Below are 55,473 nucleotides of genomic sequence, written 5' to 3'. Positions count from 1 at the left end.
CCGATTCTCTTCGTCGCGGATGACCATGAAGTTCCACGGCTGCATATAGCCCACCGACGGTGCGGCATGGGCCGCTGTCAGCAGGCGATGAAGAACATCGTCCGGCACCGGATCGGGCAGGAATTCATTGCGCACGTCGCGGCGCGAATGAATGGCGCGGTAGACCGCTGCGGTCTCGGATTCGGAAAACGGACCGGCCGCCGCAAGGTGGCGAGAAATGGAGGCGTGCATCGTCAATCCCCGACGGAATGCCTTCTCAGCTGGCGCCGTCCGCGCGCCCGCGTCTATCATGTCCGGCCGGTCTTCTGGCTTGGGATCATCTGGCGCTGCAGCCTTCCCGGTTTCCCAGTGGCATCAGGCAAAAGCCCGGCAGCCCATCCCCCTTACAGCGTTGGGCACGCGCCGGCATCACACCGGCTTCCCGATTCTCCCATATTCTGGGCACCGGACACACTTGTTTAAGCAGAAGCGGTGAGGGGAGGCAAGCGGTACGCCGACCTCGAATGCCGCAATCAATCCTTCCGCAGCGGGCGGAATGTCATCCTGTGGATGGCGCAGGGGCCAAGCTCGACAATGGCATTGCGATGGAACTCTGTCGCGTAGCCGGCATGGAATTCAAAGCCATAACCCGGATAGCGGCGGCCTGCCGCGACCATCATCCGGTCGCGTGTCACCTTGGCAACGATGGACGCCGCGGCAATCGACAGGGACCGTGCATCGCCGGAAACGATCGCCTTGCCGGGGCAGGGCAGGCCGGGCGCTACGTCGCGGCCGTCGATGATGGCAAAATGCGGACGGCTATGCAGCGAATGCGCCGCACGGCGCATGGCTTCGAGGCTTGCCCGCAGGATATTTATCCTATCGATTTCTGGCGCTGAGACGGACGAGATTGCCACGTCGAGCGCACTGGCAAGAATGAGCTCGTAGAGCGCTTCGCGCCGCTCCGCCGTCAATTGCTTGGAGTCGTTAAGGCCATCAGGGATATTGTCGGGGTCAAGCACCACGGCACTTGCGACCACCGGACCGGCCAAGGGGCCGCGGCCGACTTCATCGATGCCGGCCACCAGCCGGTAGCCGTCGCGCATCAATCCCTGCTCGAACCGGAACGTTGGAGCCGGCTCGATTTCCTCCAGGGGCAGGGAATCGGCGAGAAGTCTCATGCGGGTTCAAATGACACTTCCACCGATTCCCCGCAAGTCCCGGAACGAGGGCGGCGTTCCTAGGACTGGGTGCGCAGGCCGGCGGGACAGGGATTGCCGGCGGCGCGGAATTCAGTGCCTCGGCCTGATGCGGGCAGGGTGCGAGTGAGACACTGAAGTTTTCGCCGATCCGGTACGGCAGGCGGGCCGCCCCGGATCGACCAAGACATGCACAAACAAAGACCTAAAGCAGGCTGAGCTGTACGCCCGCACCGCTCGGCGGCACGAAAAGCTCCGTGTTCAGCGGCATGCTGCGCGTCCTGCGAATGCCGAGCTTCTTGGCTGCCAGCTCGAATCGGCGGCTGATCTGCCAGGCATAGGGGCCTTCGCCCTTCATCCGCTTGCCGAATTCCGCATCGTAATCCTTGCCGCCGCGCATCGAGCGGATCAGGCTCATCACGTGCCGGTAGCGGTCCGGATAATTCCTGAGCAGCCAGTCGCGGAATAGTGGGCTGACTTCGAGCGGCAGGCGCAGCAGCACATAGCTTGCCTCCTTGGCGCCGGCAGCAGCGCCTGAATCGAGGATGCGCTCCAACTCGTGATCGTTCAGCGCAGGGATCATCGGCGCTGCCATCACTGCCGTCGTCACGCCAGCCTCGGTCAGCGCCCGGATTGCCTCCAGCCGCCTCGACGGGGTCGAAGCGCGCGGTTCCATCAGCCGTGCCAGCCGCCGGTCGAGCGTCGTCACCGAAATCCCGACTCGTGCCAGGCCGCGCTCCGCCATTTTGGCGATGATGTCGATATCGCGCATGACTAGCGCCGACTTGGTGACGATCGATACCGGATGATTCGCCGCATTCAGCACTTCGAGGATCTGGCGCATGATCCGCCATTCCTTCTCGATCGGCTGGTAAGGGTCGGTATTGGTGCCGATGGCAATGGCTTTCGGCTTGTAGCCGGGCTTTGAGAGTTCGCGTTCGAGAAGTTTTGCCGCATCCGGCTTGGCAAACAGCTTGCTTTCGAAGTCGAGCCCCGGCGACAGGCCCATATAGGCATGCGTCGGCCGCGCAAAGCAGTAGACACAGCCATGTTCGCAGCCACGATAGGGGTTGATCGAACGGTCGAACGGAATGTCCGGGCTTTCGTTGCGGGTGATGATCGCGCGCGGCTTTTCCACCTGCACTTCGGTCTTGAACGGCTCCAGCGTTTCGATTGTCTGCCAGCCGTCATCGAGCACTTCGCGCTCCTGCGGCTCGAAGCGGCCGGACGGGTTGATGCCGGCGCCACGACCGCGACGGCGGTCAATATCAATGCGCAGACCGCTTTCCTTCAGCAAACCATCGGCAAGCTCTGCCGTGTTGGCAGGCGCGAATGCGGCCTGCCTCGAAAGAGACAGATTGATCATTGGGCAACTCCTGCGAGGCGACTCTCTGCCCCGTCATGATTATTTTCCTATCTTCAAAACGAGAACAATGCAAGAACAAATTTGCCGACTGGCATTTTCAGGGCTGTTGTAATAACGATTGACCATGCTGACTGTTTTGCTGGAATGCCGGGATAACGAGCCGGAATTGGCGCATACGCTGGCGGTGCTGGTGTCGGGCGCGGTGGATGGATTGGTGAGCGACGTGATCGTGCTCGACCATGGTTCACGCGACGGTTCCGCGCGCGTTGCCGACGCCGCGGGCTGCAAATTCTTCGACACCTGGACGCTCGACGAGACGATCCGCAATGCGCGCGGCGATTGGCTGATGCTCTTGGAGCCTGGCGCGCGGCCGCAAAGCGGCTGGATCGAGGAAATCCTCGAATATGCTTCACTCGCGAAGGCGCCGGCACGCTTTTCGCCGTCACGCCGATTCCGCCGGCCGTTCTTCAAACGGTGGCGGCGCAAGGGCGAACTGGAACTCGGCCTGGTACTGCCCAAGCGTCAGGCCAGCGCACTCGTGCAGCCCGGCATGGACCTCAAAGGGCTTGCCAAGGCCTCTGCCGCTAAGACGTTGCGGTCGGAACTGATCCCAGCCTGGGTGCTGCGCGAGCGCCGTTAGGCGGCGGCATCCACGGAGAGTTGGATGCCCTGATAGCGCTGTAGCGTGGCAAGCACCTTGAACAACTGATCTGCACGCGGATTGCCGGCCTTGCCGAACATCCGCATCAGGCCTCTCTCGGAAATGCCTGTTCGTTCCGACAGTTCGCGGAAGCCGATCGTCGCTTCGATATAATCGTGCAGCACGCTTTTTGCCGTCGGCAGGTCGTCGCCGAGCAGCACTTCCACGGCCTCCGAAAGCAGCGCGAAGCGGAAGGCATGGTCCGATTGCAGGCGGGCTCTGATATTCTTTTTGAAGTCTTTTGGGAGAGCCATCTTCGGCATCCTGATCACTATTTGAGTACACTCGGATATATAGGGGCGAGTTCGTCGCAATCACGGCGACGCGATCAAATAAATTCTCATTTTCGTGAAATATGATGAATGCCGGGCCAGGCGTGGCCAATGAGCCACACCGCCGAGGCGGAAATGGCATTTCGTTATCAAATGGTTAACGGGCTTCGGCATTTCTCGGAAGGCGGCCAATTCCTCGGCATATCCTGATCCGGATCGCGACATGCCCGCCGATGAAGGTTCCCCTCCGGCAAGGCATGTCATCTCATTGTGCGTCTGCCTTTTGGTCTGTCACCGAATGACGGAAGATCTGGCTCAGAACGAGAAGTCGCTGACATTGAGGTCGCCGACCAGGGTATGCTGGAGGGTCAGCGTATCGGTACCCATGTGGATCACCAGATCGCCATTGGACGCGCTCACGTGGTTGTTGACCAGGTCGTTGAAGTCACTGATGGCATTTTGACCTGTCAGGTCGATATGGTCTGTTCCAGCCTTGAAGTCTGTAATTGTGTCTTGACCGTCATGCGTCGCGAAAACGAAGACGTCCTTGCCCGATCCGCCTACCAGGAGATCGTTGCCTTGGCCGCCATCAAGGGTGTCGCTGCCGGCCATGCCCATCAACGTGTTGTCGCCGTGATTGCCGGTGAGCGCATTGGCGCTCTTTGTGCCTGTTCCGTCAATACTGGCATTGCCGAGCAGGATCAGATTTTCGACATTGGCCGTCAGCGTGTAAGTCACCGTCGATTTGACCGTGTCGGTGCCGCCACCGGCATCTTCCTGAAGATGCACCTTGGCATCATCGGTAATCAGCGTGTCGTTGCCCTTCTGACCGTAGATATCATGATCGACCTTGCCGCCACGATTGTCGAAGGTGTCGTCCCCTTCGCCCATATAGATCAAGCCCTTCATCTGGCCGTGGTTGGTCACCGTGTCATCGCCGTAGCTGCCGGAGAATGCCCATGCTCCTTTCAACAAGCCATCATTGGTCAGGGTCGACGTCGTATGATACGAACCATCGAACTGAACGGCGGCACTTTGCGATGTGATGCGGCCACCCGCTTCATTGACAACGCTGACATCACCAAGGCCGCCGGCCGAGATGCCATTCTGGCCGCCCGAGATGTGCCCGAAATTGGTCACCGTCTGCTGGACGCTTTGCAGCCACACGCCGTAGTTTGAGCCATCGATGGTGCCATGGTTGGTGAGTTGTTGATTGCCAAAGCCCAGCTCAACGCCGACGCCGGCCTCGACAACCCCGGTCGAGGTGATCTTGACGTCGCAGCCGCTCGGGTCAGAGTTCACGGCGGTATCGGTATTGCCGTCTCCGCCGGTTACGTGTCCTTTTATGATGAGATGGCTATTTGAAACGCCATCCTGGTAAAACAGCGCATCCGGACTATCCGTTGTGATCGATGCCCCTTGTTCCAGAATGTAAGTGGTATTCGAGGCGGTCATTTTGTAGGCAGACGTGAGCTTGCCGTCGATTGAGATGATGAGTGGAATGACCTTCACCATGGAGCCGGTTTCCTTGTAGCGACATTTTCTGCTGGATAGAACGTTTCAGCGAGATACTTCGAGTGAAGCCGTTGTTCATTTTGTTTCAGCGGGAAATTTCGCAAAAGCAACTACAGGCGTCCGGCTGTCCTATGCTTTTGAAGCACCAAGATCGGTAGCAATTCTCTACGACAGGCCAAGCGCCCACCCACAGAGTGATGGGAGCAAAGCGACGCATTTTCCGACGCGCGGACGATGACATGCGGGCCCCGGCTCAACATGCAGGGAAAGCCGGGGATTATCTCATTCAAGTGGGCGGAAGACCTATCCAGCGATCTTGGAGAAATCCGCAACCGTGCCGGTGGCACTGCGAATCGCGGCAAGCAGTGCGAGCCGATTGGCGCGGATCTCCGGGTTCTCGTCGTTGACCAGCACGGTGTCGAAGAACGTGTCGACCGGGCTGCGCAGCTTTGACAACGCTTCCATGGCGCCTTCGAAGTTTTCGCGAGCGACAGTTTCCGCAGCCCCTTGAGAGGCCGTCACGATTGCCGAGTGCAGCGCCCGTTCGGCTGGAAGCGTCAGCAATTGCAGGTCGATGCGATCGGCGATCGCCGTGCCCTTCTTTTCCTCTGCCGCCAGCAACTGCGTGGCACGTTTGGTCCCGGCCAGAAGATTGGTGCCGTCCTCGGAGGTGAGGAAGGTCGACAGCGCTTCGGCGCGGCGGACGATGGTCAGAAGATCATCGGCATCTTCGGTCAGAACGGCGTCGACGATATCGTGGCGGCGGCCGGCGTCGCGGAGATAGACCTTCAGTCGGTCATGGAAGAAGGAGAGGAGGTCTCGATCCTCGGCTATGGTCAGCAACGGTAACCGGATGCCGTTCTCAAGAAGAATGCGGATCACGCCCAGCACTGCGCGGCGCAGCGCATAGGGGTCTTTCGAACCTGTCGGCTTCTCGTCGATCGCCCAGAAGCCAACCAGCGTATCCAGCTTGTCGGCCAGTGCCACCGTGATAGCGACCGGATCGGTTGGAATGCGATCCGAGGGGCCTTGCGGCTTGTAATGGTCCTCGATCGCTGCCGCGACAGATGAATCCTCGCCTTGCAGTACCGCATATTTTCGGCCCATCAGGCCTTGCAGTTCCGGGAATTCGCCGACTGCCTCGGTCCGAAGATCGGCCTTGGCGAGCACCACGGCGCGGTCGACCTTGATCGGGTCGGCCTTGGTGACTTTCGCCAGTTCCGACGCCAGTGCCCGAATGCGCTCCACCCGATCACCCTGCGTGCCGAGCTTGGCATGGAAGGTGACGTTGAGGTGATCCAGCTTGGCCATGCGCTGATCAAGCGGCTTCTTGAGATCAAGGCCGAACTTGGCGGCAGATGCGGTCAGCGTGTCGAGGTCGGGCATGTCGCCCTGGTCGCGCCTGTAGAAATGCAGCGCATCGGAGAGACGGGCGCGCACGACCTTGCCATTGCCGTGAATGATCTCGGCACCGCCATCCTTTGCCTCGATATTGGAGACGAGGATGAAATGGTTGGAGAGCGCGTCGCTGCCGTTGCGGCGGGTGACGAAGCACTTTTGGTTGGTCTTGATCGTCAGCCGGATGATTTCCTGCGGAATCTTTAGGAAATCCTCCTCGAAAGAACCCATCAGCACATGCGGATATTCGACCAGGCCCGAGACTTCCTCCAGCAGTGCYTCGTCCTCGACCAGATCAAGACCCGAGGCGAAGGTGACGTTCTTGGCGTCCTGCAGGATGATCTGCTTGCGGCGCTCAGCGTCGAGGATGACCCTGGCCTTTTCCAGGCTCGACACATAATCGGAGAAGCGCTTGACGGTGATCGGCTCAGGCGCATGGAAGCGATGGCCGTAGGTGATGTTGGAGGCGACGATGCCATCGACTTCGAACGGGATCACCACGGTCTCTTCGTGCTCGGAGCCGAAGGTGCAGACGATCGATTGCAGCGGACGCACCCAACGCAAGCTGCCCGGCCTGGCCGACGCCGCGCCCGAGCGCATCGATTTCGGCCAGGGAAATGCGCGGATGATCTCCGGCATCACCTCGGTGACGATCTGCTCGACCGAGCGGCCGGGTTTGGAGATCACGGCGACGTAGAATTCGCCTTTCTTCGGGTCGCTCTGCTTGATCGCCTCGTCGATCGAGGTCAGGCCGGCCGAACGGAGGAAGCCGTCGATTGCCTGTTGCGGGGCATTGACACCAGGCCCCTTTTTCTCCTCGCGCGTGTCGGCGGAGCGGGCGGTCATGCCGCGGATGTCGAGCGTCAGGCGCCGGGGTGTCCAATATTCGCGCGCGCCTTCATAGGTCAGGCCCGCATTGACAAGCGCATCCGTCACCAGCTTCTTCAGGTCGCCGGCCGCCTTGCGCTGCATGCGCGCGGGAATTTCCTCGGAGCGGAGTTCGATGAGAAGATCGGGCATGGAATGGCTTTCAGTCGGGCGAAAATCAGGGCTCGGACCTAGCAAGTTCCGGCGAGGTTGTCATCTAGAATAAGGCGCCATTTGCCTGTCATCGGACCTTTGACGGCTTAGTCGAAATCGGCAAGATCCGCCTCGTATCAACCGGCGTTTGAGCATAAATTGAGGCAACGAAAACTTTAAAGGGGACGTGCGATGAGTATCGAAGACGAAGCAAACGCAGATCACAACGAACTCGGAGAGATGTTGGTCGGCATGGCGATCAACCTCCTGGAGAAGAATGGGGAATTCTACCCCATCGCGGCCGAGATGTCAGCGGACGGCGAAGCGCGGTACGTCATTCCCAATCTGGAAGACGAGCATCCCGACAGCCAGGTCCTGATTGACTACTACATAGCATCGCTCAGAAAAGAAGCGTCGGCAGGTTCTGTGAGAGCGGCTGCTATCGCTTATGATACCTTTGACAAGCGCGATGGCGGCAAGCGGGACGCGATCGCCATCCGGCACGAGCATCGGGATGGCGAACCGCTGATCATGGTGACACCCTATCGCGTCGCGAATGGTGAAGTGGTTTTCGACGAAGGCTACATCCAGGATACGAAGCCACTGATCTTTCTGCCCGCATAGCAAGCTTCGATGTCACCATCCCCCGCCGCCACCGCCACCGCCGCCGCCACCCGACGATCCGCTCGAGGAAAAGCCGGAGGATGAATCCGATGTTGGAGCGGGCAGCGAGGCGGAAATCGTTGCTGGCAGCGACGATGAGAAACTCGATATGCGATCGCCAAACCGGTCGCTGTTGAAATTGCTGCCGCTGTACCATAGGGGCTGGTAGCTCGCGGCGGCCGCCGCGCCCGCCGCATCCAGCCAGCGTTGGAAATGCTCGGACCAGGGACGTTCGACACCGAGGGCAACCGCGAAGGGCAGGAGCGTCTCATAATGCTGGGGCGACATTTGCGGCGCGCCGGCCATGTTCATTCGCTGTCTTTCCGCCACTGTGAGATAGAGTTTCAGCCCTTCGATACCGTCGCGCAGTTCGCGCCCGAGCGGCGTCGCCGCACCCATGATCGCGCTGAAGAAGGCGGCGATCATGATCATGGCGAGACAGACGATATAGGCGACGCTGTCGTCAGGCGAGCGCGCCGCATCGACAGCCGCCCAGATCGCGGAAAGGATGATCACGACAAAGGCAAGCCAGAATGCGGTGAGCAGGATGCCGGCAAAAACGCGCGCGACGACGGAAGGCGAGGACAGCGCCGTCGCCGACAGCACAGCCGAGAAGATGGCGACAAACAGGAAGATGACGACGGGTACGACCATCAGCCCGAGCATGTCGCTGGTAAAATCGCCGATAGCAAGCACGGCGATGAAGGCGATAATGGTGAGGATGATGCCGAGCGCGATCGTGCCGGCATTGTAGCTGTGATATTTGCCGCTGTGCTCCTTGTCGATTGCCGAGCGGAAATCGCTGCCAAGTGATTGCAGCCTGGTGCCGTTGTCCTTGGTGATTGCGAAGTAACCGGTCTTCACGGCGTTGTAGATCTTGTCTTCACCAAGCGGCAACCTGTCCGCCGGCGCCTTGTCGGTGCGCTTCAGCATCACCGTTTTCGTCAGGTCCTCGAGCGTGATCAGCCCCTTGACGGCAAGGTCTATGGCAGAGGCCGAAAATGCGGTCCAGCCACCATGGTTGAAGCCTCGATTGGCCACATAGTTGACGAGCGCCGGCGACAGGCCGGCCGGCGGATCCCAGCGTGGCACGACAACGCCCCGGGCAGGGTCGCGGCCGATGCGCCACCACTGTACGGAGAAAAACAGGAAGACGAGGATGAAGCCGACGCCGGCGGCGATGGCATTCATCCGGTCATGCAAGGTCCACCAGAAGCTGTCGCTGGAGGTTGGCTGCAGGATGGCACCCTTGGCAAATTTCACCCCGATCGTCAGGCCTTCATGTTGGCCGAGAGGCCGCGTGGTGGCAAAGAAGATCCGGCCATCGGCCTCCGTTACGCGCGCGTTCTTTTCCGTCGCGCCAATCGCGCCGGTATAGAACACCGTCGCGTCCGGCTTCACTTCAGGGGGCAGGATCACGGTCGCGGTGGCCTCCTGGATCGGAAATTCCCAGCCATTGCCGGTGACGTTCCAGAAAAGTTCGTCGTGATCCGGGAAATAGCGGATCTGCCGGCCGGTCTCGTATTTGATCTCATAAGTGTGGTCGCCGGTGGGGACGAGAGTGTCGTCCTTGCCGATCAGGATACGGACGCCGTTGTCGAGACTGCTGGTCTTGAACTGCTCGTCCCGGCCGTCGCGCTTGATATCGACAAGGCTGAAATCGACGCGGTGCATCTGCCCGTCATTGCCGGTGAAGGTCAGCGGAAAATCGCGGTAGATACCGTGCAGGATCCTGTCGTGCTCAACAGACACCGTGATTGTTTCGGTGACGGTCAGCTTGCCGGATCTCGCGACTTCGATGTCTGAATGGTAGGATTTGATCACCTCCATGGCTTGCGCCGGCGCCGAAACGACAAGCCCCGCGATCAGGAGCGCGAGGAGATGGAGAATGCTGAGGCGGTACCTGAAATTGACCATGGTAGCCCCCGCGCGCGCTAGAATTTGACGGATGGTACGGCGCGATCCGCCGGGTTGTCGATCTCGAAGAAGGCTCGCTTCTGGAAGCCGAAAGGACCGGCGAGCAGGTTCGACGGGAAGCTCTCGACCTTGATGTTAAGGTCACGGGTGGCGCCGTTATAGTAGCGGCGGGCCATCTGGATTTCACCCTCGATGCCGTCGAGCGAGCGCTGCAGTTCAGCGAAATTCTGGCTGGCTTTAAGATCGGGATAGGCTTCCGCAATCGCCATCACCCGGCCGAGCGCTTGGCCCAGCAGGCCTTCGGCGGCGCTGCGGCCTGCCACGTCGCCGGCTGGCACGGATTGCGCCTTGTTGCGCAATTCGACGACTTCTTCCAGCGTCTGCCTTTCGTGCGCGGCATAGCCTTTGACGGTCTCAAGCAGATTCGGGATCAGATCGGCGCGGCGCTTGAGCTGCACGTCGATGCCGGACCAAGCCTCTTCAGCCATCTGCCGGGCGCGTACCAGGCCGTTATAGAGGAATATGACAAGCAGGACAGCGATAACGATGACGGCGATGACGATATAAGTCATGGGGTCCCCCTCCAATTTTTCATTTTGAAGAGGTAACGTTCCAGCCTGCCGAAGTCATCGGCACGCCGTGGTTTTTTCCTGCGGATCGGCTGAAAGGAAGCGCTTAGGCGCGCTTCCAGATCAGCACCGAGCTTGCGGCATAGTTGAACACCGCGCCCATGATCGCGCCGGCGAGACCGGCGACCCAGGCAGTCGAGTAGAAGGTATGGATCCAGCTGGCGACGCCGACATTGCTGACGGTGCCGATCGAACAGGCCGCGTAGAAGGTGAGCATGCCGGTGAGGAAGCGCCAACCCGTGAGCCGGCTGTCGCGATAGGTGAGCCGGTTGTTGATGATGAAGTTCCAGGTCATCGCCACCATGACAGCGGCAAACTGCGACCACTCGAACGTGAGATGCATGATCGAGAGCGCCCAGTTGAGCACGAGCAGGTGCACCGCGATACCGGAAACACCGACGGCGCTGAACATCAGGAAGCGCACCGGCAGCACGCCGCCGAAGAAATGCGACACCAGCAGCCCGAGATAATCGACGGTGACGAGTGTGTCGAGCTTGCTCTCGCCGGCCTGGCGTTCGCGGAAACTATAAGGCAGTTCCTCGATCTTCAGTCCCTTGCCCGCAGTGGAGAGAATGTCGAACAACAGCTTGTAGCCTTCCTTGGAGAAGGACTCGGCCTTGTCCTCGACGATCCGGCGGCGCAGCATGAAAAAGCCGGACATCGGGTCGGAAACCTGGACGCCCATGATCTTGACCGCAAGCCGGGTGGCGAGCTTGCTGCCCCAGCGGCGAACAGCGGAGAAGCCTTCCATGGCCGAGCCGCCCTGGACATAGCGGCTGCCGATGACAATGTCGGCTCCGGCTTCGATCCGCTCATACATCAGCGGCAGCAGCGTCTGGTCATGCTGCAGGTCGGCGTCCATGACCGCCACGACCGTGGCCGCGGATGACAGGATGCCTTCGATGCAGGCGCCGGACAGCCCGCGCCGGCCGACGCGCCGGATGCAGCGGATGCGGGGATCCTCGAGGCTCATCTTCTTGGTGAGTTCGTAAGTGCCATCAGGGCTGTTGTCGTCGACGACGACCATTTCCCAGGCGATGCCCCTGAGGTCCAGCTTCAGCCGCCGGAACAGTTCGGGGATATTGTCGCGCTCGTTATAGGAGGGAACGACGATTGTCAGAGCCGGCGACCGGGTCGCGATCGTCTCTGTTTCCTGGGTATGTTCGACAACGTCCAGCAGCATAGGGCCAACTACTCATACTTGGATTGGAAAGCTTGGGATGGACTTCGTATACAAAAATATGACAGCCTCAAGACGGTGAAACAATTTGTCGCTGTGATCAGTCAAATAATTCGACAGTCGACAACTGGTTCCCGTAAGCGCGCGAGAAATGCAGCGCGGCCTTGATCCGCGATAGCACCATTCCTTTAGGATCATAAAGCTGCGGTGCGAGATGAATGAACCATACCCGCTTATGCGTGGCGAGCGCCGCGTCCACCAGCTTCWAGTCGTCCTCGATCAGCATAGGCCCGCCGAGATTGCTGACATAGATGCGCGGCAGGTGCCGCTGCGGATAGGGACCGGGCACATAGACCCGATCCGGGAAGTTCGGATAGCGACGGGCGTAGTATTCGACGGCTAACAGGCCTTGGGCCGGCAGCGCGATGACGACATCCCCGGGCTGCGCGTTGTCGCCGATTGCCGTGATCACCGACCGCCAGTCCTCGGTGATGCGACCTTCGTCGGCGATCGACCGCGCCGACGACCAGCCGATCATCACCACGGCTAGACAGACGCCGATCCATCTTGGCCCGCGCCAGGCCACAAGGCCGAACGCCACGACGGCGAGCGTCAGCGGCGCCATCCATTCGAACAGCCGGTTGATATAGATCGGCTTGACCGTGAAACTGACGGCCAGCACGGCATAGAGCGGCAGGAGGAGGATGACCAGCACCTGCACGGCAAGCGTCCGCTCAAGCCTGATCATGGCCACGATGCCGATGAGCAGCAGGACAAGGCCGAAAATGAATTGCGGCCAGCCATCCCCGAGCGTCTGCATCCAGGCTTCATAGAGATCCGGTATCCGCGGCTTGATCCAGAAACTCAGGCCGGAAAAGGCGCCCGATTGATGCAGGAAGATCGAGATACCCGGGCCCCAGACGAGAAGCGCGAGCAGGCCGGTGCCTGCGACGATCGCGAGATTGACGAGCCGCCGGGCCGGATTGCCGAACAGAACGACCAGACCCAGGCCGCCCCATATGCCCGAGGCGACGAAGAACCCGGTATTGTGCAGCCAGAGCGAAAATCCTCCGGCGAGCCCGAGTATCAGCGCCCAGCCACCCCAGCCCGCTCGGTTGCCGCTTTCAGGGGCTGCACAGAGCCGCTGGCCGAGAGCAAGTGATGCCAGGATGGCAAGCGTGACAAACAAGGTCTGGGGTCCGTAAGGCCGTGAATCCAGTGCGAAACGGATATTTCCGTAATTTGCGGCAAGCAGCAGAGCCGCAAGCAGGCTGGCGCGATCACCCAAACGACCGGCGCGCAGCGCCCGCCCGGCAACCGCCAGCGTGACGATTGTCAGCAGGCTGGCAACCAGCGACAGGCTGCGCATGCCGGCTTCCGAGTGACCGAAGATGCCCATCCAGAGCTTCAACATCGAATAGTACATCGGTGGATGGGTTTCGTATTGCGGAACCTCCACCCAGAGATCGTGCCAGGACCGGCTGGCGAACCATTCGCTATAAAGCTCATCGATCCAGAGCGAACGGCTGGAAAGCCCCGGAAGCCGGAAGATCAGGCCGATCAAGGTGACGGCAGCGACCGCCCACCAGAAGAAGCGGGCGATCAACGCGTCCAGACGATCGAAAATACCGCCGATCGGCGCCTTGCCGAGATCGGATTTTGTGTCAACGCCAGTCACCATCGGTGGAACTCATTACTGCTGGAGCTGATGATCGTTGTGGTTTACGCCGCCTTCGGCCAGTTGACGCCGCCGGCATCGGTGAGCAGGAAGGCTTCGCCGCAGGCCTTGGCCAACGTACGCACCCGCAGGATATAGCTTTGGCGTTCGGTCACCGAAATCACGCCGCGGGCGTCGAGCAGGTTGAAGACATGGCTCGCCTTGATGCACTGGTCATAGGCCGGCAGCACGCATTTGTGCAGGCGTTGATTGTCGCTGTCGCCGGGCGCGCCGGCCTTGAGCAAAGCCTGGCATTCCTTCTCGGCGTCGATGAAATGCCGGTGCAGCATTTCGGTATTGGCATATTCGAAATTGTGCCGCGAATATTCCTGCTCGGCCTGCAGGAAGACATCGGCATAGGTGATCTTCTCTTCGCCTTCGCGGCCGTTGAAATTGAGGTCGAAAATCGAATCCACGCCCTGCAGATAGGTGGCGAGGCGCTCGAGGCCGTAGGTCAACTCGCCGGAGACCGGGGCGCATTCGATGCCGCAGACCTGCTGGAAATAGGTGAACTGGCTGACTTCCATGCCGTCGCACCAGCATTCCCAGCCGAGGCCCCAGGCGCCGAGTGTCGGGCTCTCCCAGTCGTCTTCGACAAAACGGATATCATGCAGCAGCGGATCGAGGCCGATGGCCTTGAGCGAGCCGAGATAAAGCTCCTGCAAATTGGACGGATTGGGTTTCAGGATCACCTGATATTGATAATAATGCTGCAGCCGGTTGGGATTTTCGCCATAGCGCCCATCGGCCGGCCGGCGCGACGGCTGCACATAGGCCGCCCGCCAAGGCTTGGGGCCGAGCGCGCGCAATGTGGTGGCCGGATGGAACGTACCTGCGCCGACTTCCATGTCGTAGGGCTGCAGCACCGCGCAACCCTTGTCCGCCCAATAGTTATGCAGCGTCAGGATCAGCCCCTGGAAGGAGCGGGCCGGGTTCATATAGTCGGGAAGCTCGGACATGGCACTTGTTCTGAAGGTTTGAATGACCGGGCGTGAAGTGCCACGCGGAGCGGCGGGGGTCAAGGACTTCGTGGCAATCCGGCTTGATTGAAGATAGGCGCAATGTCGTATATCCTTGCTAGAACAAATCGTGGAGCCTGAGACAGCCATGAATGTAAAGATCTCGATCGAACTGTCGGAAAACCAGCTCGAATTCGCAGAACGCAAAGTCCGGGAAGGCGCCTATACGTCTGTGTCGGAAGTAATTGCTGAAAGCCTGCGGGATACAATGTTGGCTGAAGGCGAAAACGCAGATCAGAGCGATCCTGTCTGGGAGATGAGGCACGAGATCAGGCGGCGGTTGCAAACCCCGGATGATCAGTGGATCACGATGGACGAAAACGACACCATGTTCGAGGATCTCGAAGCGCGTCTCAGGGCAAAATTCGGCGCTACCGCCAGATGAAGCGATATGTGATCGAGCGTCATCCGCTGATCGAAAGCGACCTTGAAACGATCCAGGACTACATTGCCCCATTCGCCGGCGTCGATACGACGCTCAGAATTATGCGGAAAATCCGGGAAAGGATCGTTGACCTCTCACTCTTCCCGCACGTCGGTACCATCCGTGACGAAATCATTCCCGGCCTCCGTGCGCTGCCGGCTGCCGAAAAAGCCATAGTCTGCTTCAGCGTCCGCGATGAAACCCGCATCGTGAAGATCGTTTGCGTCACATATGCCGGACAGGACTGGCAGAAGATCGCCGCGGAGCGGGAAAACCAGGATCTTTCACGCAATATTTGACAGCATTGGCGTCCCATGCATCCGGGCGCTGTGCTTCATATCAATAGAACAATGCGGCATTATCATCCGCCTTGAAATTGATCCTGCCGAGGGGCCATCGCAGTGTGGGGGAGGGGAAGCATGACTGAGCAAAACGATGTGCTTGTTATCGGTGCCGGGCCGACAGGCCTTGCTCTCGCTATTACGCTCAGGCGTTACGGCATCAGTGTCCGCGTGATCGACAAGGCAGAACACCCGGCCACCGTTTCCAAGGCGCTCGCCATCTGGAGTGCAAGCCTCGAAGCGATGCAGGGCATGGGCGTCATTGATGATTTCCTCGCCGCTGGAAAGCGGCTGCACGCGCTCTGCGCCGGCGATGGAAGTCGCCAGTTGGCGCGGATCGCTGTGGGTGATGGTATCGATAGTCCGTTCCCATTTCCGCTGCTTCTGCCGCAATTCGAGACGGAGAAGCTGCTGACCGCACGTCTTTCGGCGCTCGGCGTGACAATCGAGCGAGGCGTCGAGCTCACGGAGTTCGTCCAGGACGGGTCCGGCGTCACGGCGATGCTCAAGCATGCGGATGGCCGGATGGAGGAGACGCGCGCGAGCTATCTGGTCGGCTGTGACGGCGCCCGAAGCGCCGTGCGCCATGGGCTCGGCATCGAATTCGAAGGCTATACCGAGCCGCAGACCTTCTTGCTCGTCGACGCCCGTATCGAGGGCGGCGATCTCGATCACGACAACATTTACATCTGGTGGAATCGCGGCGGCAGCATCGCCCTTTTCCCATTTGCGGGAGAGACCTGGCGGATGTTCGCCATCCGTCGCGAAGAGAGTGACGAGGCCCCGAACATCGAGGAAATGCAGCAACATGCCGAGCGTTTCGGCCCGCCCGGCATTCGGCTCTACGATCCGAGCTGGCTGTCGACATTCCGGATCAATGAGCGGCTGGCGGAGCGCTATCGTGTCGGACGATGCTTCCTTGCCGGCGACGCGGCGCATATCCATAGTCCCGCAGGCGGCCAGGGGATGAATACCGGCCTTCAGGATGCCACCAATCTCGGCTGGAAACTGGCTTATGCGATCCAGGAAATCGGCGACGCGGAACTGCTGCTCGACAGCTATGAGCCGGAGCGCCGGCCGGTGGCGCGCGAGGTCATCAAGGGCTCGGCGCAGAAACTCCACGTCGCCTTCAATGACAATCCGGCGGTTCGTATCCTGAAAGACATCGCCGTGACCGTGTTCGGCAACCTGACCGCGGTGCAGAAAATGCTGCAGACCCAGCTTTCCGAGACCGAGATCATCTACACCAAAGGCCCGCTGGTCGCGCTCGGCGAACCGCCACATTCCCCGCGCCGCACCGATGTCGGCACCCGAGCCCGTGACGTGCTGGTTGCCGACGGTGTGGCCGGCGAGCACGCGCTCTGGCCGCTGATATCAGGGAGACATCATACATTGCTGGTCTTCGACGCCAAATCGTCGGTCAGCATGGAGGCCGCGCAGGCCGGGACCGAAGATCGCCTTTCGGTCGTGCATATCCCGCCGGAACGCGATCCCGGCGGCAAGGCCCGGAGTCGGTTCAACCTCGGTGATGGCGGCTGGGTGCTGATCCGTCCCGATCAGGTCGTGGCGGTGCGCGGCGATGCAAGCGATCTGGCGCCGCTCTATGGCTATCTCCGCCGCGTGGTCTGGCGCCAGGAAGTGTGATGATCGTCCGCCAGGACGGCTCTCACTCGTCGCGGCGCAACCGGTATTCGCCGGTCGCCGGATCCTTCACCAGCGTGCCGACCGCATTGTTCTGCTGCTCCTTGCGCTTGATCTCGGAAGTCTTGGCGAGCTTGGTCGCGTCATTGACGAACCTGCGGTAGATATACCAGCCGACGAAGACGATCAGTGCAAAGAAGATAAGTTTGGGTAGTCCCACTATTGTCGTTCCCTAGAGTCCGTATCGGCTCCACCAGAGCCGTTCTTCCGCCGTTTCGATCGCACCGCTGGCCACGCCGGCACCGATGGCCATCTGCGGATCGGCGCCGCCCTTCCGCCCGGAGATGAACCGGCCGATAAAACCCTTTGACGGTTCGATCGTCTCGATCTCGATCTTTTCGCCGTAGCGCAACCGGAGCGAGCTTTCGATGTCGCCCAGCGCATCGACGAGACCGAGTTCCATACCCTTTTCGCCTGACCAGAAGAGGCCGGTGAACAGCGTATCGTCCTCGGCGAGCTTACCGGCACGGCGCTCCCTGACCATGCCGATGAACACGCGGTGCACGTCGAGCTGCAGCGATTTGAGGTGATCTATATCACTTTGCTTCTCGGGCAGGAACGGGTCGAGCACAGATTTGTTTTCGCCAGCGGTATAGATGCGCCGCTCGACGCCGAGCTTCTTCATCAGGTCCGGAAAGCCGAAGCCGCCGGAGATCACGCCGATCGAGCCGACGATCGATGTCGGGTCGGCAATGATCTCGTCGCCGGCAAGCGCGATCAGGTAGCCGCCGGAGGCCGCCACGTCTTCGACGAAGACGAGTACTTTCTTCTGTTTTTCCTTCGCCAGCGCCCTGATCTTGAAGAAGATCGAGCGCGACTGCACCGGCGATCCGCCGGGCGAATTGACGGCGATCGCCACAGCCGGCGCCTTCTTCATATCGAAGGCCTTTTCCAGCAGTTCCTCGACACTGGCGAGGTTGAGGGCAGGGCGGAACTGACTGCCGCCGGCCTGGATGACGCCTTGCAGTTTGACGAGCGGAATCTTGACCGTCTTCTGTCTGCGGAGTTTCTTGATCAGGCGGCCTAATCCAAGCATGTCGGGTCCATTGTTGTTGTTCTGCTGCGGAGATGTAATCACGCCGGCGATAAACGCAAGCGCTCGGCCGAGGTTTCCCGGGCACGGCCGAGCCGTGGATAGCCCCGGCGGCCATTGTTGAGGTCATCGACGAACGGCAGGAAGCGATGCGATCCCTCGGCATGCATGAAAAGCGGCGAACGGAACACCGGCCTCGCCCTTGACCCTTTGATCGCGCTGACCAGCACGCGGATCGCGTTCTCGCCGTCCCTCGGATGGACGAGCGTCGCCTCCAGGCCGCCGAAACGCCGTCCGCATGCTGCCATGATCGCGGCGATCGATTCCGGCCGGGCAATCAGCGACATCTGCCCGCCGGGCCTCAGGATGGCGCCGGCGGTCCGCACCCATTGCTCGAACAGGTCGCCGCTCATGGCGTGAGCCTCGGCCTTGAGCGCGTCGGGCGCCTTGCGATCATCGGCATGGTTGAAGGGCGGGTTCATGATCACATGATCGAAAGCATCGTCCGCCAGCCCGGCGCCGACGCGGGCACGGCCGGTCAGCGTCACATCCGCTTCCAGCAGCGAAAGGCGATCGGCGATTGCCGCATTCTCGGGCAGTGCCATGCTCTTGCGCGCATAGTCAGCCATCTCCACGGATTTCTCCACCAGAAGCACGCGGGCCTCACCGAGCCGCGCCGCAACCCCCATGCCCGCCGCACCGGCCCCTGCGCCGAGATCAGCGACCTGGATCGGCCGTTCGGCGACCACCATGGCGGCAAGCAGCATCGCATCCATGCCGGCGCGATGGCCGCGCCCTTTTGGCTGGACGATGTGGAAACCGCCGAAATGGAAGGCGTCGATGGTCTCGGCGACGGGGGTCATTTCTTCAGTTCTGCTCCCAGCCCGGCTTCGCGCAGCACCATGCGGGCCTCGTCGGCGCGGTCGGACTCGACCATCAGCCGGCGCTGCAGAATCCCCAGCGACCCCTCCAAAATGCTCATTCCCTGATCGGCGACAAAGCATTGGATGCCGCGATCCTTCAGCAGGCTTTCGGCATAGGAGAGGCTGACGGGATTGTTGGTCCGCATGATTTCTATCACGTTCGCGTTCCTTTTTTGTCAATTGTGAGGGAGCAGGACAATTCGCCTCTTGCCGCTTTGCTCTGCTGTTTTTATGGTCTTTTAATAGAATTGAACAGGAGCCGGTTCCTTGGGCGTCGTCATACCGCTGGATGACAGCAAAAACAAACAAGCCTCCATCAAGCCGCTGGTGGATCTCAGCAAAGCCGACATGGAGCGTGTCAATCAGTTGATCCTGTCCAAGGCCGGCTCCGACGTGCAGATGATTCCGGAAGTCGCCAACCACCTCATCTCGTCGGGCGGCAAGCGTCTCAGGCCGATGCTGACCATCGCCGGCGCCAATATTTTCGGCTACAAAGGCGATCACCATGTCAAGCTCGCGGCAAGCGTCGAGTTCATGCACACGGCGACGCTGCTGCATGATGACGTGGTCGACGAGAGCGACATGCGACGCGGCCGCAAGACGGCGCGCATCCTCTGGGGCAACCAGGCAAGCGTGCTGGTCGGCGATTTCCTGCTCGGCCAGGCCTTCAAGATGATGGTCGAGGTCGGCTCGCTCGATGCGCTGGACGTGCTTTCGACCGCCGCCACCGTGATCGCGGAAGGCGAAGTGCTGCAGCTCTCCGTCGCCAAGAACATGGACACGACCGAGGATGACTATCTGCAAGTGATCCGCGCAAAGACAGCAGCTTTGTTTTCTGCTGCAGCCGAAGTCGGGCCGATCATTGCCAGTGCCTCCAAGGCAGATCGCGCAGCGTTGAAATCCTACGGCATGAACCTCGGCCTCGCCTTTCAGCTCGTCGACGATGCGCTCGATTACGGCGGCAAAGCGGCTGAACTCGGCAAGAATACGGGTGATGATTTCCGCGAGGGCAAGATCACGCTTCCGGTGATTCTCGCTTGGCGCCGCGGTAATGATGAGGAACGGGCCTTCTGGCGCGATGCGCTGGAAAATGGTAAGAACGATGACGAAAATCTGGCGCATGCGCTCGGACTGATCACCAAATACGGCTCGCTCTCCGATACGATTGCCCGCGCCAAGCACTATGGCACGATCGCGCATGACGCGATCGCGGCGCTCCCGGCTTCGCCGTGGCGCTCGGCTCTCATCGATGTGATTGATTTCTGCATCGGCCGCGTCAACTAAAAAGCCGAACTCAACGGTTATTGCGAGAAAAAGCCCTGAAATCGTCACGCTTGTGACAGACACGGATTTATGAAATTAAGGGCACATACGCGATTTGCGCGAATGTGCATCTATGAGAGGCATTCGAATGACTTTGTTGAAACTCCGCCGGCTCCAGCTTGGCACGGCAATGGCTCTCGTTCTCGCTGTGGCGGGACCTGTGCTCGCAGCCCAGGAGCCTGCTCCGGCCAAGCCCGTCGTGCATTTCGACGTCTCTTCGGTGGATACATTCTCCGGTGCTTTTCTTGCTGCCCGCACGGCCGACAATGACTACGACTATCCCACTGCGATCACGCTTTACCGCACAGCGCTGAAATTCGATCCCAACAATACCGATGTTCACGAGCGGCTGATGATCTGCCTGTTCATGAACGGCAATTTCGACGAGGGGGTCCAGGAAGCGACCCGCCTCAAGGACGATCCGTCGGTCGAGCGCATCGCCACGATCGCGCGCGGCATCGAAGCGATTCGCCAGAAGAATTTCCCGGAAGCCTACAAGCTGCTTAAATATGACGGGCCGAACGAGCTCGACCGCATGGTCAATACGCTGCTCGTCGCCTGGGGCCAGTTCGGCGAGGGCAAGACCAAGGAAGCGATCGCCACCGTCGACCAGATGAAAGGTCCCGACTGGTACGCGATCTTCAAGAACTACAATGCCGGCATGATTGCCGCCGCCGCCGGCGATGTCGACACTGCGCGTAAGCGGCTGCAAGCAACCCTGAATGCCCGGGAAGAGGGCAGTGCGGCCTCCGACACCTATATGCGAGCCGTCATCGCTCTCGCCTCGCTCGAAGCGAAGTCCGGCAATAAGCAAGCAGCGATCGATGCGATCACTGCGGGAGAGACCTTTGCGCCGGGCTATGTGCCTCTGGCCGCTTTCCGCAAGAAGATCGAGGCAGGCGAGAAGCCGCCGCTCGCCATCAGCAACGCGGTTGATGGTACGGCCGCGGTGCTGTTCTCGGTCGGCGGCGCACTCAACCAGTCACTCTCCAACGCCCCGGACAAGCAGGGCGCCCAGGATATCGTCAATTTCTATCTGACGACCTCGTTTGCGCTGGCGCCCAACAATGCCGACACCGCGGTTCTGCTCGGCGGGCTCGCCGAAAACCTCGATCAGCCGGAGCGGGCGATCTACTGGTACGGCAAGGTGCCGTCGGGGTCGCCGCTACGCCGCGTCTCCGAACTGCAGCTCGGCCTCAATCTTGCCAATACCGGCAAGACGGATGACGCCCGCAAGCATCTGTTGCAGGCGATCAAGGAAGATCCGAAGGATATCCGCGGCTACGTCGCCTATGGCAGCCTGCTCTCCGATCAAAAAGAATATGACGAGATGGCCAAGAACTACGACAAGGCCGTCGAAGTCATCGGGCCGCTCGCCAAGCGCTCCGACTGGTCGGTATTTTTCCAGCGCGGCATTGCCTATGAACGGCTGAAGAAGTGGGACCAGGCCGAGCCCAACTTCAAGCGGGCGCTCGACCTCTATCCCGACCAGCCGCAGGTGCTGAACTATCTCGGTTATTCCTGGGTGGACATGAACATCCATCTCGATGACGGCCTCAATATGATCAAGAAGGCCGTCGATCTCCGGCCGGATGATGGCTATATCGTCGACTCGCTGGGTTGGGCCTATTTCCGCCTCAACCGCTTTGACGACGCCGTGGACGAACTCGAGCATGCCGTCGAACTGAAGGCTGCGGATGCAACGATCAACGAGCATCTCGGCGACGCCTACTGGCGCGTCGGCCGCAAGCTGGAAGCGATTTTCCAGTGGCAGACAGCGTTGGAACTGAAGCCCGATGAGGCCGATATCCCGAAGATCAAGAAGAAGATCGTCAACGGTCTGCCGCCGCAACAGGCCGATGCCACGACCTCGCAGAGCCGCGGCATCGATGTCGCACAGGCCGATCCGGTCAAGCCGGCTGCTGACGCCAAACCGGCTGATGCGACCGTAGCGAAGCCAGCCGCTCAGGACAGCGAAATCAAGCCCGTGGAGCAGAAACCTGCTGACACGACGGTCAAGCCGGCCGACCAGAAGCCAGCCGACACGGCAACGCAGCCGGTGACGGATCAGAAGCCGGCCGACAATGCCACCAAGCCGGCGGACCAGAAGCCGGCCGACAACGCTGTCAAGCCAGCCGACAACACGGTCAAGCCAGCCGATGCGACGACTCAGCCGGTGGAGCAGAAGCCGGCGGACACGACTGTCCAGCCCGCCGATAGCGGCGCGGCTTCGCAGTCGCATACCGTGGTCAAGGGCGATACGCTTTGGGACATTGCCAAGGATGTACTCGGCGACGGTCATCGCTTCCATGAAATCATCGAGCTCAACCCAGCAGTCCGCCGCCATCCGAACGTCATCCAGCCTGGCCAGATGCTGAAGATGCCTGGCGCGAAGAAGTAGCTGCCGCAGACTCTCCTGTTGGGAGGCAATGCGACATTAGCCGGATATCGTCGTGAAAACGACGAGACTGCTTTCCCTTTCCGTAAGGGAGGGGAAAGCTTCGTCGCGGCGCTTCGTCCCGTTGCCGGGCGGACCTGACCCTCATAGCGAGCCCCATGATCGAAGAACTCGCCCGCGCCAAAATCAACCTCGCGCTCCACGTCACGGGGCAGCGGCCCGACGGATACCATCTTCTCGACACGCTCGTGACATTCGCAAATGCCGGCGATCGCCTGACTTTTACCTCGGCCGAGAGCGACGGATTCACCGTCTCCGGCCGCTTCGGAGCGTCCCTGCCGCGTGACGCTCAGCCCAAGAACGGTAATCTCGTGCTGCGCGCCCGCGACGCGTTGCGTGCCTTCGCGGAGGTTGGCGGCCATCAGGTGCATCCCGTCCACATCCATCTCGAAAAGAACCTGCCCGTCGCCTCCGGCATCGGTGGCGGCTCGGCGGATGCGGCGGCGGCGCTCCGCGGACTGATGGCGCTCTGGCCGGTCGAGGTTCCACATAACAGCCTGCGCGAGATCGCCCTTGGCCTCGGTGCCGACGTGCCGATGTGCCTCGAGAGCCTGCCGCTGGTAGCGCGCGGCATCGGTGAGGACATTCGGCTGCTGCACCATTTCCCCAGGCTGCATCTGCTGCTTGTCAACCCGCTGGTCGAAGTTTCGACGCCGGTGATCTTCAAGTCGCTGACCCACAAGAACAATTCGCCGCTCACCCTTCCGGAGGATGGCGCCGAGCGCGAGGATTGGCTCGCCGCCCTCGTCGAAGCCCGCAACGACCTGCAGCCGCCCGCCGAGGTGATCGAGGGACGGATTGTCGAGGTGCTTGGCCTGATCCAAGGCACGGATCCGGTCTTCGCCCGCATGTCCGGCTCCGGCGCCACCTGTTTCGGCATTTATCCGGATGCTTTGGCAGCCCGCGCCGCTCGCGCGGCGCTTGAGGCGGTACGGCCCGAATGGTATCTGCAGGAGACGGAAACCGTCTGAGGTGCCCCATGCCGAAAATCGATGAGACCCGCCCGTTCATTCCCATTGGCATCGCGGTCTTGACCATCTCCGATACGCGCACCTTCGCCGATGACAAATCCGGCGACACGCTTGCCGCGCGCATTGCCGAGGCAGGCCACCGACTGGAGGCACGGGCGATCTGCAAGGATGACAGGAAGGCGATCTTCGATCAGGTCGAGGCCTGGACGCGGCAAGACGATATCGACGTGGTGATCACCACCGGCGGCACCGGCTTTACCGGCCGAGACGTGACGCCCGAGGCGCTGGAACCCTTGTTCGAAAAGCGCATGGACGGCTTTTCCGAAGTCTTCCACCGCATTTCCTACGACAAGATCGGGACCTCGACGATCCAGTCCCGCGCCACCGGCGGCGTGGCCAACGCCACGTTCATCTTCGTCCTGCCCGGCTCGCCCGGCGCCTGCAAGGATGCCTGGGACGGCATCATCCGCGACCAGCTCGATTACCGCCACATGCCCTGCAATTTCGTCGAGATCATGCCGCGGCTCGATGAGCACCTGAAGCGCGGCGTCGCATGAAGAAAATTCTGATCAGCGCCTGCCTGATGGGCGAACCCGTCCGCTATGACGGAAAGGGCAAGCTCTTCGGCCATCCGCTGATCGATCGCTGGCGAGACGAAGGCCGGCTGGTGGTTTTCTGCCCGGAACTGGCCGGCGGCTTTCAGGTGCCGCGGCCGCCAGCGGAGATCGCCAAGCGCGCCGATGGCGATGCCGTGCTCGCCGGGGAGGCTGATGTCGTTGAGATCGGCGGCATGAATGTGACTGAGAAATTCGTCGCAGGCGCGCGTCGGGCGCTGGCGCTTGCGCAGCGTGAGGGTTGCGATTTCGCGCTCCTGATCGATGGCAGCCCGTCCTGCGGGTCGAGCTTCATTCATGATGGGCGGTTTTCGGGCGAGACGCATCGAGGTCGTGGCGTCACGGCAGCGCTTCTATCGCAGAACGGAATAGAGGTTTTCGCTCCGGCCGCCATCGAACGGCTGGCGACGCGCATCGGCGAATAAGCTGGATCAATCCACTTTCAGGCGCAGCTCAAGGCCCTGCGGATTGAAATGCTGCGCGACTTCAGGCTTTTCCGCCGGTTTGGCGCTCACGGATTTGTCGGCAATTGCCGGCGACGTCACGTCCTTGCTGATCGTCAGCGCCGTATCTTTTTCGGCCTTGAGGGTCGGATCGCTATGCTTGGCCACTTCAGGCCTGGCCTTGGCGCCAAGGTCCGGCGGTGACATGTCGGCGGTCACAGCAGAGGTCGTGCTGGTGTCGATGGTGATGGCTGCGTCCTTCGGCACATCGGTGGCCGCCGGCTCAGTGAATTTTTGTTCGACTTGCGCGGTTTTCGCATCGATCAGGTCGGTGCTCGCCTTGGAGACATAGATGACCGGCGAGCCGCCCAGCCATGCCTCGGTACGATAGACCTTGAGCACGCCATCGACCTGCTTGACTTCGACCTTCTGGGTGCCTGGCGCAAGGCTTATCTCCGCAATCTCCGCCTTCTTCTTTTTCAGCGGTGCGCAGATCGGACAGGAGACTTTTTCGATGCTCTTGGCGGAATCATCGTCTTTACGGATGACCTCGATCGACCCTGCATGAGCCGCGGAGGCTGCCATTGCCATCGTGCCTGCCAGCAAAAGGATACGCATCGTCACACTGCTCCCTTGAACAATCAGAGCGCAGTGTATGAAAAATGCGTTAAGATCGGGTCAGCGGGACTGGTTAGGAAAGCGTTAATGTCCCGCCTTTTCGCGGGCGATGGCGCGCCAGCCGATGTCACGGCGGCAAAAGCCGTTTTCCCATTCGACGTCTGCCACCGCTTCATAGGCGCGCGCTTGCGCCTGGCCGACAGTCGGCCCGGTCGCAGTGACATTAAGGACGCGGCCGCCAGTGGCGACAAGCTGGCCGTCCTTGTCGGCGGTGCCGGCATGGAATGTCCGGCAGGTGTCGCTGTCGGCGGGGAGGGCAGCAATCGCGGTGCCTTTCTGATAGGAGCCCGGATAACCCTTCGAGGCAATCACCACGGTGAGTGCCGCATCGTCGTGCCATTCCGCCGTCATTTCTCCGAGCGTGCCCCTGGCGGTGGCGAGGAGCAGCGGCAGCAGATCGGATTTCAGTCGCATCATCAGCACTTGGCACTCCGGATCGCCGAAGCGGACATTGTATTCGATCAGCTCCGGGCCGCGTTCGGTGATCATCAGGCCGGCAAACAGCACGCCGATGAAGGGATGACCCATCTCCGTCATGCCGCGGATGGTCGGTTCGATGACTTCGTTCATCGTCCGTGCAGTCATGGCGTCGGTCATGATCGGCGCTGGGGAATAGGCGCCCATGCCGCCGGTATTGGGGCCGGTATCGCCGTCGCCGACCCGCTTGTGGTCCTGGGCGGAGGCGAGCGCCAGCGCATGCTGGCCGTCCGAGAGCACGAAGAAGCTCGCCTCCTCGCCGTCGAGAAAGGCTTCCACCACCACTTCCGCACCGGCGGCGCCGAAGGCGCCTTCGAAACAGTCGTCGATCGCCGCCAGCGCCTCTTCCATGGTCATCGCCACGGTCACGCCCTTGCCGGCGGCAAGCCCGTCGGCCTTGATGACGATCGGTGCGCCCTGGGTCCGAATATAGGCTTTTGCTTTCGGCGCATTGTTGAAGCGCTGATAGGCGCCTGTCGGTATGTCGTAGCGGGCGCAAAGATCCTTGGTGAACCCCTTCGATCCTTCGAGCTGGGCGGCGGCCTGCGAAGGGCCGAAGACCAGGAAGCCTGCCTCGCGCAGCCGGTCGCTCAGTCCTGCCACCAGCGGCGCCTCCGGTCCGAAGACGACGAAATCGATCGTCGCCCTCCGGCAGAAATCGACGACGGCGCCATGGTCGTCGATATCGAGCGCGACCAGATCCGCATGTTCGGCAATGCCGGGATTGCCGGGCGCGGCATAGAGTTTTGTCAGCAGCGGCGATTGGGCGATTTTCCAGGCCAGCGCATGCTCGCGTCCACCCGAACCGATCAACAGAACTTTCATCGCCACGCCCTCGTTTCCAGACTTGGGGGGTTAGAGATGCCTTGCCGAAAGGTCAAGTCCTGCATGCTTCGTGCGGTTGTGGAGAGATCGCATTAACCATGCTGCTTGTTGAATCGCTAACCAAAGGTCGTTAGGGTCTCCCTGATTTCATTCGGATTCGACGGGCCGGCGATCGCGGCTTGAGTGCAGGGGACCGCTCATGCGTAAAATAGCGTTTTCATGTCTGCTGGGGGCGGCGCTCGCATCGCCCGTTGCCGCGCATGCGGGTGACGCCTGGTGGTCGGGCGACTGGTACCTGAAAATCGGCGCCGAAGGTTTTGTCGCGCCGCGCTACGAGGGCGCCAAGAGCTATCTTCTCCAGGCCAAACCCTTGATCTCGCTGGGCAAGGCGGACCAGGTGGTGCGCTTCAGTTCGCGCAACGACAATCCGGCCGTCTCGCTCTATGACAGCGGCGCAGTGCGCTTCGGCATCGTCGGCAAACTGGTCATGCCGCGCGATGGTGACACGTCGAGCGATCTCAAAGGGCTGAAGCCGATCCCGCTTGGTCTTGAGGCAGGTGTGTTTAGCGAAGTCTATCCGACCGACTGGCTTCGCGTCCGCGCCGAAATCCGCCATGGCATCCACAGCTATGACGGCAATGTCGCCGACATTTCCGCCGATGCCTTCACCGATATTACGCCGACGATCCGCGTTTCTGCCGGCCCGCGCCTGACCTTCGCCTCGAACCAGTATATGGACGCCTATTACGGGGTGAACGCCAAGCAATCGAAGAAATCCGGCCTGTCGCAATTCAACCCGAAAGCCGGGCTGGAATCGGCCGGCTTCGGTGGCGCGGTCACCTGGCAGGCYACCGACAAGATCGAGAGCTCCGCCTTTGCCGAATATAAGCGGCTGCTCGGCGATGCCGGCGATTCGAGCCTTGTCACCGAGCGCGGCTCACGCAACCAGTTCGTGATCGGGCTGTCCACGACCTACAAGTTCGGCTTCACGCTGCCCTGAACCGTTTGGCCTACTTGACTGGCGCGCGCCAGGCGTTATCCGATAGGCCATGAGCTTTTCATCCACAGACAGCGGCCGCGTCGCCGACGCGCCATCCAACAACTGGGTTTATCGCGCGCTGCCGCGTGCGCTCTGGCCCTATGCGCAATTGGCGCGCTGGGACCGTCCGATCGGCTGGCAGTTGCTGATGTGGCCCTGCTTCTGGTCGGCTGCCCTTGCCGCCAACGCTGCCCGCGAACTTGGCCAGCCGGTCTTCGTGCCATTCGTCTGGCATCTCGTCCTGTTCTTCCTCGGCGCGGTCGCCATGCGCGGCGCCGGCTGCACTTATAACGACCTGGTCGATGAGGAGATCGACATGCAGGTCGCCCGCACCCGGTCGCGGCCTTTGCCGTCGGGCCGCGTGAGCCGGTCGCAGGCCAAAATCTTCCTCGTGCTGCAGGCGCTGGTGGGACTGGTCGTGCTTCTCTGCTTCAACTGGTTCAGCATTTTCCTTGGCGTTCTGTCGCTGGGGATCGTCGCCATCTATCCTTTCGCCAAGCGCTTTACCGACTGGCCGCAATTCTTTCTCGGCCTTGCCTTCTCCTGGGGCGCCTTGATGGGTTGGGCAGCGGTGTTCGGCACGATTTCCCTTGCTTCCGTCGCGCTCTATCTCGCGGCGATCTGCTGGACGATCGGCTACGACACGATCTATGCGCATCAGGACAAGGAGGACGACGCCATCGTCGGCGTGCGCTCCACGGCACGGCTCTTCGGTGAAAGCACCAAGCTGTGGCTGGCCATCTTCTTTGCCGCGACGCTTGTCTTTGCCGCCATCGCCTTCATCGCCGCCGGTATCAGTTTCCTCGGCTGGCTCGGACTTATCGTCGCAGCCTTCATGTTCGGCTACCAGTTGCTGGCGCTGGACATTCGCGACCCGGCTCAATGTCTTGAACTCTTCAAGTTCAACGGCACGGTCGGCATCGTGATTTTCGCCGGGCTGACACTCGCCATTCCCTTTGCGTAGCGCATGTTTCCCGAAAGTGGTCTCTGGCTTCGGGATGAAGACATGCGCAAAACAGAGCGCATGTCTCGCGAAAGTGGTCACCGGTTTCGCGACAAAGACATGCGCAAAACAAAGCACCAAACGGAAAGCCCGGCTGCGGGACAAGGTCAGCCGGGCTTCCCGCCGACCGCTGGTCGTTGGACCGCGATCAAGTGAGCAATCCCAAGACTAAAGTCCGGCACCAGGAAAGGCTGTTACTTGGGGAACATCGGCTATGCGTTTGCTGCAGATTATGATACGGAAAGTTCAAATCAGTGTCATATCGCAACAGTAACGTAAAATAAGTCGAAGCACTGCATCTTAAAATTGACGGGCCGGACCCCTTGTGAAAGATTCGGCCGTCCGCTGATTTGACCCCTGCGGGAGCTAGGCACTTTATGTCCGACAATACCCAGTTCATGGCCTCTTTGATGAAGATACCCTACTTCGCGCAGCTCGCGCAGGACCATGGCGAACAGTGGCTCGCCGAGAAGATGGATACGCTCGAGACATCGAGCTTTGATTTCGGCAAGTATGCCTATTTCAACGACAGTTCCGATCAGGCTTCCGATGGCGATGGCGGCAGCATTGTTTCCGACGACGCCTCTCATGAGACGCCTTATTCAGGTATCGACCAGACGGCCATGGTCGACCTCAGCGATCCGACGGCGGATAGTGCTTCCAGCGCCGAAGCCAAGAAGGAAACCAGTATTCAGGATACGGTCGACCAGCAGGCTGCAATAGCGACCAGTCATGCGAGCGCTGAAGAGGCGGCTCAGGACGCATCTTCTTCCACCGCCGCCGGTGGCAATTCCGGCGATGCGGTGCCGAAGGACTTCGACAACGATTGGACCGGCGCAGAGCCGAAAATGTACTCCTTCGACGAACTGCGTGTGTATTTCACGCAGTTAGGTCTGTTTTATACCCAGCGCTATCTCGAACACAGCTTCGACGACAAGGCCAACAACATCCAGCTTAACGGCTTTTACCGCGATATGAATCTGGGTGGCGGCGATGACCAGATCTATCTCGGAAGCATCGACAATCACAATGCCACCAAGTTCGACCATTTCTACGTTGACGGTGGCGACGGTGACAACACGTTGCACCTGAGCCGTGGTTCCGGTTTCACGATCGCACTCGGTGGAGACATCGATCTCGGCGTCTATGGCGGCGATGTGACGTTCCACAATGTCGAGAATATCTTTGGCTCTGTCGGTAACGACACGATCACCGGCGACGCTGCCAATAACAGCCTGTCGGGTGGCGATGGCAACGATACATTGGCGGGTGGCGACGGCAATGATGTGCTCGCGGGCGGCACCGGCGATGATCATTTGACCGGCGCAGCCGGCAACGACACGATCAACGGCGGCGACGGTAACGATACGATCGATGGTGGCGACGGCAACAACGTCATCGACGGCGGTGCCGGCAACAATACCATGACCGGCGGGGCCGGGGACGACAGCATAACCGGTGGCTCCGGCAATGACGTGATCACTGGCGGCGACGGTAACAACGTCATCGATGGCGGTGACGGCAACAATACAATGACCGGCGGGGCCGGCGACGACAAGATCACTGGTGGATCAGGCAATGATGTGATCACTGGAGGCGACGGTAACAACGTCCTCCACGGCGGCGATGGCACCAATACGATTACAGGTGGAAGCGGCACCGACACGATCACCGGCGGCAGCGGCAACGATGTGATCAACGGTGGCAGCGGCAACGACCATATCGATGGCGGAACTGGCAACAATACGGTCGCCGGTGGCGATGGAGACGACACGATTACCGTTGGCGGCGGCACCGACACCCTCGATGGCGGCAATGGCAATGACATTATCGCTGGCGGGGCGGGCGTCGACACGATCACCGGCGGCGCTGGCGATGATACGATCACCGGCGGTCTGGGTACGGACACGCTGACCGGTGGCACCGGCCACGATGTCTTCGCTTACACTGCCAAGGGCGAAAGCAACGGCACCGACAGTTTCGATTTCATCACCGATTTCACTGTCGCCGACGACAAGCTCGATCTGTCGGCACTCGGCGACGAATTTATCTTCAAGGGCACGGATGCCTTTGCCGGGGGCGGTGAAGCGAGTGTCCGTTACGTCAAGGAAGCCGACGACACCCTGGTTCAGATTGACACGAATGGCGACGGTACGGCTGACATGCAGATCAAGCTCAACCACGCGCTGGACCTGACTTCGTCCAACTTTATCCTTTGAAAGCAATTCCAAAAACGAGAAATGGCGCCGGATGGCGCCATTTTTTTTGATATTTGTTAAAACCGCGCTCAGAGGCGAGCGAAGATTTCGCGGCCTTCGATCTTCATACGGACGCCGAGCGGGCCGGTCTTGCGGCGCACGAGGAAGCGAGGCCGGCGGTCGACGAAATAGGAGTGGCGGCGGCGCGGCTTTGGCGGCTTGCTGCCGACGGTCAGCAGGTGCTCGTCGAGCTGGCGGGCAACCCCGTCGGCCTCGACCATCAGCATCGGAATGCGGTAGGCATCCGACCATGCACGCCAGTCGGCCGCGATGTCGTAGAGATCATGGGCGACGAGCAGCGGAACGCAGAGGTTCGGATCAGGATGATGAAGTTCCAGCGTTACGGTGACTTCACCATTGCCGTGGTCGATCGCCCGGGCGGCGACTCCGACAAAGACGCGGGCTGGCAGGGCGATGGTCAGCGGCAGGCCGCTGGATGGTAGGATCCGGCGCATGATCGCACCGCGTTCATCAAGTGTGGCGGTCACGGTCTCGGCCGAAGCATGCAGCTTGTAGCTGATCTGCTGTGGGAAAAGACCCGGATCGAGCCTCAATATATCTGTGGCCCAAGTAGGTTGAGTGACGGTGTTTGGCATGATTTCGACCCTGTTTTGATGAGAGATCATCTCTCGTTCATCCGGGACTTCGCGTCCTCTTTGATGGGTCGACAATAGGGGAGGTATATTTGGCGCGGCTTAAAAATCTCGGTTAAGAAAATTTTGCCTCGTCTGATGGTTAGCAGTTTCCCAGGCGATTGAGTTTGCAATTCGTGAATGCCGTTCAGCCAAGTCTATCAATCCTATTGACGGTCTCGACAGCATGCCTGGGTAAGTTTCGGATAAGAACTTTATGCGAAAATGAGGACATCGTCCTATTGCACCGGTTCCTGCCATGGTCTCGACATTCATCACCTACAATCAGGTCGCGCGCGACATGAAGGGCCAGCTCGACCGTATCGGCAAGACGCCGGAAATTGCGCGTGACGAGCAATATTACAAAGACAATATCGGCAAGATGAAAACAGTCGACGATTTCGTCGGCAACTATCGCCTGTTCTCCGTCGCGATGAAGGCCTACGGCCTCGAGGATATGACCTATGCGACGGCCTTCATGAAGAAGGTCTTGCAGAGCGATCTCAACGACACCAACTCCTTTGCCAACAAACTGGCGGACGATCGCTATCGCAAATTCGCAGAGGCCTTTCAGTTCTCGTCTGAAACGACGACGACTCAGACCAGCAGCCAGACCGACGACGTCATTTCTCATTATAAGCAGACGATCCAGGACCAGTCGGATGCCGTGGATTCGGCCAACACCGAATTCAAGGCCGGTATCGCCAACGTCAAATCGGTCGACGATCTCCTCAACAACGAGGGCCTGCGCACCTATGCGCTCAAAGCTTATGGCGTCGACACGCCCTATTGGAGCAAGGACTTCCTGACCAAGGTCCTGACCAGCGACGTCAACGATCCTAACAGCTACGTCAACACGATGGATTCGCCGCAAAAGTCCTCCTACCAGGCGATGGCCAAGGCTTTCAACTTCAATTCCTCCGGCACGCTCGACAGTGGCAAGACCGCACAGACCGCCGACCAGACGACGGCAACAGTGGAAGCCTACACGTTCACGGTGCCGACGCGGCTGACCGCTGCGGGCGCCAACCTCAACAAGGCTTATTTCGAAGCCCATATCGGCTCGATCACCAATGTCGACGATCTGGTCAAAGACCCGCGGATGCTCGACTATATCAAAACGGCATATGACCTGACCAAGATCAGCCTAACGAGCACGATCAAGAACATCTTGACCAGCGACCTGAGCGACCCCAACAACTACGCCACGACAATGGGTGGCTCGGCCTATGAGACCCTGGTCAAGGCCTTCAATTTCAATACGGACGGCACGATCAAGGGCGCCGCGGCCCAGACGGCGGCTCAGATTGCCACGACCTCCGATCTCTATATACAGAAATACGACAATGCCGACGAGACCGCCGACGAAGGCCTCTATACTTATTACAAGAACAATATCGGCTCGATGAACAGCGTCAAGGACATCGAGGGCACCGGCAAGCTGTATGACTTCATCCTCACCGCCTTCGGCTTCGACCCGCAAACGACGACGCAGAAGACTTTCGAGAAGGCCGTCGAAAGCGACTTGAGCGATCCGAAAAGCTTCGCCAATGCGCAAAAAGACAAGCGCTATACCGATATGGCCGCGGACTTCAATTTCGACTCCAAGGGTAACAAGGCAGCGCCGTTGCTCGCCCAGTCCCAGCAGATCATGCAGCAGATCGCTTCGGAATATGTCGTGCGCAAGACGCGTTTCGGCCATGACGACCAAAAGACCCAGGCGACCAAGGACGCGAGCGCCTACACGTCGGCCATTCAGGGCGTGAAGACGGTCAAGGACTTTCTGTCGAACCGCAAGCTGGTGGATTTCGTGCTGCAATCCAAGGGTATCGACCCGAAGACTGCCGATGACGATTTCATGAAGAAGCTGTTCGCTTCCGATCTCAACGATCCCAAAAGTTTTGCCAACCAGCAGACGGACCATCGTTTCATCGAGATCGTCGACTCCTTCAATTTCGACAGCAAAGGCAACATCGCCTCGCGCGACACCGGTATCCAGGGCAAATTCGGCCAGATGCAAACCGAATACATGTATCTGCAGCAGAACCTCGAAGAACAGGTGGGCGACGACAGTCCCGGCGCGCGCCTGGCGCTCTATTTCGAGCGCAAGCTGCCAACGCTCAATTCGGGTTACGATGTCCTCGGCGACACCGCATTGCTCGAAGTTTTCCGCACCACATTCGACCTGCCCGCAGAAATGTCCTCCATGGACGTCGATAAGCAGAAGGCACTGGTCGACAAATACCTCAAGCTCGATGATCTGCAGAACCCCGATAAGCTCAAGCAGTTCATCTCCCGCTTCACTGCCATGTACGACGTGGCCAACGACACCACGCAGGACCCGGTCCTGTCGCTGTTCGGCGGTTCGTCCTCGGCCGGCATCAGCGCCGACACGCTGCTCGCGGTCGCTCAGCTCAAGAACTGAGATCGCAAAGTCTTCCCTCTCGCTCCGCGGCGATTGCTTTTGTGCTGGAGCCGTTATATCTCTCCCAATATCACGATAAGGGAGATTTTTATGTTCCGCCGTTCATTCCTGCTCTCCGCCGCCGCCGCGGTGTCGATGAGCCTCGCCGTCGCACTGCCTGCGGCTGCAGCCGAAAAGCTGATCGTCTTTGCCGCCGCCAGCCTCAAGGGCTCGTTGGACGCCGTCGCCAAGCTCTACGAAAAGAAGAGCGGCAACACGGTTTCGATTTCCTATGCCGCCAGTGGCCCGCTCGCCAAGCAGATTGAGGCCGCCGCTCCGGCCGACATCTTCATCTCTGCCGACAAGAAATGGATGGACTATGTCGTCAAGGCCGGCGCAGTGAAGAAGGACCAGGCCGTCGACCTGCTCGGCAACCGCCTCGTTCTGGTTGCGGCCAAAGATTCCAAGATCAGCCTCAAGATCGGCAAGGGTTTCGACTTGGTTAAGGCGCTCGGCGACAGCCGTCTCGCCATGGGCGAGATCAAGAGCGTGCCGGCCGGCACCTATGGCAAGGACGCGCTGGAATATTACGGTGTCTGGAAGGATGCCGAGAAGAAGGCAGCCTTTGCCGACAACGTTCGTTCGGCGCTGAAGCTGGTCACGACAGGCGAAGCCCCGCTCGGCATTGTCTACGAGACCGACGCCAAGGCGGACAAGGGCGTGAAGGTGGTCGATTATTTCGGCGAGGAGAGCCACAAGCCTATCGTCTATCCGGCAGCGCCGATCGCTGCGTCGAAGAGCCCCGCTACCAAGGAATTCTTCGATTTCTTGAGAGGTGCGGAAGCAACCGATGTTTTCAAGAAGGCAGGCTTCACGGTGATGGCTGGCACGTGATACCGACAGCCTTTCATGCGGCCATGAAGGGCTCGGAACGCGTATGCAATTCAGTGACGCCGAATGGGTAGCGATCGAACTCAGTCTCAGGGTGGCGGCGCTGGCGGTTTCCGTCAGCCTGCCGCTCGGGATTGCCGTCGCCTGGCTGCTGGCGCGGCGTGAATTCTTCGGCAAATCGCTGCTGGCGGCGATCATCTCGCTGCCGCTGATCCTGCCGCCTGTGGTCACGGGCTATCTGTTGCTCTTGGCTTTCGGCCGCAAGGGACCGCTTGGCATCTTCCTGCAAACGGTTTTCGATTTCAGCTTCTCGTTCCGCTGGACGGGTGCGGCACTTGCCGCCGCCGTCATGGGCTTTCCGTTGTTGGTGCAGGCGATCCGCATCTCCATGGAGGCGATCGACCGAAAATTGGAGTCGGCCGCCGGCACCCTCGGCGCTAGTCCGTTCTGGGTATTCTTCACCGTCACGCTGCCGTTGGCGCTGCCGGGCATCATTGCCGGTACGGTTCTGGCTTTCGCCCGCTCGCTGGGCGAGTTCGGCGCGACGATCACCTTCGTTTCCGCCATACCCGGCGAGACGCAGACCATGGCCTCGGCGATCAGCGCGGCACTGCAGGATCCGGATGGCGAACCCGAGGCCTGGCGGCTGACGGTGCTGTCGATCCTGATCTCTTTCGCTGCAATTTTCCTGTCGGGCTTCGTCTCCCGTTTCATCGCCCGCAGGGTAGGGACGACGGCATGATCTCGGTCTCGGTTCTGCATCGCCAAGGGGATTTCATTCTCGACGCCCATTTCGAGGCTGGCGAGGGCGTCACTGCACTGTTCGGCCCCTCCGGCTCCGGCAAGACGACGCTGGTGCAGATGATTGCCGGCCTCAGCCGTCCCGACGATGCCCGGATCTGCTTCGGCAAGACCATCTGGAGCGACACTGACCAACGCATTTTCGTGCCGCCGCATCACCGCCATATCGGCTATGTCTTCCAGGAGGGCCGGCTTTTTCCGCATCTGACTGCGCGGCAGAATCTGCTCTATGGCCGCTTCTTTGCGCCGAAGGCGGAACGCAGCATCAGCGAGGAAGAGGTTGTCTCGCTGCTTGGCATTTCCCGCCTGCTCGGCGACCGTCCATCCACGCTCTCGGGCGGCGAGAAGCAGCGGGTGGCGATCGGCCGGGCGCTGCTCGCCGCACCCCGGCTGATCCTGATGGACGAGCCGCTTTCTGCACTCGACCGTGCCCGCAAGCAGGAAATCCTGCCCTATATCGAGCGCATCCGCGACGAGATCAAAATTCCGATCATCTATGTCAGCCATGCGATCGACGAGGTGGCTAGGCTGGCGACCCGTGTCGTGCTGCTTGAGGAGGGCAAGGTCAAGGCCGCCGGAAAGCCGGTGGACATCTTTCCGGATGCGGCCAGCATGCCCGAAGCAATCGCGCCGCAATCGATCCTCGAAGGCCGGTTGATCGAGCACCAGCCCAGCTATGGGCTCAGCCTCGCGCAGGTGGGCTCGAACGTGGTCACGCTGCAATTGGTCGATCTTCCCGTTGGCACTCCGGTGCGGTTCCGTGTGCCGGCCACTGACATCATGCTGGCGCTGGAAAAGCCGGCCGATATCAGCGCGCTGAACGACCTGGCAGGTACAGTGACGGCTGTCGACACAAGTGGCCCTTATGTGCAGGTGACACTCGACTGTGCGGGCCAGCGGCTGGTGTCGCGCATTACCTTGCTCTCGGCCGAGCGATTGGCGCTGGCGCCGGGCCGCAGGGTGCATGCACTGTTCAAGGCTGTCACCGTCGACAGCGCCAGCGTGTTTCACTCCTCCGCGCGGCCAGAAGTCTCCTCCTGAGGCCTGGCATTTTCCTCAAGCCAGTCCAGGTCCGACTTGAGTGCCTTTGCGGTGTGCTTTTCCATGTCGCGGAAGCGCTTCAGCAGCGTCTCGCCGAACGGCGTGAGACCCGCACCGCCGCCGCTCTTGCCGCCTTTCTTCGTTTCGATTGCCGGTTCGCGGAACATGCGGTTGAGTTCGTCGACAAGCAGCCAGCCGCGCCGATAAGACATGTCCATGCGCGCCGCCGCCTGGCGGATCGAGCCGGTCTCGCGGATCAGTTCCATCAGTTCCGCCTTGCCATGGCTCAGCGGCGCACCGCCCGGAAAAGTGAAGCGGAGATTGGTTCTGATCGCCCGGCTCACCAGCGGATCACCTTGTCCGGATTCATGATGCCGGCCGGATCGAAGGCATATTTGATCCGCCGCATCAGGTCGATCTCAATCGCCGGCCGGATCGAGGCGAGTTCGTCGCGCTTCAACTGGCCGATGCCGTGTTCCGCCGAGATCGAGCCGCCGAAGGACAGGACCAGCCCATGCACGATCTCGTTCACCTCCCGCCACTTGCCGATGAATTCAGCCTTGTCGGCGCCGATCGGCTGGGAAATGTTGTAATGAATATTGCCGTCGCCCAGATGCCCGAAAGCGCAGACGCGGACGCCGGGCATGTAGGCCAGCACCGCTTTCTCGGCCGCCCGCATGAAAGCCGGAATGGAGGAGACGGGCACGGAGACATCGTGCTTGATCGACCCACCTTCCGGCTTCTGTGCCTCCGACATGCTTTCGCGCAGATGCCAGAAGGCCCGCGCCTGCGCCGTCGAGGCGGCGATCGCCGCATCCTTGATGATGCCGGCAGTAAAGGCGCCTTCGAGCAGCGTCTGCAGCATCCGCGCGGCGCTCTCTTCGCTGTCGAATGTGGAGATGTCGACCAGCACGTACCAGGGATAGGTCTCTGCCAGTGGATCGCGGACATCAGGGATGTGCCGGATGGTGAATTCGACGCCGAGCCGCACCATGAGTTCGAAGCCGGTCAGCGACGTGCCGCAGGTCGACGTGGCCGTCTCCAAGAATTTCAGTGCATCCTTGGCACTTTCGAGGCCAACAAAGGCGACCTGATGCCCACGTGGCCTCGGAAAGAGTTTTAGCACGGCACCGGTGATGACCCCGAGCGTCCCCTCCGCGCCGATGAACAGGTCGCGCAGGTCATAGCCGGTATTGTCCTTCTTGAGCTTCCTCAACCCCCCCCAGATCTCGCCCGTTGGCAACACGACTTCGAGACCGAGGCAGAGCTGCCGCATATTGCCATAGGCGAGCACCTGCGTGCCGCCGGCATTGGTGGAAAGATTGCCGCCGATCTGGCAGCTTCCCTGCGAGCCGAGCGATAGTGGAAAAAGCCGGTCATGCTCTTCCGCCACCTTGTGGATATTGTCGAGGATACAGCCGGCATCGATGGTCAGGGCGTTGGCCGAGCTGTCGACCTCGCGCACCTTGTTCATGCGCGACAGCGTCAACAGCACGTCGCTCCTGCCGTCACGCGGCGTCTGTCCGCCGACATGACCGGTATTGCCCGATTGCGGCACGATCGGCGTCTTCGTCTCGGTGGCGAGCGCCATGATAGACGCCACCTCGGCCGTGCTGCCAGGTTTCAGCAGGAGAGGGGAGGCCCCGTGATAGAGCCCGCGGGTTTCTGTAAGGTGCGGCGCGATTTCGGCCTGATCGGTGATCGCGTTGGCTTCGCCGACAATGGCAGCGAAACGGGAAATGAGCGAACTGTCCATGTGCAAACCCCTCAGCCGCGAATATCATTTGATATCTTACTCTCTCGGCGCCGCCGCCCGCATCAGCCGGTCGTTGATCGCCTCGCCCAGCCCTTCCGTCGGCACCGGCGCAAAGGCGATCGATGCGGCATCCATGGCATCGGCTTTCTTCATGATGGCGAAGAGATTCGCCGCCGCTTCGCGCAAGTCGCCGGTCGGGCTGAGATTGAACTTCGATGCCGCCCCATCCGTCCCGGGAACCGCCTGGTTGCCGAAATTGACGAACACCTCGCCGTCCCGCACCGTGTCGACATTCATCCGCACCCGCGCGTCAGGCGCGTAGTGCGAGGCGAGCATGCCCGGCGCCTCGATCGCCTCAGCATGGTCGGAGCGCTCGACGCCAACACCGAGCACCTTCTCGATCTCCGCGACATCAAGCCCGCCTGGCCTGAGCAGCCGGACCCTGTCGCCCTCGACCTTGATGATCGTGCTTTCCACGCCGACGCCGGCTGCACCGCCATCGAGGATCAGTTCGACCCTGCCACCCAGATCTGCTGCCACATGCTGCGCCGATGTAGGGCTGATCCGACCCGACGTGTTTGCGCTTGGCGCAGCGAGAGGCTTGCCAAAGGCCGAAATCAGCAGGCCGGCAAATCCCTTGGGAACACGAATGCCCACGGTTGGCAGTCCTGCGGTGCAGAGTTCGTGGATCGTGCTTTCCGGCTTGAGCGGCAGAACCAACGTTAGCGGCCCCGGCCAGAAAGCCTCGGCCAGCGCCCGCGACATAGGATCGAAAACCGCATGCTGCTCCGCCATCTCCAGCCCCGACATATGTGCGATCAGCGGATTGAAACGCGGCCTGCCCTTGACCTCGTAGATCCGCGAAATTGCCGCCGGATTGGTGGCGTCGGCCGCCAGCCCATAGACTGTTTCGGTGGGAATGGCGATTGGTTCACCAGCCGCCAGCACGCGGCAGCCCTCGGCACGCGCCCGCTCGGGCTCCATCTCGATATCGATCAGTTCGGCCATTCCAAATTATCTCGCACTCGGGAGACTGTTAACGCGCTCTGCACAAGATTCCAACGTATCTTGTTCACCAAGCTTATCAGACGCCTTTCAGCCAAGCCGCAATTGTCTGAATAGAGCGATAGAGAATCGCGGGATCATCACCCATCGGTACAAAGCCATTCGACTGCCAGTAAGCCTCGGCCTCGCGATCAATAGCCTTCACCACAACCACCCGGCCGCCAATGATCTCGGCTGCTTGCAAACTTCGTTGAAGGGCATGCTTCAAAAGCGCGCTGCCGAGGCCCATGCCCATGAAAGCCTTGTCGACCGCCAGTTGGCCGACGAGAATGGCGGGAATACGCTGGGGATGCTGTCCGGTGCGGACGCTGCGAGAAAGAGACGCCGGCAGCACCTCGGTCGGCGCCAGCCCGTAGAAGCCGGCAATTTCTTCTCCCGCCAACGCGACCAGTACGCGTGTGAAACCGTTTCGCTGATTGGCGAGAGCATGCTTGCGCAACCATTCATTCAGCGCCGGCTTGTCGCAATCGAAGCGGCTGGTATCATGGTGCGCTTCGAGCAAGCGCGGAGCGGAAAAAAGTTGCGGCTGCGGGGTCATGACGACGTCCAGATGGCGCCGACGTTATTGCCCGGCTTACTCATTCCTTCCAGGGGGCCTGTCTTGCAAGCCTTTCAGCCAGCTTGGCGGGTGCGGAAGCCAGTGGCTCGCGCAAGCTTTCTGTAAAGGTCTCAAATGCATCGGGCGAGACGCGGATGACGGTCTCGTTCAGTATGGCAAGCTGCGCCTCCTGTAGTGCAGCCTTCCGCATGAACTCGGTGCGGGACAGGCCGCTCAGCAGCGCGCCGCGATCGATGAGATCGAGGTCGTCTTCCCGCAGCCGCATCGAAACAGCGACATCACGCTTTGCCGAAGATGTGGACATGATCATTCATTCTGTAATCTGTATTGCAGAATGATATACATCCCAGCGCCGCATTTCACAAGCTCCGGATGATCTTCCTAAGCACGTCGTGCTTCGCCCCCAGCATCAGCACGTTCCTCATTGCTGCTTTGGGATCGTCGGTGCGGAAGAGGATGCCGTCGCCGCGCACGTTCTTGTTGACTGCGAGCTTCTTCTGCTCCTCGTCCTTTTCCAGCGCGATGGCGAAATACATGCGCGTGGCGCGCATGTTGATCTTCTCGAAAGCCAGTTCGTCGGCGGCGATGTCGGCGAAGAAATTGGCGATGTAGAAGGACCAGCGGATGTCCTTGAACTCGGCGAAATCCGTCTTCGCCAGCGTCACATGACAATAACCGAGATGCGGCGTGCCCTTCAGCGTGCGGTGGAACACGACCTTGGGGAACTGGATCGATTTGTGGAAATTGTTAAGCCGCTCATGCGTCTTGTCGCCGACAAGATTGAGATATTTGCCCGTCCGCTCGGCCACCTCTTCGTAGGAGAGGTAGCGCTTGCGGATGATATCCCAGTTCGGCCTGTTGCGGTCGATGCGGCCTGTCCGCAGGAATTCGGATTCCTTCGGCACTAGGGCTCTCGTCCGGGTCTCCGATTCGAAATAGCGCAATTCAGCTGCCATGTCGTTTAAAAGCGCGTTGGACTGTTCTTGCATCAGCCTAGTCCCAAGAAACTTAACATAGTTTTAACAACTAGTTGTCGAGGGTTTCGCGAGGCTTGCTGGGGACCGCTTCAAGGCTCAGTTGAGCGCCGTTTCCAATGGTTTTATGGTGCGGCGGGAATAGACCGCCCGTGCCGCTACCCAGAAGGGCGTGCTGGTGCCGACCGTGCCATGGACGCTGACGAGATATTGCAGCGCCGGCGGCCTTTCGGGCAGCAATTGACCCTGCGGCCAGTTCTTCGCCAGCGCCTCGCGCTTGAGCGGCACGGTGTTGACGTCGATGTCGTCAAGCGTGCCGTCGATCCGCATGGGGCAGTCGCGATCATTGCAATTGACGCCGGAGGAGAATTGCCAGAGCAGGTAATTGTCCCAGTTGCCCATCGGGAAGACGCCCTTGATTTCCGGGCGGTAGCGCGCATACCAGAGCGGCAGCCGCGACAACAGGCGGTATTCGTCGCGATGTGCGGCGATGTAGCGCGCTGTATCATTGTTGGTGTAGAGCACCGGATAGCGCCCTGTCCGCGTCTTGATATGGCTCGCGAAGGTCTCGGCATCCTCAAGCGACATATATTGCTTCGAATCGAGGCTCTCGATGTCGAGCACCATCATTTCGTCGCCACTCGGCGTTGCATAGTCGAGGAAGTGGTTGGCCTGGTCGATGGGATTGCCCGGCCGTCCAAGATGATAAGCGCCCCACAGCAATCCCTTCGCCTTGGCCAGGATTCGCCGCGTCTGGAAAAGTTCGCGGCTGACAGCATATTTGCGCCACATGGTCTTGCAGTGGGCAAAACTGTCGCCGCTGTGCTTTCTGCGGCAGTCATAAACTTCGGGCAGGCCGTCGGAGGCCTTGGAGATGAAACCGGCGATCCGCTTATCGGCAGCCAGCTTGTCCCAGTCGATGATGTTGAGTTCATAGGCATCGATGACGACCGGCGTCGTTTCATCGGTCCAGGGCGTATCGTCGGTGGCCCACGCACACGACGATCCAAAAAGGGCGATCAGCCCCAACACAATACCTGCTACGTTCTTCATACACCCTGTCCGCCACGGGGTCCAAAATGGAATTGTGGGCCATTAAGGTTAACAAAGGATGAAAATAAGACAGAGCTAATATTATCCTTCAGACACTTGGTATTACAGGGGCAGCATGGCGCCCAAGGCGCCGAGCATTGGCGAGGCGAGGTGAAGCGGATTGACGCCGCGCTTCATTCGGCCGAGCACTTCTCGCAGCGCCGCCACCTGTCGTGAATGTGGACGGCGTACGAAGGCGATCTTGCGGACATGCTTCTCGATGTCCCAGAGCGCTCGGCTGCCGCCGGCAAAGAAGGCGATGTCGCCGGCTTTGAGCAGGCGGGTATCGCCGGTCTCGGAGGTGACCCGTACCGCGCCGTCGAGAATGAACACGGTCTCCTCATCATGGAAAGTCCACCAGAAGCTGCCGGCCGAGCATTCCCAGATATTGGTCGAGGTCCGGCCGTCGAGGCTTTCGGAATGCAGCCCGGCCCGGGCGATGGGAGCACCCGAAACGATCCAGTCGGGATTGATCGGCGCGGCTTCGAGCGCGACTTCGTCCGGGCGTGCCGCGACAAAGGCAGGATCGATCATTGCCATTGCGGTCGTGGCGTGCTGCTGCGACATGAATTCCCCATTTCTGTTCGCGGTTGGCGAGCTATGGCAGGAAAATTCTCGGAAACGATTGAACGAGCCACTAAAATTTGATCGAACAGGCATCTATCCGCAAATGCGCGGGAGAATTCGGAAGGAGAATGTCATGAAGGTTCTGGTCGTCGGTGCAACCGGACTCCTCGGTTCGGCTGTGGTTGCCGAGCTATCCAAGCGCCACGAGGTGATCGCCGCCTCGCGCAGCAGCAGCGTCAAGGTGGACGTCAAGGATCCCGCCAGCATCAAGGCGATGTTCGAGGTGGTCGGCAAGGTCGACGCGATCGTCTTCACCGCCGGCAAGGCGCATTTTGGGCCGCTGGCGGAGATGACGCCAGACAAGATGGATATCGGCATCAAGGACAAGCTGATGGGCCAGGTCAATCTGGTGGTCATCGGCGCCGACTATCTCAATGACGGCGGCTCGTTCACGCTGGTCAGCGGCATTCTCGCCGATGAGCCGATCCGGGCCGGTACCAATGCCAGCCTCGTCAATGGCGCGATCAATTCTTTCGTGATCTCGTCCGCCATCGAACTCAAGCGCGGCATCCGCATAAATGCGGTGAGTGCCACCGTATTCGAGGAAGCGATGGAGCACTATGGTCCGTTCTTCCCCGGCTTCAAGCCGGTGCCAGTGGCCGATGTGGCGCTTGCCTTCGCGCGTAGCGTTGAAGGCGCCGATACCGGCAAGATCTACAAGATCGGTTACTGATCACTCGAAGAAGACGAGGTCCAGGTCGCGATCGGGCACATAGTTCTTGGCGTCGAATTGATAGCGCGTCGGCGAGATCTGGCGCGCCTTGACGCAGAATTGCGCCACCGCCTCCGGCTTCTCCTTGTCGATGATCATGTGGAAATCGCCGATCGGCCCGGCCCAGGTCCGCGCGGTCGAGAGGATATAGGACAGCGAAAATTGCGCGGCATAGGCATAGTCGCCGGTCTTCCTGGCCTCCAATGCCTTTACGGCGGCCTGAACATTCTTGTCGAGGCAATAGAGCCGGATCTGGTCCGGCTCCGGCTTCATGTCGCCTGAATAGAAGGACATGTTCGACGTATCGAGCGACGGCTTGTAGCTGTGGACGATGTGCACGACCTTGCCAGGCGCGAATGTCTGATCGAAGAAGAATTTGCTCTTCGTTACCCATTGCGGCGAGAAATCGCCTTCCGTGCCGGCCACGGCGCCGATAGAGGCAAGCTTGGCCAAGGTCTTTTTCGGCAAGGTCGGTAACAGGTCGAGATAGGTTCCATAGGGTCGGACAAGTGGAATGCCCGCGGCCTTCAATTCAGCCGTGACGTCCTTGCCGCCGGGCGCGAAGGCGCGCTGTTCCAGCCCATGCTTGACCGGTTTGCCATCGACCACCGTGGTGAAGCCAACGAAGTTGTCATTGTCCTCGACCGGAATGTAGAGACCGTCATTGTCGGCGGTATTCATGTCGGGTAGGGGGAAGGCGATCGTGACGGTCTCGGCCTTGTCGCCGGTATTGACGAACTGGAAGTCGGCCGTGATCAGCGAGCGCGATAGTGTCAGGGTTTCCGCTCTCATCGTGATCGTATGGGATTGCCCGAACACCAGCGCCCCGTTCCGGAATGCGGCCAGCCCGTCATCGGCAAAGGCTTGTGGAGACAGGCCGGCCAGAAACAGGGCGGCCAGTGTCAATCGGCGGAACAGCATTCCCGTCTCCCATCTGGAATCGGATCGGCGCAAAGACGCTACTTGAGGATACGTGCTCGCTTGAGTGCGATCCAGGCCAATGCAATCGATATGACGATGACAATCATCGCAAGGATCGTGCCGCTCGCCGAGTGCGAGAACGGCAGGTTTTCCGTGTTCATGCCGAAAAAGCCGGTCACCAGGGTCGGCGGCATCAGGAAGGCGGTCGCGAGCGAAAGGATGTAAAGGTGCCGGTTCGTCTCTGCCTGGCCGCGCGAATCGATGTCTTCGTGCAGAAGCCGGGCACGTTCCTGCAGCGAATAGACATCCCGCTCGACAGTCTCGATCCGCTCCGTCAAGCGCTGTGCCATGTCCTGAAAACCTTCCGGCACTTCGTCTTCGTCGGCGGCTACGGCGCGCCGCAGGAGCGCGATCTCCGTGCGCAGATGCCGGTGAAGCTTGATGATTGTCCGGCGTGCCGGCGCCAACCTGGGACTTTCGTCGCGCTGCGCGCCTTCGTAGACGAAATCCTCGATAATGTTCAGCTCTTCGTTGATTTCCAGCACGATCGCCATGACGGTACGCTGGAATTCGATCACCAGAGCAGCCAGAACATCCAGTGGGCTGCGAATCTTGGTGCTCTTGTCGACGAACGCCCGCGCATGGTCGATGCTTCTCAGTGGATGCAGCCGCGTCGTCACGATCAGATTGCCGGTGACAGCGAAGTGCAGCCAGCCGATCTCCGAGGTCATTTCATCGAAGCCGCGCTGGAAATCGACCAGCGTGCCGCAGACGAGATCCGCAGAGAGCGACAGCGCCGCATGCGGGTCACGATTGGTGAGCGCTTGGACCGCTTCGATGGATAGGTCCGGCAGACTTTCTAGAAAGGCAGGCACGCGCGCATCGGAAAGGCCGAGATGCAGCCAGACGAAGCCCTCATTGACCTTGATGTCACGCATCGTACAGGTCGGCGACATCCGCTCGGATTGCCCCGCGCTCGGATGGAAACGATGTGCCCAGACGAAACCGGGAATATTGGAAACAGCAAGTTCCATGTAGGGTGCCCGCTGAGCAGAATTTTAGGAAGCCTTAGACCCGCTTTATGACAGTTGTGCAACAGGGCAACAAGACATGGAGTCGCATCTTCGGCATGCTCTGAATGACCAATCGTTATCCGTCTCTACGCGGAAGGCTTGCGGAAGGCGAGCCTATGAGGATGATAAACGTGTCGCACTTTCCCGATATCCTGCTGACGGAGATGTCAGCGAAATCGGGATGCCGGCGCTCAGCGCCGCAAGGAGCAAACGGGTGAGGGAAGAGAGAATGTCTGAAATCGTGATCGAACGGCCCGAGGCGCATCCCGGTGTCATCGTCATCCGCATGAACCGCCCCGATAAGAAGAACGCCATCACGCGTTCCATGTATGCGGCGATGACGCTGGCACTGATGGAGGCCAATGCCGATGACGAAATCAAGGCGGCGGTGTTCTTCGGCGTACCGGGCAGTTTTTCCGCTGGAAACGACCTGGCCGACTTCATGGCGATCGCCAAGGATGTATCGCTTGCCAAGGAGGTCCACGGCTTCATTCATCAGCTGCCGATGTTCGAAAAGCCGCTGCTCTCCGGCGTCGACGGGCTGGCTATCGGCATCGGTACGACACTCAACCTGCATTGCGACCTGACCTTTGCGACGCCGCGGTCCTTCTTCCGCACGCCGTTCACCGATCTGGCGCTRGTACCGGAAGCAGCGTCGAGCCTGCTTGGCCCGCGCATCATGGGCCAGCAGCGCGCCTATGCCATGTTCGCCGCCGGCGTCGGCTTTTCGGCCGAGGAGGCACGCGAAGCCGGACTGGTCTGGAAAATCATCGGCGAGGACGACTTGGAGGCCACGACGCTAGCCGCTGCCTCCGAACTCGTCGCCAAGCCGCGCAAAGCCCTGGCGATCACCCGCAAGCTTCTCAAGGGCTCGATCGGCGAAATCCATGCGCGGATGGAGGATGAGACGATTTACTTCAACAGCCAGCTTCAATCGCGCGAGGCGATGGAGGCCTTCCAGGCGTTCGTGAATAAGAAGAAGTAGGGCTTGAGATTATTTGCATCGGTGGCTACATTGTAGCTACAAGGAGTTTTCTATGCCTACTGACACTATGGTTCGCGCCAGGATCGATTCCGTTACCAAGGAAAAAGCGACTGAAGCTTTGGCGCGCATGGGCCTTTCCGTCTCTGATGCGATAAGGCTGCTTCTGGTAAGGATTGCTGCGGATGAGGAGTTTCCGTTCCCGATCAAGACACCAAATGCAGCGACACGTGCGGCGATAGCTGAGTTGGAAGAGGGCAAGGGTAAGCGCTTCGATTCAGCGGAGGCCTTGTTCAAGGATTTGGGAATTTGAAGTACTGACGCCAGTCCGATCCACGCAATTCAAGCGCGATCTGAAACGTATCGAAAAGCGTGGCAAAGACCTGCATAAGCTGGGCTCCGCTCTGCTGCTGTTGATCAACCAGCAAGAGTTGCCGGCACAATTTCGGGATCATCCGCTAAAAGGTGCATGGAGCGGATATCGTGATCTTCACATTGAACCGGATTGGTTGTTAATCTATCGGATATCAGCCAACGAATTGCTTCTGGCACGAACAGGGTCGCATGCCGACTTGTTCGTTGAATAGTTACCGCTCCAGCAGCGCCACCGCCTCGACATGCGACGACCAGAGAAACTGGTCGATTGGCGTCACTGATCTAAGCTTGTAGCCCCCACTGATCAGGATTGACAAATCACGCACCAGCGTCACCGGATTGCACGACACGGCGGCGATGCGGCCCACCTTGGAACGAGCAAGTTCGTGGCATTGCGCTTCCGCCCCGGCACGGGGCGGGTCAAAACAGAGCGCATCGATCTGCTTGAGGTCCATAGGCTGCATCGGCCGGCGGAAGAGGTCGCGACGTTCGATGGTGACCGGCTTCAAGCCCTGGCTGTTGCGGGCGGCAAGATCAAGCGCGGCAAGCGCCGGTGCCTCGAATTCCACCGCATGCACCGCGGTCGTGCGGGCGAGCCTGAGTGAAAACGTGCCGATGCCGGCAAACAGGTCGGCGACGCGCTTGGCCTTGCCGATATGGCTGATGACCAGTTCGGCCATGGCGTTTTCGGCCCTGAGCGTCGCCTGCATGAAATTGCCGGGTGGCAGCACGACCGGCACGCCGCCGAAATCGGTAATCGGCTTCTGTGGTTCGACAATGATCTCGGCGGCGATCGACAGCCGGGCGATGCCCTTTTCCTTCAGCACCAGATCGACCGCGGCTTGCCGCTTCTTCGCGTCGATCTTGCGCAGATCGGTGAAATTGATGTCGAGGCCCGACGTCGTTGCCTGCACGGTGACGCGAAAAGGTTCACTCCCTGATGCAAGCGCAGATGCCAGCCGCCGCACCGTTGGCAGCCGGGAAACCAAGCTCGGATGGGCGATGGGACATTCCTCGACAGGAACAATGTGATGGCTGCCGGCCTGCATATAGCCGAGAAGCACGCCCTTGTCGGTCAACCGGCCGGTCATCGTCACACGCCGCCGCTCGCCGGGAGAACATGCCACGAGCGGCGCGACCTCTGTCTCTAATCCTTTGGCCTTCAGCGCTTCGACGACGAGATTGCGCTTATAGTCCTGATAGGGCTGGTCAGTCCAATGCTGCAGCGAACAGCCGCCGCAGGCGCCGCCAAGGCCCTCGGGACCGAAATGCCGACAGCGTGGCGGCACGCGCTCGGGCGAGGTCGTGCTCCATGACATCGCCGTGCCATGGTTTTTCACCCGCGCGATCGCCACCTCCTCGCCCGGCAGGGTGAAGGGCACATAGACCGGACCGTCAGCGCTGTGGGCAATGCCGTCGCCTTCGGCGCCGATGGATTGGATGGTGACGGTCTCTGTGCTCATTGTTTGCGTCCGGCCAGGAGGAATTCGAAATTTCCGTCGCCGCCGGAAATCGGGGAGGGGATTACACCGAGGCCTTGCCAGCCGCCAAGCGAATTCAACCAACCGGCCATGTCTTCGGCAATTTTCGGGCCGAGCGCTAGGTCTTTGAGAATGCCGCCCTTGCCGATCGCCTCGCGCCCCGCTTCAAACTGCGGCTTGACCAGCAAGACGCACCACGCGCCGGATGCCGCAAACGCCAGCGCCGGCGGCAGCGCCAGCCTCAGTGAGATGAACGAGACATCCGAAACCACCGCCCGGATTTCCCTTCCTCCGAGGTGGGCGAGGTCGAGTGCCCGCGCATTGACGCCTTCGAGATTGGTAATTCGAGCATCACCCCGCAGTCGCTCATCAAGCTGATCATGGCCGACATCCACGGCAACCACATGCGCTCCGCCCCGCTCCAGCAGCACCTGTGTAAAGCCGCCGGTGGAGGCGCCGATATCGAGACAATCATAGCCCTCCGGAGAAAGCCCGAAATGATCGAGCCCGGCAATCAGCTTCAGCGCCGACCGCGAGACATAGGCTTGCGCCGGATCATCGATTACAATCTCCACATCCGACGAAACCATCGCTCCGGCCTTGCTCGCCACTTTGTCATCGACCGTCACCGTTCCCCGGTCGATGGCGTCTCGCGCCCGCGACCGGCTGTCGAACAGGCCGCGCCGGGTCAGAAGCTGGTCGAGGCGGATGAGGTCGGGCATTTCATTCCTGGATAATTTCGACGGTTTCAAACTCATAACGATCTGTGCCATGATCGGCTATCGAATATCGACGACTTTCAACGGAGTCAGCCATGTCCTTCTTCCCCGGCGTCGATCCCGAAGCGGGCGATCATGATGCGGCCGATCAGGTCGAGCTGCTGGTCATCCCGCGCACCTCCGATATCGGCAATTTTGAGGTCCGTCGCGCCCTGCCGAATTCCCGGCGCCGTCTTGTCGGGCCGTTCATCTTCTTCGATCGCATGGGGCCGGCCGTCCTCAAACCGGGTCAGGCGGTCGATGTGCGACCGCATCCGCATATCGGGCTGTCGACCGTGACCTATCTGTTCGATGGCGAGATGACGCATCGCGATAGCCTCGGCACCGGCATGGTGATCAAGCCCGGCGACGTCAACCTGATGACTGCGGGCCGCGGCATCGTCCATTCCGAACGCACGCCACAGGAATTGCGCGGCACCGAATTCGCGCTGTCCGGCCTGCAGACCTGGCTGGCTCTGCCGGATGGCCATGAAGAAATTGATCCGCGCTTCCATCATGCGAGCATCGAGACGCTGCCGGAATTTTCCGATCGCGGTTTTTCCGGCCGTGTGGTGATCGGCAAGTGGCAAGGTCTGGTCTCGCCTGTGCCCGTGCCGTCAGAGACACTCTATGTCGATCTGCGTATAGAACCCAATTCCGCTTGCCCTTTCCACGCCGGTCAGGAGGAGCGTGCGGCCTATATCCTGTCGGGTTCGCTTTCCGTCTCTGGCATTCGCCACGAGGCCGATCAATTGCTGATTTTCCGGCCTGGCGACACGGTCGACCTGGTGACCGGCGACGAGCCTTGCCATGTCATGCTGTTCGGCGGCGAGGCACTGGGTTCCAAGCGCCATATCTGGTGGAATTTCGTCTCCTCCTCCAAGGAACGCATCGAGCAGGCCAAGGAGGAATGGCGTACCGGCAAGTTCGACATTGTCCCGGGCGACGAGGCGGAATTCATTCCTTTGCCGGCGGTGTGATGCCGGATGGCAGGTCATATAGCTCGATCTTGGCGAGCGAATTGCCGTAGTAGCGCACGAATTTGCGGGACGCCAAAATCTTGTTCTTGATGATGCCGGCCGGATCGTAGAGTGCCACCGATACCTGGACCAGCCAGACACGGCCATGCGACTTGAGTGCCTGGTCGACCAGCGCCGTATCCGCCGGAATGATCTTCGGTGCGCCCAGATTGCTGCCATAGACGCGTGGCAGGTTGCGCTGCGGATAGCAGCCGGGAATGCAGACCACCGGCGGGAAATGCGCCTGGCGCTTTGCATAATAATCCACGGCGATAACGCCTTCCGCGGGCGTAGCGATGACGATGTCGCCAGGCTGGGCGTCACGGGCGATGATCGCCATCAGCGACTTCCAATCGTCGATCGGCTTGCTGAAGTCCAGCGCCGCAGTGGGTATAAGGAAAGCGAAGACCACAATGGCGAGCAACGGCCGGAGCCATGCCGCACGCGTTGCCGATAGAATGCCGAAGGCGATCACCAGGAAGCCGAGCGGCACTGTCCAGGCGAACAGGCGCTGGATATAGACCGGCTTCACCCAGAAGGTGAAGGCCAGCATGGCATAAAGCGGCACCAGCAGGATGACTGCCGCCAGCACCGCCTGCGCTGGCGCGCCTTTGGCGAGACGATAAAGGCCAAGCGTCAGAAGTGCCAGCGAGAGTATCACTGCGAACCAGTGCGATCCGAGAAACAGCATCCAGGCACTGTAGAGATCACGCGGCTTTGGTTCGAGCCAGAAGGCCAGGCCGGAGAATGCACGCGATTGCATGAGGAACAGCGGCGCATAGGGTGCAAAGACCATCAGGGCCAGCACACCCGCGGCGCAGAAAATAACGAAATTCCTCAGCCGCTGTTCGGCTGGCGTGAAGATAAGCGACAGGATCAGCCCGCACCAGATACCCATGTCGATGAAGAAGCTGGTATTGTGCAGCCAGAGCGCTGCACCGCCCGCGACGCCGAGGACGAGTGCCGGCACAATCCAGATATTGACGGGCCTGACAGTCTTGGCTTGCCGAAGCCGCTCGACCAGCACGATTGCGGCCACCACGGCGACCGTCGCCGCAAGCATTTGGAGCGCATAGGGGCGGGCATTCTGCGCCTCGCGGATGCTGGCATAGTTGACGGCGAGGAACGCCGCGCCGAGCAGGCCGACGCTTGCGCTGATCCACCCCGACCGGGTCAACCGGCCCGATATCGCGATGGCGAAGATCGTCCCCAGGCTGGCCGTAAGCGACAGGCTTCTGAGGCCCAGTTCGGAATTGCCGAACAGCATCCTCCAGAGCTTCAGCAAGGTATAGTAAGTCGGTGGATGCGTCTCGTAGAACGGCACCTCGTGCCAGAGTACGGTGAACGATTGGGAAGAGAACCATTCGGTATAGAGTTCATCGATCCAGAGCGAACGGCTGCCTATCCCCGGCAACCGGAAGAGCAGCCCAACGATGAGGATCAACAGGACGAATAGCCAGAAATAGCGCTCGATGATCGTCCTGAACTGCTGTCCTGTCTTCTCTGCCGTCACGAAATCGCACCTCGGATAGGAATGAAGTCTCAAGAATTCGCCGTTGGTGTCGAAACTCCCGAAGGATTCCGGCGATCTTGGGACGGCAGATCCATGATCGCGCAAACTCGCAAGCCCTGTGCCCTGTTTCGCGGCGCAAAGCAATTTTTTGCAAAGGCTCAGGGTTCCAATCCGCCTTCTTCGCCGTGACCGCTTCCTCGTTGCGCGCAAAACGTTTTAGGATCAGAGCGTCGTAGACGACGGAGGTACAGATGACGAGTGAATATTCCTTCCGCGATCCGAAGAATCCGGGCGCGCCGATGATTCCTCGAGCCGAATGGGACCGCGCGCCCTATAATCGCTGGAGCTTTCTCAATGTCCGCGACCTCGTACCGACGACCGAGGTCTGGCGTGGCGCGGAGCCTGCTTCGGTCTTGCCGCAAGCGCATCAGGAGATAGGCGGCCTGGGCTTCCCCCACGACGGCAGAGCCTGGACGATCGCCGAATTCCTCGACGAGACCTTCACCGACGGTTTTCTCGTCTTGCACAAGGGCAGGATCGTTTCCGAAACCTATCTGAACGGCATGCGGCCGCACACGCTGCATCTGTCGCAATCGGTTGGCAAGTCGGTGACGGGCGCGGTCGCCGGCATTCTCATCCATCGCGGCCTTGTCGATCCCGCAGCACCGGTGACGCATTATCTGCCGGAACTGGACGCGACGGCTTATCGCGGTGCCACCGTGCAGCAGGTGCTCGACATGACCACCGGCGTGATCTTCGACGAGACTTACACAGCAGTCGATTCGCACTGTGCCTGGCTCGACGCCGCCTGCGGCTGGAAGGAGCGCAAGGGCGATCATTGGCCCGAAACAGTGTGGCAGCTCATCCTGTCGCTCGAGGAGAGCGAGCGGCCGCACGGAGCGCTGTTCCAATACCGATCGATCGAGACCGACGTTCTGGCCTTCATCCTGCAGCGCGTGTCGGGCAAGCCGTTGGCCGAACTCGTCAGCGAGGAACTCTGGATTCCGCTCGGCGCCGGTGAGGATGCGTCATTCACCGTCGATTCGGCCGGCTATGCGCTCGCCTGCGGCGGCTTCAACGCGACGCTTCGCGACTATGGCCGGTTCGCCGACATGATCACCCATGGCGGCGCGTTCAACGGCCGCCAGATCGTACCGTCCGAATGGGTGGCCGAGACCCGCAATGGCGGCCGGCATCCACTGTTCACCGGCGATTACCGTGTCACGCTGCCGAATGGCGCCTATCACAACCAATTCTGGATCGAGGATGTCGACCGACCGGTGCTGCTGGCGCGAGGCGTCTTCGGCCAGATGCTCTACATGGACCAGGCTGCAGAATTCACCGCCGTAAAGCTTTCAACCTGGCCCGATTTCACCAATCCGGAGCGCACGAAGCTCTCGCTTGCCGCGGTGAGGGCGGTTCGCGACGCCTTGACATCATCTTGAACAAAACGCCGTGCAAAACGGTTTAATCACTGAAAAATGAGGCATTTACCTTTGCCCTCGATGGAGATTGTCTGTAATCTGGCGCCCTATGCCTTAATTTCTGCGTCCTTTGCGGTTGAAAAGGACGACAGGACAGATAAATAGCATCGGATGTCAAAAAGGTCCGGTGGACAGGATAAACCGTGAGCTCAATGCCGCAGACGCCGCTTCTCGATCAAGTCAATTATCCGGAGGATCTCCGGAAACTCGATGACAAGGACCTGCCGCAGCTGGCCGCCGAGCTCCGGTCCGAAATGATCGATGCCGTGTCGCGCACCGGCGGCCATCTCGGCGCCGGCCTGGGTGTCGTCGAATTGACCATCGCCATTCACAAGGTGTTCAATACGCCCGACGACCGGCTGATCTTCGATGTCGGCCATCAGTGTTATCCGCACAAGATTCTCACCGGTCGCCGCGACCGCATCCGCACGCTTCGGCAGGAAGGCGGGCTCTCCGGCTTCACACGGCGTGCTGAGAGCGAATATGACCCCTTCGGTGCGGCCCATTCCTCGACCTCGATTTCCGCTGGCCTCGGCATGGCGGTGGCTGCCGAGCTCGACCAGTCCAAGCGCAATGTCATCGCCGTGATCGGCGACGGGGCGCTCTCCGGCGGCATGGCCTTTGAGGCGCTCAACAATGCCGGCTCGCTCGACGCGCGGCTGATCGTCATCCTCAATGACAACGATATGTCGATTGCTCCGCCCACCGGCGCGATGAGCGCCTATCTGGCGCGGCTCGCCTCGGGCCGCACCTATCTCGGTTTCCGCGAGATCGGCAAGAAGCTCACTGCCTATCTCGGCAAGAAGATCGACCGCGCCATCACCCGCGCCGTCGAGCATGCACGTGGTTATGTCACCGGCGGCACGCTGTTCGAAGAACTCGGCTTCTACCATATCGGCCCGATCGATGGTCATTCCTTCGAGCATCTCCTGCCCGTGCTGCGCAATGTCCGCGACAACGGCAATGGCCCGGTGCTGATCCATGTCGTCACCCAGAAGGGCAAGGGCTATGCGCCGGCTGAGGAAGCCGCCGATAAATATCATGGCGTCAACAAGTTCGACGTCATTACCGGCGCCCAGGCCAAGGCCAAGCCGAACGCACCGTCCTACACCTCGGTCTTCGCCGAGGCACTGATCCAGGAGGCCGAACTCGATCCAAAGATCATCGGCATCACCGCCGCCATGCCGAATGGCACCGGCCTGGACAAGTTTGCCGAGATCTTCCCGAAGCGCATTTTCGATGTCGGCATTGCCGAACAGCATGCGGTGACCTTCGCCGCCGGCCTCGCCGCCGATGGCTACAAACCCTTTGCGGCGATCTACTCTACCTTCCTGCAGCGCGCCTATGACCAGGTCGTGCATGACGTGGCGATCCAGAGCCTGCCGGTACGCTTTGCCATCGACCGCGCCGGCTATGTCGGTGCCGACGGCCCCACACATGCCGGCTCGTTCGACACCACCTACCTTGCGACGCTGCCCGGCTTCGTCGTGATGGCAGCGGCCGACGAGGCGGAACTCAAGCATATGGTCCGCACGGCAGCCGCCTATGACGATGGTCCGATCTCCTTCCGCTATCCGCGCGGCGAGGGCGTCGGCGTCGAAATGCCGGTGCGCGGCGAAATCCTGCAAATCGGCAAGGGCAGGGTGGTCAAGCAGGGCAGCAAGGTGGCGCTGCTCTCGTTCGGCACCCGTCTTGCAGACTGTCTGCTTGCGGCGGAAGACCTCGATGCTGCCGGTCTTTCGACCACGGTCGCCGATGCCCGCTTCGCCAAGCCGCTCGATCTGGATCTCATTCGCCAGCTCGCCCGGCATCACGAAGTGCTGGTGACGGTGGAAGAAGGCTCAATCGGCGGCTTCGGTGCCCATGTCCTGCATATGCTGGCGCATGAAGGTTATCTCGACGGCCGGCTGAAGGTCCGCCCTTTGGTCATGTCCGACACGTTCATGGACCAGGCCAAGCCCGAGGCGATGAACGCCATGGCGGGCCTCGACCGCAAGGGCATCGTCAAGACTGTGTTCGGCATGCTCGGCGAAAAGGGCATCGGTCTCGGCGTCGCCGGCTGACCTTTTACCAAGGAATTCTGATGCGCGATTGCGCCGTGATGCCTATGGTGCCTGTGTCGGCGTCAGCAGCAAGATATCGAGGTCCCGTTCCGGGGTGAAATCCGTGGCATTCATCTCGAACGTGGTCGGCCCGGTCTTCTTCAAGTCCTTGCCACAGAAGCTGAC

56 protein-coding genes, 1 pseudogene and 1 riboswitch (2 of these 58 running past the window's edge) are annotated in these 55,473 nt (G+C 60.4%); of the genes and pseudogenes, 25 read left to right on the top strand and 32 right to left on the bottom strand.

The features are described from left to right. The 3 genes from bluB to AC1D06_RS11065 form a co-directional block, all read right to left on the bottom strand. Positions 1 to 231: the 5' end (the start) of a 5,6-dimethylbenzimidazole synthase gene (bluB, locus tag AC1D06_RS11075; protein WP_477880294.1), read on the bottom strand. It extends 498 nt beyond the left edge of the window; 231 of the gene's 729 nt are visible here — the first part of the coding sequence; the start codon lies at positions 229 to 231; its stop codon lies off the left edge, out of view. A gap of 47 nt (positions 232 to 278) precedes the next feature. After that, a riboswitch (cobalamin riboswitch) is annotated at positions 279 to 464 on the bottom strand. A 48-nt stretch (positions 465 to 512) separates the two neighbouring features. Next, complete coding sequence (locus AC1D06_RS11070) at positions 513 to 1,160, bottom strand: ribonuclease HII (protein ID WP_477986261.1); 648 nt, start codon at positions 1,158 to 1,160, stop codon at positions 513 to 515. 223 nt (positions 1,161 to 1,383) lie between these two features. Further along, positions 1,384 to 2,544 (bottom strand): PA0069 family radical SAM protein, encoded by a 1,161-nt coding sequence (locus tag AC1D06_RS11065; RefSeq protein ID WP_477880290.1) that lies wholly within the window; start codon positions 2,542 to 2,544, stop codon positions 1,384 to 1,386. A 124-nt stretch (positions 2,545 to 2,668) separates the two neighbouring features. On the opposite strand from AC1D06_RS11065, the gene AC1D06_RS11060 reads away from it, so the two are divergent. After that, positions 2,669 to 3,184: a glycosyltransferase family 2 protein gene (locus AC1D06_RS11060; protein ID WP_477880289.1), complete on the top strand. Its 516-nt coding sequence runs from the start codon at positions 2,669 to 2,671 to the stop codon at positions 3,182 to 3,184. Here AC1D06_RS11060 and AC1D06_RS11055 read toward each other — a convergent pair. The 3 genes from AC1D06_RS11055 to glyS form a co-directional block, all read right to left on the bottom strand. Continuing rightward, the gene (locus AC1D06_RS11055; protein ID WP_477880288.1) at positions 3,181 to 3,498 is read right to left on the bottom strand and encodes a helix-turn-helix domain-containing transcriptional regulator; all 318 of its coding nucleotides are present in this window, start codon (positions 3,496 to 3,498) and stop codon (positions 3,181 to 3,183) included. The two genes, AC1D06_RS11060 and AC1D06_RS11055, sit on opposite strands and share 4 nt — an antisense overlap. A gap of 333 nt (positions 3,499 to 3,831) precedes the next feature. Continuing rightward, complete coding sequence (locus AC1D06_RS11050) at positions 3,832 to 5,031, bottom strand: hypothetical protein (RefSeq protein WP_477986260.1); 1,200 nt, start codon at positions 5,029 to 5,031, stop codon at positions 3,832 to 3,834. Positions 5,032 to 5,334: 303 nt separating this feature from the next. Beyond that, positions 5,335 to 7,449: a glycine--tRNA ligase subunit beta gene (gene glyS, locus AC1D06_RS11045; RefSeq protein WP_477880285.1), complete on the bottom strand. Its 2,115-nt coding sequence runs from the start codon at positions 7,447 to 7,449 to the stop codon at positions 5,335 to 5,337. A 192-nt stretch (positions 7,450 to 7,641) separates the two neighbouring features. Between glyS and AC1D06_RS11040 the strand changes: the two genes are divergently transcribed. Next, entirely contained in the window at positions 7,642 to 8,073 is a 432-nt protein-coding gene (locus AC1D06_RS11040) for a hypothetical protein (RefSeq protein WP_477880284.1), read from the top strand. A gap of 12 nt (positions 8,074 to 8,085) precedes the next feature. Here AC1D06_RS11040 and AC1D06_RS11035 read toward each other — a convergent pair whose 3' ends face one another. The 5 genes from AC1D06_RS11035 to AC1D06_RS11015 form a co-directional block, all read right to left on the bottom strand. Next, positions 8,086 to 10,029: a DUF2207 domain-containing protein gene (locus AC1D06_RS11035; protein WP_477986259.1), complete on the bottom strand. Its 1,944-nt coding sequence runs from the start codon at positions 10,027 to 10,029 to the stop codon at positions 8,086 to 8,088. A 17-nt stretch (positions 10,030 to 10,046) separates the two neighbouring features. Then, positions 10,047 to 10,601 (bottom strand): LemA family protein, encoded by a 555-nt coding sequence (locus AC1D06_RS11030; RefSeq protein WP_477880280.1) that lies wholly within the window; start codon positions 10,599 to 10,601, stop codon positions 10,047 to 10,049. A 103-nt stretch (positions 10,602 to 10,704) separates the two neighbouring features. Then, on the bottom strand, positions 10,705 to 11,841 hold the full coding sequence (locus AC1D06_RS11025; protein WP_477880278.1) for a glycosyltransferase: 1,137 nt from the start codon (positions 11,839 to 11,841) through the stop codon (positions 10,705 to 10,707). Between the two features lie 97 nt (positions 11,842 to 11,938). Further along, positions 11,939 to 13,519: a glycosyltransferase family 39 protein gene (locus tag AC1D06_RS11020; RefSeq protein ID WP_477986258.1), complete on the bottom strand. Its 1,581-nt coding sequence runs from the start codon at positions 13,517 to 13,519 to the stop codon at positions 11,939 to 11,941. Positions 13,520 to 13,560: 41 nt separating this feature from the next. Continuing rightward, a complete protein-coding gene (locus AC1D06_RS11015; protein ID WP_477880375.1) occupies positions 13,561 to 14,493 on the bottom strand; it encodes a glycine--tRNA ligase subunit alpha in 933 nt (310 codons plus the stop codon). 169 nt (positions 14,494 to 14,662) lie between these two features. Between AC1D06_RS11015 and AC1D06_RS11010 the strand changes: the two genes are divergently transcribed. The 3 genes from AC1D06_RS11010 (at position 14,663) to AC1D06_RS11000 (ending at position 16,983) form a co-directional block, all read left to right on the top strand. After that, positions 14,663 to 14,959 carry a ribbon-helix-helix domain-containing protein gene (locus AC1D06_RS11010; RefSeq protein WP_477880275.1) on the top strand — a complete coding sequence of 99 codons (297 nt, stop codon included), beginning with the start codon at positions 14,663 to 14,665 and terminating at the stop codon, positions 14,957 to 14,959. Then, positions 14,956 to 15,297 carry a type II toxin-antitoxin system RelE/ParE family toxin gene (locus AC1D06_RS11005; RefSeq protein ID WP_477880273.1) on the top strand — a complete coding sequence of 114 codons (342 nt, stop codon included), beginning with the start codon at positions 14,956 to 14,958 and terminating at the stop codon, positions 15,295 to 15,297. Before AC1D06_RS11010 ends, AC1D06_RS11005 begins: the two co-directional genes overlap by 4 nt. A gap of 120 nt (positions 15,298 to 15,417) precedes the next feature. Then, the gene (locus tag AC1D06_RS11000) at positions 15,418 to 16,983 is read left to right on the top strand and encodes an FAD-dependent oxidoreductase (RefSeq protein ID WP_477880271.1); all 1,566 of its coding nucleotides are present in this window, start codon (positions 15,418 to 15,420) and stop codon (positions 16,981 to 16,983) included. Between the two features lie 22 nt (positions 16,984 to 17,005). On the opposite strand, the gene AC1D06_RS10995 is transcribed toward AC1D06_RS11000, so the two are convergent. Genes AC1D06_RS10995 through AC1D06_RS10980 form a run of 4 tightly spaced genes read right to left on the bottom strand, consistent with a single transcriptional unit; the run spans position 17,006 to position 19,142 of the window. Beyond that, positions 17,006 to 17,200, bottom strand: coding sequence for a hypothetical protein (locus AC1D06_RS10995; protein WP_477880269.1), 195 nt, complete (start codon positions 17,198 to 17,200; stop codon positions 17,006 to 17,008). Positions 17,201 to 17,212: 12 nt separating this feature from the next. Continuing rightward, positions 17,213 to 18,076: a S49 family peptidase gene (locus tag AC1D06_RS10990; protein WP_477880267.1), complete on the bottom strand. Its 864-nt coding sequence runs from the start codon at positions 18,074 to 18,076 to the stop codon at positions 17,213 to 17,215. A gap of 38 nt (positions 18,077 to 18,114) precedes the next feature. Continuing rightward, positions 18,115 to 18,936 (bottom strand): tRNA1(Val) (adenine(37)-N6)-methyltransferase, encoded by an 822-nt coding sequence (locus tag AC1D06_RS10985; protein ID WP_477880265.1) that lies wholly within the window; start codon positions 18,934 to 18,936, stop codon positions 18,115 to 18,117. Then, positions 18,933 to 19,142 (bottom strand): putative signal transducing protein, encoded by a 210-nt coding sequence (locus AC1D06_RS10980; RefSeq protein ID WP_477880374.1) that lies wholly within the window; start codon positions 19,140 to 19,142, stop codon positions 18,933 to 18,935. Before AC1D06_RS10980 ends, AC1D06_RS10985 begins: the two co-directional genes overlap by 4 nt. A 121-nt stretch (positions 19,143 to 19,263) precedes the next feature. Here AC1D06_RS10980 and AC1D06_RS10975 point away from each other — a divergent pair, with 121 nt between their 5' ends. The 5 genes and pseudogenes from AC1D06_RS10975 (at position 19,264) to AC1D06_RS10955 (ending at position 24,787) form a co-directional block, all read left to right on the top strand. Continuing rightward, entirely contained in the window at positions 19,264 to 20,280 is a 1,017-nt protein-coding gene (locus tag AC1D06_RS10975; RefSeq protein ID WP_477986257.1) for a polyprenyl synthetase family protein, read from the top strand. A gap of 127 nt (positions 20,281 to 20,407) precedes the next feature. Further along, positions 20,408 to 22,252: pseudogene (locus AC1D06_RS10970) on the top strand (tetratricopeptide repeat protein); the annotation flags it as partial. A gap of 623 nt (positions 22,253 to 22,875) precedes the next feature. Then, complete coding sequence (locus tag AC1D06_RS10965) at positions 22,876 to 23,748, top strand: 4-(cytidine 5'-diphospho)-2-C-methyl-D-erythritol kinase (RefSeq protein ID WP_477986256.1); 873 nt, start codon at positions 22,876 to 22,878, stop codon at positions 23,746 to 23,748. An 8-nt stretch (positions 23,749 to 23,756) separates the two neighbouring features. Continuing rightward, positions 23,757 to 24,305 carry a molybdenum cofactor biosynthesis protein B gene (gene moaB / locus AC1D06_RS10960; RefSeq protein ID WP_477880262.1) on the top strand — a complete coding sequence of 183 codons (549 nt, stop codon included), beginning with the start codon at positions 23,757 to 23,759 and terminating at the stop codon, positions 24,303 to 24,305. Next, entirely contained in the window at positions 24,302 to 24,787 is a 486-nt protein-coding gene (locus AC1D06_RS10955; RefSeq protein ID WP_477880261.1) for a 2-thiouracil desulfurase family protein, read from the top strand. Before moaB ends, AC1D06_RS10955 begins: the two co-directional genes overlap by 4 nt. Before the next feature lie 6 nt (positions 24,788 to 24,793). Here the strand turns inward: AC1D06_RS10955 and AC1D06_RS10950 are convergent, their stop codons facing one another. Next, positions 24,794 to 25,423 (bottom strand): plant virulence effector HPE1-like domain-containing protein, encoded by a 630-nt coding sequence (locus AC1D06_RS10950; RefSeq protein WP_477880259.1) that lies wholly within the window; start codon positions 25,421 to 25,423, stop codon positions 24,794 to 24,796. A gap of 84 nt (positions 25,424 to 25,507) precedes the next feature. Further along, a complete protein-coding gene (purD, locus tag AC1D06_RS10945; protein WP_477986287.1) occupies positions 25,508 to 26,785 on the bottom strand; it encodes a phosphoribosylamine--glycine ligase in 1,278 nt (425 codons plus the stop codon). 199 nt (positions 26,786 to 26,984) lie between these two features. On the opposite strand from purD, the gene AC1D06_RS10940 reads away from it, so the two are divergent. The 4 genes from AC1D06_RS10940 to AC1D06_RS10925 all read left to right on the top strand — a co-directional run bounded on the left by AC1D06_RS10940 (position 26,985) and on the right by AC1D06_RS10925 (position 31,046). Further along, positions 26,985 to 27,785 carry a MipA/OmpV family protein gene (locus AC1D06_RS10940; protein ID WP_477880257.1) on the top strand — a complete coding sequence of 267 codons (801 nt, stop codon included), beginning with the start codon at positions 26,985 to 26,987 and terminating at the stop codon, positions 27,783 to 27,785. 49 nt (positions 27,786 to 27,834) lie between these two features. Then, the gene (ubiA, locus tag AC1D06_RS10935; protein WP_477986255.1) at positions 27,835 to 28,788 is read left to right on the top strand and encodes a 4-hydroxybenzoate octaprenyltransferase; all 954 of its coding nucleotides are present in this window, start codon (positions 27,835 to 27,837) and stop codon (positions 28,786 to 28,788) included. Between the two features lie 42 nt (positions 28,789 to 28,830). Continuing rightward, on the top strand, positions 28,831 to 28,983 hold the full coding sequence (locus tag AC1D06_RS10930; RefSeq protein ID WP_477880253.1) for a hypothetical protein: 153 nt from the start codon (positions 28,831 to 28,833) through the stop codon (positions 28,981 to 28,983). A 221-nt stretch (positions 28,984 to 29,204) separates the two neighbouring features. Continuing rightward, on the top strand, positions 29,205 to 31,046 hold the full coding sequence (locus AC1D06_RS10925; protein ID WP_477986254.1) for a hypothetical protein: 1,842 nt from the start codon (positions 29,205 to 29,207) through the stop codon (positions 31,044 to 31,046). Positions 31,047 to 31,114: 68 nt separating this feature from the next. Here the strand turns inward: AC1D06_RS10925 and AC1D06_RS10920 are convergent, their stop codons facing one another. Beyond that, positions 31,115 to 31,681: a DUF6101 family protein gene (locus AC1D06_RS10920; RefSeq protein WP_477880249.1), complete on the bottom strand. Its 567-nt coding sequence runs from the start codon at positions 31,679 to 31,681 to the stop codon at positions 31,115 to 31,117. Positions 31,682 to 31,976: 295 nt separating this feature from the next. Here AC1D06_RS10920 and AC1D06_RS10915 point away from each other — a divergent pair, with 295 nt between their 5' ends. From AC1D06_RS10915 to modC, 4 genes are all read left to right on the top strand, one after another. Next, on the top strand, positions 31,977 to 34,142 hold the full coding sequence (locus tag AC1D06_RS10915) for a DUF1217 domain-containing protein (RefSeq protein WP_477986253.1): 2,166 nt from the start codon (positions 31,977 to 31,979) through the stop codon (positions 34,140 to 34,142). A 90-nt stretch (positions 34,143 to 34,232) separates the two neighbouring features. Then, the gene (gene modA / locus AC1D06_RS10910; RefSeq protein ID WP_477986252.1) at positions 34,233 to 35,015 is read left to right on the top strand and encodes a molybdate ABC transporter substrate-binding protein; all 783 of its coding nucleotides are present in this window, start codon (positions 34,233 to 34,235) and stop codon (positions 35,013 to 35,015) included. A gap of 43 nt (positions 35,016 to 35,058) precedes the next feature. Next, positions 35,059 to 35,754 carry a molybdate ABC transporter permease subunit gene (gene modB, locus AC1D06_RS10905; RefSeq protein WP_477986251.1) on the top strand — a complete coding sequence of 232 codons (696 nt, stop codon included), beginning with the start codon at positions 35,059 to 35,061 and terminating at the stop codon, positions 35,752 to 35,754. Beyond that, the gene (gene modC, locus AC1D06_RS10900) at positions 35,751 to 36,854 is read left to right on the top strand and encodes a molybdenum ABC transporter ATP-binding protein (protein WP_477986249.1); all 1,104 of its coding nucleotides are present in this window, start codon (positions 35,751 to 35,753) and stop codon (positions 36,852 to 36,854) included. The genes modB and modC overlap by 4 nt, the downstream gene beginning before the upstream one ends. Here modC and AC1D06_RS10895 read toward each other — a convergent pair. From AC1D06_RS10895 to AC1D06_RS10860, 8 genes are all read right to left on the bottom strand, one after another. Next, positions 36,821 to 37,198, bottom strand: coding sequence for a winged helix-turn-helix domain-containing protein (locus tag AC1D06_RS10895; protein ID WP_477880237.1), 378 nt, complete (start codon positions 37,196 to 37,198; stop codon positions 36,821 to 36,823). The genes modC and AC1D06_RS10895 overlap by 34 nt on opposite strands. Then, complete coding sequence (locus AC1D06_RS10890) at positions 37,195 to 38,610, bottom strand: FAD-binding oxidoreductase (protein WP_477986247.1); 1,416 nt, start codon at positions 38,608 to 38,610, stop codon at positions 37,195 to 37,197. The genes AC1D06_RS10895 and AC1D06_RS10890 overlap by 4 nt, the downstream gene beginning before the upstream one ends. A gap of 36 nt (positions 38,611 to 38,646) precedes the next feature. Beyond that, positions 38,647 to 39,618: an L-threonylcarbamoyladenylate synthase gene (locus AC1D06_RS10885; RefSeq protein WP_477986246.1), complete on the bottom strand. Its 972-nt coding sequence runs from the start codon at positions 39,616 to 39,618 to the stop codon at positions 38,647 to 38,649. A gap of 76 nt (positions 39,619 to 39,694) precedes the next feature. Then, positions 39,695 to 40,213: a GNAT family N-acetyltransferase gene (locus AC1D06_RS10880; protein ID WP_477880231.1), complete on the bottom strand. Its 519-nt coding sequence runs from the start codon at positions 40,211 to 40,213 to the stop codon at positions 39,695 to 39,697. 40 nt (positions 40,214 to 40,253) lie between these two features. Continuing rightward, positions 40,254 to 40,538 (bottom strand): type II toxin-antitoxin system TacA family antitoxin, encoded by a 285-nt coding sequence (locus AC1D06_RS10875; RefSeq protein ID WP_477986244.1) that lies wholly within the window; start codon positions 40,536 to 40,538, stop codon positions 40,254 to 40,256. Positions 40,539 to 40,593: 55 nt separating this feature from the next. Beyond that, positions 40,594 to 41,223: a DUF6656 family protein gene (locus tag AC1D06_RS10870; RefSeq protein ID WP_477986243.1), complete on the bottom strand. Its 630-nt coding sequence runs from the start codon at positions 41,221 to 41,223 to the stop codon at positions 40,594 to 40,596. 84 nt (positions 41,224 to 41,307) lie between these two features. After that, entirely contained in the window at positions 41,308 to 42,261 is a 954-nt protein-coding gene (locus AC1D06_RS10865; protein WP_477986242.1) for a glycoside hydrolase family 25 protein, read from the bottom strand. 102 nt (positions 42,262 to 42,363) lie between these two features. After that, positions 42,364 to 42,867, bottom strand: coding sequence for a cupin domain-containing protein (locus tag AC1D06_RS10860; protein ID WP_477986240.1), 504 nt, complete (start codon positions 42,865 to 42,867; stop codon positions 42,364 to 42,366). A 133-nt stretch (positions 42,868 to 43,000) separates the two neighbouring features. On the opposite strand from AC1D06_RS10860, the gene AC1D06_RS10855 reads away from it, so the two are divergent. Beyond that, entirely contained in the window at positions 43,001 to 43,600 is a 600-nt protein-coding gene (locus AC1D06_RS10855) for a short chain dehydrogenase (RefSeq protein WP_477986239.1), read from the top strand. Here AC1D06_RS10855 and AC1D06_RS10850 read toward each other — a convergent pair whose 3' ends face one another. Both AC1D06_RS10850 and AC1D06_RS10845 read right to left on the bottom strand, forming a co-directional pair. Continuing rightward, positions 43,601 to 44,560: a DUF4424 family protein gene (locus AC1D06_RS10850; RefSeq protein WP_477986238.1), complete on the bottom strand. Its 960-nt coding sequence runs from the start codon at positions 44,558 to 44,560 to the stop codon at positions 43,601 to 43,603. Between the two features lie 38 nt (positions 44,561 to 44,598). Next, the gene (locus AC1D06_RS10845) at positions 44,599 to 45,594 is read right to left on the bottom strand and encodes a transporter (RefSeq protein ID WP_477986236.1); all 996 of its coding nucleotides are present in this window, start codon (positions 45,592 to 45,594) and stop codon (positions 44,599 to 44,601) included. Positions 45,595 to 45,862: 268 nt separating this feature from the next. Between AC1D06_RS10845 and AC1D06_RS10840 the strand changes: the two genes are divergently transcribed. The 3 genes from AC1D06_RS10840 to AC1D06_RS10830 are packed head-to-tail and all read left to right on the top strand — an operon-like array spanning position 45,863 to position 47,202. Next, positions 45,863 to 46,618, top strand: coding sequence for a crotonase/enoyl-CoA hydratase family protein (locus tag AC1D06_RS10840; RefSeq protein WP_477986234.1), 756 nt, complete (start codon positions 45,863 to 45,865; stop codon positions 46,616 to 46,618). A 52-nt stretch (positions 46,619 to 46,670) separates the two neighbouring features. Next, entirely contained in the window at positions 46,671 to 46,928 is a 258-nt protein-coding gene (locus AC1D06_RS10835; RefSeq protein ID WP_477880214.1) for a type II toxin-antitoxin system RelB/DinJ family antitoxin, read from the top strand. Further along, positions 46,858 to 47,202: a type II toxin-antitoxin system YafQ family toxin gene (locus AC1D06_RS10830; RefSeq protein WP_477880371.1), complete on the top strand. Its 345-nt coding sequence runs from the start codon at positions 46,858 to 46,860 to the stop codon at positions 47,200 to 47,202. The genes AC1D06_RS10835 and AC1D06_RS10830 overlap by 71 nt, the downstream gene beginning before the upstream one ends. Here the strand turns inward: AC1D06_RS10830 and AC1D06_RS10825 are convergent, their stop codons facing one another. After that, on the bottom strand, positions 47,203 to 48,453 hold the full coding sequence (locus tag AC1D06_RS10825) for a class I SAM-dependent RNA methyltransferase (RefSeq protein ID WP_477986232.1): 1,251 nt from the start codon (positions 48,451 to 48,453) through the stop codon (positions 47,203 to 47,205). Further along, positions 48,450 to 49,193 carry a TlyA family RNA methyltransferase gene (locus AC1D06_RS10820; RefSeq protein WP_477880210.1) on the bottom strand — a complete coding sequence of 248 codons (744 nt, stop codon included), beginning with the start codon at positions 49,191 to 49,193 and terminating at the stop codon, positions 48,450 to 48,452. The genes AC1D06_RS10825 and AC1D06_RS10820 overlap by 4 nt, the downstream gene beginning before the upstream one ends. A gap of 92 nt (positions 49,194 to 49,285) precedes the next feature. Between AC1D06_RS10820 and AC1D06_RS10815 the strand changes: the two genes are divergently transcribed. Beyond that, positions 49,286 to 50,209 carry a pirin family protein gene (locus AC1D06_RS10815; RefSeq protein WP_477880208.1) on the top strand — a complete coding sequence of 308 codons (924 nt, stop codon included), beginning with the start codon at positions 49,286 to 49,288 and terminating at the stop codon, positions 50,207 to 50,209. On the opposite strand, the gene AC1D06_RS10810 is transcribed toward AC1D06_RS10815, so the two are convergent. Continuing rightward, positions 50,187 to 51,761, bottom strand: coding sequence for a glycosyltransferase family 39 protein (locus tag AC1D06_RS10810; protein WP_477880206.1), 1,575 nt, complete (start codon positions 51,759 to 51,761; stop codon positions 50,187 to 50,189). The two genes, AC1D06_RS10815 and AC1D06_RS10810, sit on opposite strands and share 23 nt — an antisense overlap. Positions 51,762 to 52,012: 251 nt before the next feature. On the opposite strand from AC1D06_RS10810, the gene AC1D06_RS10805 reads away from it, so the two are divergent. Both AC1D06_RS10805 and dxs read left to right on the top strand, forming a co-directional pair. Next, positions 52,013 to 53,206: a serine hydrolase domain-containing protein gene (locus tag AC1D06_RS10805; RefSeq protein WP_477880204.1), complete on the top strand. Its 1,194-nt coding sequence runs from the start codon at positions 52,013 to 52,015 to the stop codon at positions 53,204 to 53,206. A 191-nt stretch (positions 53,207 to 53,397) separates the two neighbouring features. After that, positions 53,398 to 55,308, top strand: coding sequence for a 1-deoxy-D-xylulose-5-phosphate synthase (gene dxs / locus AC1D06_RS10800; protein WP_477986285.1), 1,911 nt, complete (start codon positions 53,398 to 53,400; stop codon positions 55,306 to 55,308). Positions 55,309 to 55,350: 42 nt separating this feature from the next. On the opposite strand, the gene AC1D06_RS10795 is transcribed toward dxs, so the two are convergent. Continuing rightward, positions 55,351 to 55,473 carry the 3' end of a DUF4424 domain-containing protein gene (locus tag AC1D06_RS10795; RefSeq protein ID WP_477986230.1) on the bottom strand. It continues 885 nt past the right edge of the window, so 123 of the gene's 1,008 nt are visible here — the last part of the coding sequence; its start codon lies off the right edge, out of view; it ends in the stop codon at positions 55,351 to 55,353.

The organism is Rhizobium sp. P2_G2 (assembly GCF_056403555.1).
This window is presented reverse-complemented; position numbering and strand designations above follow the sequence as displayed.

Bases quoted from the DNA above. Each gene is read 5' to 3' on its own strand.
- AC1D06_RS11025 (WP_477880278.1), bottom strand. From the start codon at position 11,841: ATGCTGCTGGACGTTGTCGAACATACCCAGGAAACAGAGACGATCGCG.
- AC1D06_RS10915 (WP_477986253.1), top strand. From the start codon at position 31,977: ATGGTCTCGACATTCATCACCTACAATCAGGTCGCGCGCGACATGAAG.
- AC1D06_RS10805 (WP_477880204.1), top strand. From the start codon at position 52,013: ATGACGAGTGAATATTCCTTCCGCGATCCGAAGAATCCGGGCGCGCCG.
- AC1D06_RS10845 (WP_477986236.1), bottom strand. From the start codon at position 45,594: ATGGAACTTGCTGTTTCCAATATTCCCGGTTTCGTCTGGGCACATCGT.
- AC1D06_RS11010 (WP_477880275.1), top strand. From the start codon at position 14,663: ATGAATGTAAAGATCTCGATCGAACTGTCGGAAAACCAGCTCGAATTC.
- AC1D06_RS10930 (WP_477880253.1), top strand. From the start codon at position 28,831: ATGCGCAAAACAGAGCGCATGTCTCGCGAAAGTGGTCACCGGTTTCGC.
- modC (WP_477986249.1), top strand. From the start codon at position 35,751: ATGATCTCGGTCTCGGTTCTGCATCGCCAAGGGGATTTCATTCTCGAC.
- AC1D06_RS10920 (WP_477880249.1), bottom strand. From the start codon at position 31,681: ATGCCAAACACCGTCACTCAACCTACTTGGGCCACAGATATATTGAGG.
- AC1D06_RS10985 (WP_477880265.1), bottom strand. From the start codon at position 18,936: ATGACCCCCGTCGCCGAGACCATCGACGCCTTCCATTTCGGCGGTTTC.
- modB (WP_477986251.1), top strand. From the start codon at position 35,059: ATGCAATTCAGTGACGCCGAATGGGTAGCGATCGAACTCAGTCTCAGG.
- AC1D06_RS10820 (WP_477880210.1), bottom strand. From the start codon at position 49,193: ATGCCCGACCTCATCCGCCTCGACCAGCTTCTGACCCGGCGCGGCCTG.
- AC1D06_RS11065 (WP_477880290.1), bottom strand. From the start codon at position 2,544: ATGATCAATCTGTCTCTTTCGAGGCAGGCCGCATTCGCGCCTGCCAAC.
- purD (WP_477986287.1), bottom strand. From the start codon at position 26,785: ATGAAAGTTCTGTTGATCGGTTCGGGTGGACGCGAGCATGCGCTGGCC.
- AC1D06_RS11000 (WP_477880271.1), top strand. From the start codon at position 15,418: ATGACTGAGCAAAACGATGTGCTTGTTATCGGTGCCGGGCCGACAGGC.
- AC1D06_RS10925 (WP_477986254.1), top strand. From the start codon at position 29,205: ATGTCCGACAATACCCAGTTCATGGCCTCTTTGATGAAGATACCCTAC.
- dxs (WP_477986285.1), top strand. From the start codon at position 53,398: ATGCCGCAGACGCCGCTTCTCGATCAAGTCAATTATCCGGAGGATCTC.
- AC1D06_RS10875 (WP_477986244.1), bottom strand. From the start codon at position 40,538: ATGTCCACATCTTCGGCAAAGCGTGATGTCGCTGTTTCGATGCGGCTG.
- AC1D06_RS11055 (WP_477880288.1), bottom strand. From the start codon at position 3,498: ATGGCTCTCCCAAAAGACTTCAAAAAGAATATCAGAGCCCGCCTGCAA.
- AC1D06_RS11040 (WP_477880284.1), top strand. From the start codon at position 7,642: ATGAGTATCGAAGACGAAGCAAACGCAGATCACAACGAACTCGGAGAG.
- AC1D06_RS11035 (WP_477986259.1), bottom strand. From the start codon at position 10,029: ATGGTCAATTTCAGGTACCGCCTCAGCATTCTCCATCTCCTCGCGCTC.
- AC1D06_RS10980 (WP_477880374.1), bottom strand. From the start codon at position 19,142: ATGCGGACCAACAATCCCGTCAGCCTCTCCTATGCCGAAAGCCTGCTG.
- moaB (WP_477880262.1), top strand. From the start codon at position 23,757: ATGCCGAAAATCGATGAGACCCGCCCGTTCATTCCCATTGGCATCGCG.
- AC1D06_RS10885 (WP_477986246.1), bottom strand. From the start codon at position 39,618: ATGGCCGAACTGATCGATATCGAGATGGAGCCCGAGCGGGCGCGTGCC.
- AC1D06_RS10955 (WP_477880261.1), top strand. From the start codon at position 24,302: ATGAAGAAAATTCTGATCAGCGCCTGCCTGATGGGCGAACCCGTCCGC.
- AC1D06_RS11060 (WP_477880289.1), top strand. From the start codon at position 2,669: ATGCTGACTGTTTTGCTGGAATGCCGGGATAACGAGCCGGAATTGGCG.
- AC1D06_RS10835 (WP_477880214.1), top strand. From the start codon at position 46,671: ATGCCTACTGACACTATGGTTCGCGCCAGGATCGATTCCGTTACCAAG.
- AC1D06_RS11030 (WP_477880280.1), bottom strand. From the start codon at position 10,601: ATGACTTATATCGTCATCGCCGTCATCGTTATCGCTGTCCTGCTTGTC.
- AC1D06_RS10965 (WP_477986256.1), top strand. From the start codon at position 22,876: ATGATCGAAGAACTCGCCCGCGCCAAAATCAACCTCGCGCTCCACGTC.
- AC1D06_RS11015 (WP_477880375.1), bottom strand. From the start codon at position 14,493: ATGAACCCGGCCCGCTCCTTCCAGGGGCTGATCCTGACGCTGCATAAC.
- modA (WP_477986252.1), top strand. From the start codon at position 34,233: ATGTTCCGCCGTTCATTCCTGCTCTCCGCCGCCGCCGCGGTGTCGATG.
- AC1D06_RS10990 (WP_477880267.1), bottom strand. From the start codon at position 18,076: ATGCTTGGATTAGGCCGCCTGATCAAGAAACTCCGCAGACAGAAGACG.
- AC1D06_RS10825 (WP_477986232.1), bottom strand. From the start codon at position 48,453: ATGAGCACAGAGACCGTCACCATCCAATCCATCGGCGCCGAAGGCGAC.
- AC1D06_RS11050 (WP_477986260.1), bottom strand. From the start codon at position 5,031: ATGGTGAAGGTCATTCCACTCATCATCTCAATCGACGGCAAGCTCACG.
- AC1D06_RS10815 (WP_477880208.1), top strand. From the start codon at position 49,286: ATGTCCTTCTTCCCCGGCGTCGATCCCGAAGCGGGCGATCATGATGCG.
- AC1D06_RS11070 (WP_477986261.1), bottom strand. From the start codon at position 1,160: ATGAGACTTCTCGCCGATTCCCTGCCCCTGGAGGAAATCGAGCCGGCT.
- ubiA (WP_477986255.1), top strand. From the start codon at position 27,835: ATGAGCTTTTCATCCACAGACAGCGGCCGCGTCGCCGACGCGCCATCC.
- AC1D06_RS10865 (WP_477986242.1), bottom strand. From the start codon at position 42,261: ATGAAGAACGTAGCAGGTATTGTGTTGGGGCTGATCGCCCTTTTTGGA.
- AC1D06_RS10950 (WP_477880259.1), bottom strand. From the start codon at position 25,423: ATGCGTATCCTTTTGCTGGCAGGCACGATGGCAATGGCAGCCTCCGCG.
- AC1D06_RS10890 (WP_477986247.1), bottom strand. From the start codon at position 38,610: ATGGACAGTTCGCTCATTTCCCGTTTCGCTGCCATTGTCGGCGAAGCC.
- AC1D06_RS10880 (WP_477880231.1), bottom strand. From the start codon at position 40,213: ATGACCCCGCAGCCGCAACTTTTTTCCGCTCCGCGCTTGCTCGAAGCG.
- AC1D06_RS10855 (WP_477986239.1), top strand. From the start codon at position 43,001: ATGAAGGTTCTGGTCGTCGGTGCAACCGGACTCCTCGGTTCGGCTGTG.
- AC1D06_RS10850 (WP_477986238.1), bottom strand. From the start codon at position 44,560: ATGCTGTTCCGCCGATTGACACTGGCCGCCCTGTTTCTGGCCGGCCTG.
- AC1D06_RS10870 (WP_477986243.1), bottom strand. From the start codon at position 41,223: ATGCAAGAACAGTCCAACGCGCTTTTAAACGACATGGCAGCTGAATTG.
- AC1D06_RS11005 (WP_477880273.1), top strand. From the start codon at position 14,956: ATGAAGCGATATGTGATCGAGCGTCATCCGCTGATCGAAAGCGACCTT.
- AC1D06_RS10860 (WP_477986240.1), bottom strand. From the start codon at position 42,867: ATGTCGCAGCAGCACGCCACGACCGCAATGGCAATGATCGATCCTGCC.